Consider the following 57,671-nt stretch of genomic DNA (forward strand, 5'->3'; position numbering starts at 1 on the left):
TATATTGGTTTGCTGATGCAGTATTCTTATCAACATCCTTTGCAATGCTATACAGTTGATACAATGCTCGAGGAGCTTTACTAGAGTTTGGATATTGATTCGCAACAATATTATAGTTTTTCTTCGCTTCATTGTAGTTCACAGGGTCTGTGGCTAAATGAAATTCAGCTAACCAAAAGTAAGCATTACCTGTATAAATACTATTAGGGTGGTTTTTAATAAAGTTTTGCATTGGAGCAATAGCTTTTTTTGCTCCGCCTTGTTTGTAAGCATCTAAAGCTACTGTATAAGCGGCTTTTTCTAATTCAAGTGGATTTGACTGGTTTTGAGCAGCGGTGGTTGGTTGAGCGTTTGTTACTGGTACGCTAGGTTGTTGTCCAGAGGTGGTTGGAGTAGGCGGAGTTGCAACTACTTTGTTGCCATCTGTAGGCTGAGACGGAGGTGCTGATGTATTTGTAGTGGCGCTACTATCGGCAGTCGTATTTGAGCTATCATCTTGGGTCGCACTGTCTGGGTCAACTTTTTGATGTAGTAGCTCTAAACGTTGATCTAGGTCTGTATAGCGGTTGGCTAGATCTTTCTTTAGTTGCTCAATATCATTTGCTTGTTCTTCTAATTGACCTCTTAATGTGCGGATATCATTCTCTAATTGTTGATTTTTTTGCATCAACTCCCAGTTTAAATTGGTGGGAACTGAAATATTGCTTGAAGAAGTATTAGATGCACTACCATCATTTTGACTTAAACCACGAGACTCGATAGGAATATTTGCGTATAGAGAAGTGGTACTCATTAAGGCAATAAATAATAAAGAATGCTTCTTCATTTGCATGTGTATAAATCCATAATTTTATATAAAAGCCACCTTGAACACCGGAATATAAAAATCAATTCACTAAATATCTAAGGTTTTTCATTGATCAATGCAATTAAAACAGTTAACAGTTTAAATGCAAGGATAGTTTACAATCTTCAAGCATATTTTATGCAAAATGAAAAAGGAACTTAAGCTCATAAAATTACATTTTCAAATTTTAAACGATTATTGTTGATGAATTAATCAATCGAAACAAAAACTTGCCGAAAATGGGATAGAAGGGTTGCATCTCTTTTAAAAATCTCTATACTTTGTTTTGCAATGGTAGCCCCGCTGGTGGCTTCGCAATTGTACTCTGTGAACCCCGCCAGGACCGGAAGGTAGCAACGGTAGCAGATCTATGATGTGCCGAAGTTTTGCTAGTGGGGCTGCCACCTTTCTTTTAATCCAATTTTCTTTGGATTGCTTTTAAAATTACATCTAAATCAAACCCTCTATACTGTAAGAATCTAATTTGTTTTGCTTTAAGCTTTGGATCCTTTTCAACAACTTCTCCAAATTTCTTAACTTTAAGCTGATAAGCTTGCTCTATCCAATCAATTTCGTGAATTTCATCAGCGATTAAATCGTTCTCAATCTGTTTGGTTTTTAAAGCTTGTTGAATGCGTTTTGGACCTTTACCTTTACGAATCTGACTTGCAAGCATTTGCTCTGCAACACGTTGGTCACTTTGATAGTTTTGCTCAGATAACTCTTCAACGAGTTGTTTCACTTCTTCTATATTTTGTGCATAACGGGCTAATTTCTCAATCAGTTCTGCTTTAGAGTAGTCTCGGCGAGTAAGTAAAGCAAAAGCATATGATCGTAAACGCTGGCCAGTAAGTGGGGGACGCTGTTGAGATTGCTCGTCGTTTCTTTTGAACATATAGGTTTCCTTGTAAAAAACGCCCCGAAGGGCGTTTTGTGACTCATCTATAATTAAGATTCTAATAATAGATCTGGCTCTTCTTCGTCATCTTCAACTTGTACTGCGCCATTTGTACCTGTGGTCAGCAATTGCTCTCGAATATTGCGTTCAATCTCTTCAGCGATTTGCTTATTTTCTTCAAAATAACGAATCACGTTATTCTTACCTTGGCCAATTTTATTACCTTGATATGAATACCATGCACCAGCTTTTTGAACGATATCTTGTTGAACTGCCAAATCTACAAGTTCACCAAGTTGGTTAGTGCCTTTGCCGTATAGGATTTGGAAAATAGCTTCTCTAAATGGAGGAGCCATTTTGTTTTTAACGACTTTAACTTTAGTTTCTGAACCAACGATTTCGTCGCCTTCTTTTACTTGACCGATACGACGAATATCCAAACGAACTGACGCATAGAACTTAAGAGCGTTACCACCCGTTGTAGTTTCTGGGCTACCAAACATAACACCAATTTTCATACGAATTTGGTTAATGAAGATAACCATACAGTTTGAACGTTTAGCGTTACCCGTAATTTTACGAAGCGCTTGGCTCATAAGACGAGCTTGTAGACCCATGTGAGAATCACCCATCTCACCTTCGATCTCTGCTTTAGGTGTAAGGGCAGCTACCGAGTCCACAACGATTAAATCAATTGCGCCTGAACGGACAAGCATATCGGCGATTTCAAGTGCTTGTTCACCATTATCAGGTTGTGAAACAAGTAGGTTGTCAATATCTACACCAAGTTTACGTGCATATTGAGGATCTAGGGCATGTTCGGCATCGATGAATGCACATGTACCACCAGACTTTTGACATTGGGCGATTGCTTGCAATGTCATTGTGGTTTTACCAGAAGATTCAGGACCATAAATTTCGATAATACGGCCTTTTGGTAAACCACCAATCCCCAATGCGATGTCTAAAGTTAAAGAACCTGTAGATACGGCTTCAACTGCTTGAACAGTGTTATCACCGAGACGCATAACCGTATTTTTGCCAAATTGCTTTTCAATTTGACTCAAAGCGGCTTGTAATGCTTTGCTTTTATTCTCATCCATCTCAAAAACCTCAATACTCTATGTTCATCACGTTTAACCCAAGTGGATGCATTGAATCTCAACTTGTTTCACAGGGCTAATAGTGACAGATTTTTTCTTTAGCTTCTATATCTTATATATGTGAGTGCGACATAACTCGACGTTTCTATTCATCATCATAAGACCAATGGTCTTCATAATGTTGATCGTTATCCTGTTTAAACCGATTGATTTGTCGCCGATCTTTCTTACTTGGTCTATGGTCAGGTCGAGCTAGATTATGCAATTTTCGTTGGGACGCAATCAACTCCCGTCTCGCAATACTTACTTCAGTTTCTTCATAAAGTTGCTGCGCAACTGGAGCTGGTCCTCGGGTGTTGGAAAGTGCTTTGACAACAACTGTCTTTTTTTCAAAACCTTGTTGAACAACAAGTTCCATTCCAACACGAATTTCTTTAGAAACTTTTACACGCTCATTATTGTGATGTACTTTACCACCTTCAATTGCAGCTTTAGCAATAGAACGAGTCTTAAAAAAACGTGCTGCCCATAACCATTTGTCGACACGCATTGTGTCTACAGCATCGTTTTCATGCAATTTTGACATCATTATCCTTTCTATCAGTTTGATTCAAAACAGACAGTAGCTCTGTAAGCTGATCTAGAGCTTTATACTCTAAATCTTGTGGCTGTCTTTTACTCTTAAGAGTTGAGGGCTGTAATATAGTAAACAAGTGTCTTATACCAAATTTTTCTGCAGTTTTTAAAACTTGAAGAGTATCGTCTAAAAAAATAGTGGTTTTTGGTTCAAAATAATGCAAGCGTTGTAACTCTTGCCAAAACTGAAGATCTTCCTTCGCATAACCCATTTGTTCACTAGATACAATCACATCAAAAAAATCTTGAATAGGGATGTTATCAAGTTTTAATTGTAAACTTGCGCAGTCTGCATTGGTCACTAACCAACATTGATAACCTTGTTCTTTTAGAGCATTAAGTAGCTCCATACATCCTGATCGTGTTTTAATTTTGTGTTGAAATTCTTTCTGAAGATTTAAAACATCTACTCCAGTAGTTTTCGTCCAATAATTTGAGGAGTACCATGAAAGAGTGTGCTTATTACTAAGATAAAACTGAGTCAATATTTCTTGGCTTTTTGTTAAAGAGAGTTGATGCGTCTGAGAATGCCGTACAGGTAGACATTCGTTCCAGATAAAGTCGTCAAAAGCCAAATCTAACAAAGTTCCGTCCATATCGAAAAGCACTATTTTAGCCATGTTTTAAGGACTCCAATTTGAATAGACAAGGAAGAAAGTTAGGCTAAAATTATAAGCATTAAAGCCTATAAAAACGGATTGATTTGTTATTATTTCATCATTTAGAGGTCTATCGAGGCTGATTAATAATGATTGTTAAAAGTGATAAATTCAAATGCTGCCAAGGACTTGATTGTTATTTTTTAGATGGAGAGTCTAATGAAAATTGAGTGATCGCAATTCTGATCAATTTATTCAAAATAATAAATGGAACTTTAAATGATGGGAATCTATCAATAGTACTCTTATGTCTATAAAAGTAGTAATCGCACTATTTTGATTTACATAGTGTACGTATTGACGAACATTTTATAAATTGAACTGTCCATGTTTAAAGTTATATTAAAAATTATCCGAATAATAATTTAGAGTAGGCAATGAAAATTGGATTTATTGGAGGAGCCAATGATGGCATAGTTATCAATGCCGCAAATGGCATTGATACTTATAAACTTGAATGGCATTACAAGGCTGAAAAGCACTGTCAAGAACCATCACTAGGACTAAATGGTCCTGAATATGACTATTACAATTTATTAATTTTGAGAAAAAACAAAGAGGCAAAACTTTTCTATGTTTTAACTACAATGGACAAAGAAGCTATTGCAGATAAAATTAATGAGTATTGGGAGCATTCAACTTCGGTAGGTTATGACTTTGATGAATAGCTCTGGTTTAAATTTATTAGTAATCTTTGATCATATCACTATTTAATATACTCATAACTCAAATTAAGGATTGTATATTTCATAAAGAACGTGTTCTTGAAGTGCGTGCCCATCTGGAAGCTTGGGATGATTGAAGTGTTTAACTTTACGCATTCCTAGTCTTTCCATTACAGCTTGAGAAGGCTTATTCACTGTTGCTGTAAAAGAAACCACTTTATCTTTATTAAGCACATTGAAGGCATAGTCTAATGCTGCTTTTGCTCCTTCTGTGGCATAACCTTTTTTCCAGTATTTTGTAGCAATCCTCCAGCCAATTTCAATGCAAGGGGAAAAATCAAATTGTTCTGGTTGGTCGTGTAGGCCAATAAAACCAATAAAGTCATGGCTTTCTTTTAATTCTACAGCCCAAAATCCCCAATCTTTTTCATCAATAAGGGCCGATGCTCTTTGAATTAAATTTATACTTTCAGTAGCAGATAAAAGCTTTGGAAAAAAACGCATAACATCTTTATCCAATCCCATTTCGATAAAGGGGGCAGCATCAGTTTCTTTCCATTGTCTTAAGATTAAACGTTCGGTTTCGATCATAGTAAAAGCTCTTTAAATATAATTTTAATTTAACCATATAGTCTACAGTGGCTTTTGTATAATTTTCTGTAAGATAATCTTAGAATTAATGCTTACCACTCCTTTAATTTTATTGAGTGTATTAATAACAAAGTGAGAAAAAGAATCTAGATCTTTAGTGGCGACATGCAGGACATAATTAGATTCGCCTGTAATGATATAAGCATTAATCACTTCATCAAAATTCTTGATCTGGCTTAAAAAAAACTGATGATCATTTTCAGTGAGTTGAGCAAGTTTAATTTCAACTATGGCCTCAATTTTTATACCTAATTTTTCGTAGTTAACTTTCGCTTGATATTTTTCAATGATCCCGTTTGTTTCTAAAATCTTGACGCGTCGGTGACAAGCAGATGCTGAGAGATTGACTAGATCAGCAAGTTCTTGGTTACTTAAGCGGCCATTATCTTGTAAATACTTCAAAATTTTTAGATCGATTGCATCGACATTCATTTTCGAATTCCATCCATGTTTTTTAATTTTAATTAGAATTTTATACGAAATTAGTCATTTTTTATCAAATATTATCGAATAAATCGCAAGAATTGGCGTGATAAAATTCAAATACAAAGGAAATGTTGAAATAGGTGCAATACCAAATGATTACTCGTGAACAGTGTCTATATTGGGATCAGGAAGATGAACTCAAAAAATTTAAAGATGAATTTGCATTGCCAGAAGGTGTCATTTATTTAGATGGTAACTCTTTAGGTGCTAGACCAAAGAAATCTTTGGCTGTCGCCCAGCACATTATTTCCCAAGAATGGGGAGAAGATTTGATCAATAGCTGGAATAAGGCTGATTGGTGGGGGCTACCTACTAGACTGGGAGATAAGGTAGCCACATTGATTGGTGCTGAGCAAGGCGAAGTTGTTATTTCAGATTCAACTACACTGAACTTATTTAAAGTTTTATCAGCAGCGGTAAAAATTCAGGCTGAAAAATATCCTGAACGTAAAATCATCGTTGCGGAAAAAGATGCTTTTCCAACAGATATTTATATTATTGAAGGTTTCATTGATTTAATTCAAAAGGGCTATCAAGTTGAATTGATTGATGGCGTAGAAGACTTAGCTCGAGCATTAGAGAAAGATGTTGCAGTAGTGGTACTTTCTCACGTGAATTACCGTACTGGGTATTTCTACGATATGTCATCTATTAATGAGCAGATTCACTCTAAAGAAGCTTTGGTGATTTGGGATTTATGTCACTCCGTTGGTGCTGTTCCAATGGACCTAAACCAAAGCGGCAGTGATTTTGCGATTGGTTGTACCTACAAATATTTAAATGGTGGTCCTGGTTCTCCAGCAATGTTGTGGGTCAATGAAAAGCACCGTGATCAGTTTTGGCAACCTTTATCTGGCTGGTGGAGTCACAAGAAACCATTTGATATGGCACAGCATTATGAGCCTGCTAATAGCATTCGTCGCTATTTATGTGGAACACAGCCCATTATCTCTATGAGTCTTATTGAATGCGGCGTAGATATTTTCCTACATGCCGATATGCAAAAAATCCGTGAGAAATCTCTGAAATTAACTGATTTATTCATTCAACTGGTACAGCAAGAATGCTCTGAATTTGGTTTTGAGTTAATTACGCCTTTAGATCATAAATATCGTGGTAGTCACGTTAGTTATCGCCATGAATTCGGTTATGAAATTATTCAGGCGCTTATTGCACGTGGTGTGATTGGTGATTATCGGGAACCTGCGGTGTTGCGATTTGGTGTTACACCTTTGTACTTAGGATTTGAAGATATTTGGAATGCAGTACAGCATTTAAAAGAAACCATGCTGAATAGTGAATGGAAAAACAAGCGCTATTTAGTTCGCGGTGAAGTGACCTGATTTTAAGGAATCAAAATAAAATAAATGGCTAGGAGGGCCTATGAGTAGTTTTGATGAAATACAAAATAGAGAAGCTGGGCTGCATAAAAAGTTATCTGCAAAACAGATGGGTATGATTGCGATTGGTGGAGCAATTGGAACCGGATTGTTTATGGGAAGCAAATTTGCAATTAGCTTTGCAGGTCCCGCAGTCATTGTCAGCTATGCGATTGGTGGTTTAATTGCATTTGCACTTATGGCTTGCTTGGCTGAAATGACGGTTCAGCATCCTACTTCGGGCTCATTTGGGGCGTATGCAGAACATTATATGAGTCCACTTGCTGGCTTTTTAGTTCGCTACTGTTATTGGGCTTGTATTGTGCTGGCTGTAGGTACCGAGATTACCGCTGTAGCTGACTATATGAAGCTTTGGTTCCCCAATGTAGGCTCTTGGGTCTGGATTGGTTTTTTTTCACTGACCTTACTTGTTATAAATGCCTATAGTGTTAAAGCCTTCGGACTAGTTGAGTACTGGTTTTCCACAATCAAAGTTTTTGCCATTATCGTGTTTATTCTTTTGGCTATTGGTATCTTGACTCAAAGCAATCAGGGAATGAAGCAAGTTGTGACTAATTTGTCAGGGCATGGAGGCTTTTTCCCCAATGGCTTTAGTGGGGTATGGATTGGTGTCATTATTTCAATATTTAGTTATTTAAGTATAGAAATGATCGCCGTCGCAGCTGGTGAAGCAAAAGACCCTGAAAAAGCAGTAAAAAAGGCATTTAAAAGCACAGCACTCCGACTCATTTTGTTCTATTTATTATCGTTACTTCTCATCGTTACTTTGGTGCCATGGACGGTTTTGATTGGAGCAGATGCAACAAGTCCTTTTGTTATGGTCATGAGGATTGTTGGTATTCCATATGCCGATAGCATTTTAAATTTTATTGTAATTGTAGCTGCCTTATCTGCAATGAATAGCATGCTTTATATTTCAACTCGTATGTTGTTTAGCTTGTCCCGTGCAGGTGATGCACCAAAAGTTTTTGGCCGAATCAGTAGCAACGGTGTACCGGTAAATGCACTGTTGTTATCAGCGGTGGGGATTGGTATTGCTAGTATTGTTTATACGATTAATCCGGCTTCTGCGTTTCCAATCATGATTGCGCTATCGATGTTTGGTGCATTGTTCACGTGGGGCAGCATCTTTGTAACACATATGTTTTTTAGAAAACATATGGCTCAGCAAAGCATCGAGCTGAAATTTAAAATTCCTGCTAGTCGATTCATCTCACTATTTGGTTTTATTGCGATTTTGAGTATTACAGTAACCACTTGGTTTACGAATGAGTTTAAGTCTACTTTACAGTTTGGCGTACCTTTGGTGCTTGTTCTGATATTTTGCTTCTACTTAAAACGTTCAACCTTAAAAGTAAGTCTTAAGTCTACTGAAGAGACATTGAAGTAATCGCGATATGAGACAATATGACAATGCTACAACGGTAGCAAATGAAGGTGAAATATTAGCAAGCTTTCAATATAGAAGCTTGCTAAGTTATCAGGCCTATCATCACGTAAAAGATATTAAGTATGGTTCACAGAACCGATCAACGATGGATTTTTTCCCTTTAGAACATGCCAATAAAACAGTGATTTTTATACATGGGGGATATTGGCAGTGGTGTGATAAATCGGACTTTGCCTTTATAGCACCGTATATTTTGGCAAAAGGAGCGCAGTGTGTACTTGTAGAATATGACTTGGCTCCTCAACGCCATATTTCGCAAATTGTGGCTCAGACTCAAAAAGCCCTAGATTTTATTGCACAGCAGAATTGGAAAACGGATGAGGTTTTATTAGTGGGCCATTCAGCAGGGGCGCATCTCGGAGCATTATGTTTAAGCCACCCTTTGTTATCTGAGGTGGCTTTATTAAGTGGAATATATGATTTAGCACCTATACAAGCGACTCATTTAAACCATGCACTAAAGTTATCACAAGACGATATTTTAAAATGTAGCCCTATTCATCGGGAAGAGAATGTTGATATTCCTTGTATGCTTTTGTGTGGAGAGTTGGAGTTAAGTGAGTTGAAATGGCAAAGCCAAAACTATTTTGATCATAAGTGCAAACAAAATCAGAATCTTATGTCATTAGATATTATTTCCGAAGTTAATCATTATTCTATTTTAGATTATTACTTTAAGTATATATTTAAATAAAATCGAAAATGCGAAATATAAAACTTTGGGGAATTAAATTGGATAAATTATAGATTTTAAAAATCAAAAACTTATCCTTGCTCTATAAAAGAGAATGCCTCCATCTCAATTGTTAACTTAAGTGTATAGACGATTTTAAGTGATTGTTAGACCTTATGTGGTAAATCATTTACTTGAACCTAAAATTAGATTATATATATTTATTTAAATTTAAATAATATATATTCATTGTTTGTTATATGTGGATTGAACTGTAAACTTTGTCACATTTAATTAACTTTTTTATTGATATATATGCTTAAGAGTTGACCTAAACTAATATCTCGATTAGATTAAAAAGATAGTGTTTTCTCTCTACGTGACAAATTGTTTAGCTGTTGCTTAGATGAGTTTTATAGTCCGTAGCTTCCCAAGATACGGACTTTTTTATTTTCAAACTTTCTGTTGAAAAGTATTTTAGTACATAAAATCATCAAATTTGTTCATATTTATAGTCATAAGTCACTAAATTTATCAAAGAGGTATTGAAAATACATCTTTAAGCGATTATAGTAGTTGAAGCATATACTGCGTCTGTAAAGTTATTTTTTTTTAATACCCTCATATTTTTTAATATGGGGGTATTTTTTATTAAGAACTAAATCAATAATTAATATATTTATACATTTCTGATACGAAAAATTTGTAGTTGAATAAATTGTAAAATTCTTATGGTTGATAATTTGATTGAATTTTTAAATAATTTTTAAAAGTTTGGTTGTTTCTAAGATTTTATGGATATTTTGAAGTTTCTAAAAAGTTTTAATACAGTTGGTACTTATTTGACTGTTATGCTAGTTGTTTTAATAAGTATGCTTTTATATTTTTATATAATTGCTCCTCAAACGTAAAAAGAAAGGTCCTGAAGGACCTTTTTTAAATTTTTGCATGAGTACCATATTTATCTATCATAATTGAGCTCGCTTCATTTAGACCGCGAACAGTTACTTTAATATTGTTCTTTTGAAATTTATTTACTACAGAATCTAGCATAGCAACTGAAGTCACATCCCAAATATGAGAATGGGTAAGGTCAATAATGGCTTCTTTAATATCTTCTTTAAAGTTAAAGCCTTGCATAAAATTTTCAGATGAACTAAAAAATATTTGACCACTTAACTTATACAGACGAGCTTCACCTTCTAAGGAGGTTTCTATACGAATATCATTTTCAAGTTTATTTGCTAAGAAAAGTGCTGAAAGTAATACGCCCGTCAATACGCCTAACGCTAAGTTATGAGTGGCAACTACCACGATAACAGTACCAATCATAACAACATTACTGCTTTTAGGATTGTTTTGAAATTGTGTTAGTGAACTCCACAGCAGAAAGTAGATAAACGTGTGCGGCCACCCGATTTTACATTAATCATTGATTGACCAATCATGGCACAACCGGCCATACCACCCAAAAAACCTGAAGCAATATTAGCAATCCCTTCACACCTAACTACACGACATCACTAAACAGTGATGAGTTATTTACAAGAAATAAGAGGATGTAAACTTAAGGTGGCGTAAGCATCATGGATATAGAGTTTGAAGCATTTAAAAGTGTTTGAAGAATAGCATAAGATCTAAAAATTAATAAAAGAGATAACGATAAATTTAAGTTGTTTAACTTTAAAGAAGTTTATAAAGATGTTGAGCTCTTTTTAATAGCTACTTTTATGCAACAGAGCCTTTCATAAATTTGGATTTTAATAAATGTGCTATTCATCATAATACAAATCATATAGAGAGCATGTACCAAACTTTTGCTAAAAGTTTAAAAATTCTCGTAAATTTTGAAAATTTATAAGGTGGACATATGAATAAACATTTATTAACTAAAATTGCTTTAGTGGGTGCTGCCCAGATATTTGCATTCAATACAGCGTTTGCTGATATTCCTCTTACCCCTGCACAATTTGCTAAAGCAAAAACAGAAAATTTTGATAAAAAAGTTATTTTGTCTAACTTAAATAAACCGCATGCTTTGTTATGGGGGCCAGATAATCAGATTTGGTTAACTGAACGAGCAACGGGAAAGATTATAAGAGTCAATCCTGAGTCTGGTAGTGCAAAAACAGTTTTTCAGGTTCCTGAAATTGTGAATGATGCAGATGGACAAAATGGTTTATTAGGCTTTGCCTTTCATCCTGATTTTAAACATAACCCTTATATCTATATTTCGGGTACTTTTAAAAATCCAAAATCTACAGATAAAGAACTACCAAACCAAACGATTATCCGTAGGTATACCTATAATAAAATAACAGATACATTTGAAAAACCTATCGATTTGATTGCAGGTTTACCATCATCGAAAGATCACCAGTCTGGTCGTCTTGTTATTGGCCCCGACCAAAAAATCTATTATACAATTGGTGACCAAGGTCGTAACCAGTTGGCTTATTTGTTTTTACCAAATCAGGCGCAGCATACCCCAACTCAGCAAGAGCTGAATAGCAAAGACTACCATACCTATATGGGCAAGGTATTACGTTTAAATCTTGATGGAAGTATTCCTAAAGATAACCCAAGCTTTAATGGGGTAGTTAGTCATATCTATACTTTAGGGCATCGTAATCCACAAGGTTTGGCATTTGCTCCAAACGGAAAGCTTTTACAGTCTGAGCAAGGCCCAAATTCTGATGATGAAATTAATCTCATTTTAAAAGGTGGGAACTATGGTTGGCCAAATGTAGCTGGTTATAAAGACGATAGTGGCTATGCCTATGCCAACTATTCGGCTGCGACTAATAAATCACAAATTAAAGATTTGGGTCAAAATGGAGTAAAAGTAGCCGAAGGCGTTCCAGTGACTAAAGAGTCTGAATGGACTGGGAAAAACTTTGTAGCACCTTTAAAAACGTTATATACCGTACAAGATACCTATAACTACAATGATCCAACTTGTGGTGATATGACTTATGTCTGCTGGCCAACGGTTGCACCGTCATCGGCATATGTATATACGGGAGGCAAAAAAGCGATTCCGGGATGGGAAAATACATTATTGGTACCATCTTTAAAACGTGGGGTAATTTTCCGTATTAAGCTAGATCCGACATATAGTGCGACTTTGGATGATGCTATCCCGATGTTTAAAAGCAATAACCGCTATCGTGACGTGATTGCAAGTCCAGAGGGCAATGTTTTATATGTACTGACCGATACAGCAGGGAATGTGCAAAAAGACGATGGTTCTGTAACGCATACTTTAGAGAATCCTGGTTCTCTTATTAAATTTACGTATAACGGAAAGTAATTTATGTAAAAAACCCAGCTCTATAGCTGGGTTTTTTATACAAGTTTAGATTTATTTATTCAGTTACGACCAATACTGGTACATGGATTTCTCCTAACAGTGCTTGAGTCACACTTCCTAAGAAGAACTTTTTAAAACCTTTTCGCCCATGAGAACCAATCACTAATAAATCAGCTTTTAGCTCAGTTGCTGCTTTGATAATTTCTGTGTGAATTGTTTGACCTTCAACAATCTTTGTTTCAACAGAAATTCCGTGTTGACTAAATTGCTCTTTAGCTTGATCTAAAATGCCCTGAATCGAAGCTCTCGCTTTATTAAAGTAATCTTGCGCGATTTCTGTACTATCGATGATTTCAACTGAAATAAAAGGATCAATAGTGAGCGCATATACTAAAGTAACTTTACTGTTAAATGCTTTTGCAAGACTTGCAGCATGATTAACCGCAATAAGTGAAGTAGGAGAACCGTCGACTGGAACTAAAATATGGTGATAACTCATATATTGCTCCTTATTGCCTTGTGACAATATTTATTGTTGAAGAACTAAAAATTAGTTATCGTTATGATTATATTATCGCCAATTTTATGGTTTTTATTGTGTGTTTTTAGTGTGTAAAGCGAGCGACTTCTTTTGAATATTCAGACTAATTCATAGAATAGTGGCTTTCTATATAAGCCTGACCTTGTTTAAGAATAGATATAACCTGATTCGCATCAATAGCTTGTTCAAATAAGAAACCTTGTCCAATGTTATATCCGAACTGGAGCAGTAACTCTTGTTGTTCAGGTGTTTCAATACCTTCTGCTATTAGCCTAAGGGAAAGATTGGGTGCAAGTAAGCCAATTGCTTGGACGATTGCATAAATTGATGGGTCATTTTGCATCTTTTGTATAAAGCTACAATCGACTTTTAGGCAATCAATTGGATAGTCTCGTATATGTGTTAGAGAAGAAGATCCTGTTCCGAAATCATCTAAAGCAATGCGTACCCCATGTTGTTTTAGTTTATTGAGTGCACGAATAACATATTCAGAACCACGATCACCAAGCATATGCTCAGTAACTTCTATTTCAATTAAATGTGTAGGAACGTCAAACTGATAAATCTTTTTTAATAGGCGTTCAGCGTAATTGTCTCTTAAAAATTCAACTGGCGCTGCATTTAGAGATACAGGAAGTGGCTGAAAACCTAATTTTATCCATTTAGCCATATCATGCAAAACTTGATGCTGCATAATTTCACCGATCTTACTGGCTAAATCATAGTCTTTAAAAGCTTCAGCAATTTGTGAAGGCAAACCTGTTTGAGCTGATGTTGTGTGCCAACGTAATAATGCTTCAAATCCTAGGACGGCATGAGTCTTTAAATCAACTTTGGGTTGATAGTAAGGTTGGATGGTATGGTGACGAATAAGCTGCCTAGCAATGTTAAGCTGAGATGCGATTGCTTCGGTTAATTGCATCATACTGGGGTTATACATACGTATACCACCACGACCTCGAGCTTTTAAGTCATGTAATGCCATGTCTGCACAGCTTAATAAACTCGACTGATCAACAGCATCTTGCGGGTAAATGGCACAGCCGATACTCATTCCGCCGTTGAGCACATTGCCAGCATATGTAATAGGGTGATTGAGTTGTTGGAGTAATACTTCAGCGATACCTTGAATATCATCTTCATCTTTTAAATGACTAATAATGACCGCAAATTCATCTCCACCTAATCTAGCAACAATACATCGTTCATGTTCTACGCACTGATTAAAACGTTTCGATAGAATTTTTAGCAAGTGATCACCAGCACTATGACCTATGGTGTCATTAATGTGCTTGAAATGATCTAAATCAATTAAAAGTAACCCTACGCTGGTTTGAGTTTCTCTTGAGTAAGTTAATGTGCGCTTTAATTGTAGTTTAAATGAACGTCGGTTAAATAATCCGGTAAGTTCATCACGCTCACTAATATCTCTTAATCGGTTTTCAGTAAGATGTTGCTGAGTAACGTTCCGAGAAACACACAATATTTGAATAATTTCGCCGTTTGTATGTTGAATTGGAGTAAGTATATTGTCCCAATGTTCAGGATCCTGATTGGGTAAAGAACTCATGCCAGCGAATCGAGCTACTTTACCTTGTAAGGCTTTTTTTAAAGCAACTCTTCCACGTTTACGTATATGAGGTGGTAAAAGGTCTAACCATGGCATTCCAAATTTTTTTTCATTTTCAGGCACGCCTAGAGCAACGCATCCTGATTTATTCATATGAGAGACTGTGCCATCTGTATTTAAAACTTTAATACAATCGACACTGATATCAAGCATTTGATTTTGTATATCAATATCTTTACGTAAGTTTTGTTGTTCTTGAATGTCTTGATCAATATCTAAAAAACTAATAAACCATTCATTTTCAGGCAAAGATTCATGATATTTTGACAATTGAATTGAAAGCTTACACCATCGATAGTCATGGCTTTTATGTAAAAGACGACATTTAAATTCGATTCTTGATTGGAGTCTTATAGCATCTAACCATTTGTTTTTAACTTCTTCTAAATCGGCAGGGTACACGAAATCTAGCCATTGTTGAGATAATGGGGGAGAAGTATCGTGCCAGTATTTTGTACACTCCGTATTGCAATATAAAATTAAGCCTTTTTCATCACTAACCCATGTCGGTAGAGGAATCTGCTCAACAATAAAATGCTTTTGGGTAGTGTTCGACATTGAAGTCATAACATGCCTAAAAATTGCTGAAGAATTAAACTATTTATAAACTGTATTGTAATAGTTGTGTCGTCAGCACAAAAGCTATAAAAACTCGACATTTGGTGTTTTTTTGAGCTTAAATAAATATTTTTCTAAAATATAATTGTAATTGTTCATGTATGCGTATGTTATTTATTAATTTTTAATTCTATTTAGGTTGCTAAAAATAGAGTTTTAACTTTAAAAAATTATGCTTATTTTTGTAAAAAAATTGTTATAAACAGTTGTTTATATATTAGAAAAAAGAAGAGATTATGGAGGTATATAAATGAGATAAAATATTTTTTAAGGCGCAAGTTAGGTTAGATTCAATATTTTACTTAGAAAAATTTATATAAATAATTAATTTAAATCATTAAGTACAAATACAATAACTACTATTAAGTTTACAAAAGTAACATAAAATAAGGCCTTATATTATCGTAGAATTCTCTTTGTCGAAAAGGATATATACATCCTTTTTGTGCATTTTATAGCCTACATTTTCCCCAAGATGTAGGTTTTTTTTATGCCATAATTTTATCATCTTACTGTTTATTAAATTTTAAATTATATAAAAAAAAGCCATGATGGCTTTTTATACGGTTTCTGGTTTTTTCAATTGTTGTTGAATATAAAGGTTCATATAATACTGCTCTATATAGTCATCAGCATAATTGTTAGCTAAAGTTTTTGTAGCTACCTGTTCATGCTTATTATAACAATTAGTTTCTAAATCCTTCTCAAGTACCCACCATTGACGGTTAATACGACGTACCTGAAACTTATCACTTTTATATTTTCTTTTAGCCATTTTTCCAAAAATTACGATGTAGATAATAGAAGAGAGTTTCTACTGGAGTTGAAAGAACAAGTCAACACGCATAGTGTTTAATTGACTAATTTATGAAATTTAAGTTTCGAGTCATGGTCAATAAATGTAAAAAAGCCCTCATAAGAGGGCTTTAAAATTCAGTAAGTTATAGAAAGTAATTAACGAGCTAGATTCTTTAAAAGCATTTTTAAGCTTTCCATCATTTTTTCTAACTGTAAAGGGGTTATACCTTCAAAAGATTGCTCAAGTACGACGCTGGTCAGGTCATTAATTTTATTTATCATTTCAGTGCCACGTTCAGTAAGATATACACGTGTAATACGTCCATCAGTTTGGCAAGAATATGTTTCAACTAAACCTTCGTCTTTTAAGCGATAAACAATTTTAGTTGTTGTCGACATCTTTGAGATGATCATGTCAGATAGCTCAGAAACGCTAGCATGTGGTTTGCTACTGAGAGCAAGCATAATCCGTCGACGTGAGTTATCTAAGCCATATTTTTTAAGGGCATTGTCAATATTCTGAACATATTGAGCATGGACCTGAGTAATCCAATAATATGGAAAATCTTCAAGAGTGAAAGATTCTGTTGTAGGTAAAAAACGCGCATACTTCTTTGTCATTGACTTTTCCCCATACCTTGGTGGATCGCATTTTATGAAACTAATCTTAATAGTTGAAAAATATAGTTTCACTAAGCAAGTTATATCAGGACTTTAGGTCGTGAGCAAAATTTATATTGTTTGATTTAACAAGGACAAACTATAAATTTTACTAATCTGATAAAACTTATTTCTTACCGTTGATTTGAACTTGGCTGCTCGCTTGTTCGTAAAATGAACGATATCTTTTTGCCAGAGAATCCTAGAAAAAAAAAATTGTTTTGAACGTGACATTTCTCTAAATATTTTTTGTCTACAAAGTCATAACCATAAAAAATAAATGCATTTAATAAGGAAATATTTAATATAATCAATTAATTAAATTACATGTAAAGCTAAAAAATTTACCAGACATTTAACATGATTGGTGAATAATCTATAAATTTTATTGGATATTTGTTTTATGTTATTGATTTTTAAATATTAAAATATTTTTTTAAATAGGGCGATTCTTTCAAATTATAACTTAAATATGTAAATAGGGTTCTAAAAGCTCAGAAATTAAAAGAAGAATCTAATAAAAGCTAACTCTTGCAGTGGTATTAGCCCAAGATCTTCCAGAAGAAATTATGGCGCGAGCAGTTCAAATTCAACATTAAAAATTAGCTAGAAATAAAAAGGGAGAATTAATATTCTCCCTTTTTTATTAACTTATGAGTTTGTTAATAGTTTTTCTTCTTGGTTCCTTTTTAGGACGGCATAACTAACACCTGTTACGATGCTGCCAGCTGCAATTGCTGCTAGATATAACCAAGCATGATTAATTGCATTTGGAATTAGAAGTACAAATACACCGCCGTGTGGAGTAACGAGTTCACAGTGAAATAAAGCAACCAGTGCTCCAGTTACTGCGCCACCTAAAATACAAGTTGGAATAACACGCATTGGGTCTTTTGCTGCAAATGGGATTGCACCTTCTGAAATAAAGCATAAGCCAAGCACGAAAGCAGCTTTGCCAGCATCTTTCTCGCCTGTACTAAATTTATTTCTAGCGAGGAAGGTTGCAATTGCCATACCTATTGCAGGAACCATACCACCTGCCATAGTGGCTGCCATTGGCATATAGGTATTGGTTGTAAGTAAACCAACCGTAAAAGCATAAGCTGCTTTGTTAATTGGGCCACCTAAATCAATACACATCATACTTGCGAGAATAATTCCCATTAATATGGCATTTGTGGTGCCCATGTTATTGAGAAAATCTTTCATTAACTCAAAAATATGTGCTACAGGTTGACCAACCACATAGAACATAATGAGACCAACAAATAATGTTCCTAATAGTGGAATAATTAAAATAGGTTTAAGAGACTCTAAGCTAGTTGGTAGTTTAAGTTTTTTGGCAATAAATAATGCGATATAACCAGCAAGGAAGCCAGAAACAATACCACCTAAAAAGCCCGCTTGTAGCTGTGCAGCTAATAATCCACCAATTAAACCAGGGGCAAGACCAGGGCGGTCTGCTATGGAATATGCAATATAACCTGATAGCATCGGTACCATCAGCATAAATGCTGCTGCACCAATCTGTTTTAATATAGCTGGTAGGCTACCAACTTGTTCTGCGGCATTCAGGCCAAAACATAAAGAAAGTGCAATTAATAGACCACCTGCAACAACCATGGGTAGCATATAAGAAACACCAGTTAATAAGTGTTTATATACTCCAACTTTTTCAGTTTTCTCTTTATTTTCCGTTGTAGCTTGTTGTTTACCTTGTTCTAAAACTTGTGCATTCGCAATTGCCTCTGCAAATGCCTTGTCGGTTTGTTTTAGGGCAAAGCCAGTACTGCATCGATAAACACGTTTACCTACAAAACGGTCTGTGTTGACTTCAATGTCAGTTGCAAGAATAACAATATCGGCATCTGCAATCGCTTGTGCTGACAAAATATTCTTCGCGCCTACAGAACCTTGAGTTTCTACGTCGATTTGATATCCAAGTCTCTCTGCACCTTGCTGTAACGCTTCGGCCGCCATAAATGTATGGGCAACTCCAGTTGGGCAAGCAGTAATTGCAACAAAGTGAGTTGCTGTATTTGAAGCCTGCTTAGGTTTTTGAGCCCATTCGTTTGCAGGTTTCGAGTGTTCAAGTGCTGTTAAAAATGCTTTATCTGCATCTTCTTTAATATCTTCAATAGAAACTAGAGATAAAGTACTTTGACCAAAAATATTTAGGTTTTTAGGTTGTTGTCCAATAATAATCACATGATTAAAGTAATCACTTGATTCAAATTCGTCGAGTGAAATAACACTGTGTTTATAGCCATGTTGTGTTGCAACTAAAGCAAGTTTACGAGCTAAAATCAAAGCATTGACTTGCTGTTGCGGACTATTCGTGACAAATAATAAATGTTTAGCAGTTTGCATCAGATTCACTCAATGAATTGATAGTAGTTTGTGCTTTTAATTGGTCTAGAACTTCTGGATTAGGAATTCGAAAACCAATTTGTGTTACAGCATGGCTTGCAATTGCTGTCGCAGTTTTTAAAGTTTCTTCAGGAGAAAGTTGACTTACAAGTCCGTGAATCATACCTGCTAAGAGGGAGTCACCAGCACCGACTGTACTTTTTACAATAACTTTTGGTGCTTGAGCATGTAGGGGGTGTGAGGCATGCAGCCAATTTACGCCACCTTCACCCATTGAAATAACCACATGCTCAATATCGGTTAAGCTGTCAAAAAGTTTTCTTTGTTCAGCATAGCTTGTTGCAGGACGTTGATAACTTTCTACGAGCTCATCAGTATTAGGCTTGATCATCCAAGGTTGACATGCAATTGCGGCAACCAAAGCTTTACCACTAGTATCTAATGCAACTTTTTTATTTTGTTTTTTGATTAATTGAATAAGTTGTTGTAACTCATCAATACTAAAACCTTGGGGCAGGCTACCAGCTATTGCAACCACTTCAATTTGTGGTAACAGAGCTTCAATCTTATTAAATAGGCTTTGTTTGTCTGTTTCAGAAACAAAGAAACCTTTGCCGTTTAAATCGGTCATCCGCCCAGAATGCTCAGCAATTTTTATATTTTGGCGTGTTTCGCCATCAATATAAATAAATTCTGATTGAAATTGAGCTTGGGCAAAATGTGTATCGAAAATTTGTCGATTATGTTCGCCTAAAAAACCAGTTACGATGACATCGTGACCTAAGTCTTTTAATACTTGAGCAACATTAAGGCCTTTACCAGCCGCATGAATTTCTACCGACTCTTGTCGGTTCACTTCACCTACCTGTAACTCATTTAGTTGGATGGTTACATCAATTGCAGGGTTTAAAGTAACTGTTAAAATTTTAGCCATTACTATTCCCAATTTTATAAGTCTTGTTCAGAGAGCTGGCGTACAGCAGGAGCGCTATCACACAGTAAAGCTTGTTGCGCAAGTTTTTGAGCATGACTATAGCTCAGCGTACGAATTTGGGCTTTTACTAGTGGAATGCTATTTGGCGACATACTCAGTTCATCTACGCCTAATCCCATGAGAATAGGTACAGCTTTCGGGTCTGCTGCGAGCTCACCACAGATTCCCACCCATTTGCCGTGTTTGTGGGCAGCTTTAACAGTTTGATCAATCAAGTTCAGAATACTTGGGTGTAAACCATCTGCTTCAGCTGAGAGTATTGGGTGGCCTCTGTCAATCGCTAAAGTATATTGAGTCAGGTCATTTGTACCGATACTGAAAAAGTCGACTTCTTGTGCAAGAATTGGTGCAAGCAAAGCAGCAGAAGGAACTTCAATCATAATGCCAACTTGTAAATTGTCACATGGATGTTGAGCTCTTACTTCATCAAGAATCGCTTTCGCAGCACGCCATTCTTCAACGCGCCCAATCATAGGGAACATAATTCGTAATGGACGATTATCCGATGCTTTTAATAAAGCAGTTAATTGCTGTCTTAAAAGCTCGGGGCGTCTTAAAGTTAAACGAATTCCTCTTAATCCTAAGAATGGGTTCTCTTCCTCAGCAATTGGTAGGTAAGGTAAAGGTTTGTCACCACCTACGTCTAATGTTCGTACAACAAGTGGGCGGCCAGCAAGTGCATCTAATACCACTCGGTAGTCAGCTTCTTGAACAGTTTCACTCGGTGCACTGCTATGAGACATGAAAACCAGCTCTGTACGAAGTAATCCAATCGCTTCTGCACCACATTCTACCGCTTGTGCTGTTGCTTGAACTTTACCTAAATTTGCCGCAATTTCGATTTGGTGTTGATCTAAAGTAATAGCAGGTTCTTGGCTATGACGTTCGGCTTCTTCACGAATTTGACGCTGTTGCTCACGCTCTTGCTTGGCTTGTTCGATTTGAACTGTATCTGGATTTAAAACAAAAGTTCCCGTGTCACCATTAATGAGTAGGGTACTTTTCTGATCAATTTCCAAGACTTGTTCACCAGCACCAACAATAGCCGGAATACCTAAAGCACGTGCCACAATTGCACTATGAGCACTTGCACCGCCTATAGCAGTCAAAATGCCTGCAACGCGGTCTTTGTTAAGACGAGCGACATCGCTTGGCCCAACATCATGCATAATTAAAATATACGGCTCTTTAGGCTCTTCAATAACCACTTCACCACATAGTTGTGTTAAAACACGGTCACCAATATCACGTAAGTCTGTTGCACGTTCAGCGAGTAAACGATCTGGTAATGCTTCCTGCGCTTTAGCCGCAGCCTCAATGTGCTCATGCCAGGCAGCTGGTGCTGATAGATTGTGGTTAATTTTTTGATAGACACCATTAATCAAATCAGGGTCATCAAGCATTTCTAAGTGAGCTTGAAAGATTTGCTTAATTTCAGAAACATCTGATTTGGCAATAACTTGATGGATATTGTTTTTTACGGCATGTAATGCAATATCTAAATTTTCTTTTTCAGCTTTTACGCTTAAACCCATGCGTTCATATTGATAAACCTTTGGTTTAATCACATGTACTGGTCCAAAAGCCAAACCGCTCGATGCCGCGATTCCTGTGTTGTTGTTTCCTAGTGTTTTTACGCTTGATGGAGAAGGTTGTAAAGAAATCTGATCGGATACTTGACTGGTTATTGCTATTGCTTCGACTTCTTCGCCTAAGCCTTGCTCTACTGCAAAAATCACTTTATCTAAGGCATTTACTGCATCGGTTTCTGGTTCTGCAATAAAACGTAGAGTTTGACCACGTTTACAACCTAAGGCTAAAAGACGAGTTAAACTTTTAGCGGAAACAAAGTTGCCATCATCTACAGCAACTTGAATGTCGCCTTGAAAAGTTTTGGTCAAATTGACTAAGTGTGTAGCTGGTCGAGCATGTAAGCCATGTGCATTTGCTAATACCACTGAGCGTTGAGGCCAGTCTGGAATAACATCAGCCCCAATAATTTTGGCAATTTCGTTTGGAGTTTGGGTTTTATCTAACTCTGCAACTTGTTCTGGGTTGAATAAAATATCAATTAAACGATTAAATCTTGCATTATCGAGCTGATCATTCGCTGCTATACAAACTAATGTATTTAGCTTTTTCCCATTTAATTCTAAAATGTTTGATGGTTTAGTAATACTAATAGCAGGTTGTTGAACAAATTGATTGCTAGAAATAGACCAAATTTGATCTTGTAATTGGATGGCTTGTTCTGGATTGAGTGAACTTAAGAAACCACATTTTACAAAATTATGTTTTTTTAGTGTCTGAGAAGCTGTCCAAAATAAGTCTTCGATATCTTGCGCATCAATTTCAGTTTGAATGAGATTTTCATGAAGTGCTAAAGATAGAGGCTGAGCTTGTAGTAATTCAATAATTTGTTCAGGTTTAGAAGCATTTTTTACTTGTTCACTCACATCATGCATTAATGCGCGAGTAAGAATTTGCAAAACTTGCAAATGTTCATCAGATTTTGCTGCAATAACGACAGCTAAATAGATTTTATTTTCTCCATCCCAAATTACACCTTCCGGAAAATGGGCTAAGCGAATACCTGTTTTTAAAATATATTCACGTGATTGGGGAGTACCGTGGGGAATAGCAATACCTTGGCCTAAGTAAGTCGCGCTTTGTTGTTCACGATTGATGAGTCCTGTTATATATTCAGGTGTAACTAACCCATCATTTTCTAATATATCTACTAGACACTTTAATGCATGTGTTTTATCAACAGCATGTTGATTCATATGAATATGTTGAGGCTCTAGTGCTAGCATAATTATCCTTGAACAATTTCTTTGGCTTTAGCTAAAACAGAAAAAAAGAAGCTGTATGCATTAAACAAGTATATTTACTTATTTTTGACAACAGCTTCAGATGAATTACCTTAGCAGAACTTTAAATGTATATCGACGCATTTAAGTAAAAAGTAGTTCGTTTTTAATACAAAAAAACCTCTAAGTAGGATTACTGACTTAGAGGCGAAAATAAAACCAGTGATTAATGATTAATTTCTTGTTCTAAAATAGACCAAAGTTTTTGATGTGATTTTTTGAATAACAACATATGGCCAATTGATTTATATCCTAAATCTTTTGGATTAAGTTCAATCATTTTTTTATTTGCATTTGGATATAGACTTAATAATTCTTTTACATTGCATTTGGTTGCAATCTCATCATCATCAGCCCAAATCGCAGTAATTGAACACTGAATTTCTGAATGAAAATCATGAAAAATAGTCTTACCGATGGCATTTTTGACATATCCGGAATGGCTACAAAATTCTCGCCATTGTTGAGCAACTTTTTTAGGTAGGTTTTCTCCCATACCAATGAATTGAGTTGCGCCATAGCCTTTAACGAGACTAGAAATAGGGAAGATAAGATTAAACATAACTGGTGCTAAAACCTTGGTTTTTCCTTTAAGGCCTTTAATATGTCCAGTTGAACCAGCAACCGTTATTACTTTTGCGACTTTATTATAATTAGGTACGACTCCTAGTAGTTGTCCACCAGCACTATGTCCAATAAGAATAACTTGATCTGCTTTTGTTTTTATTAATAAAGCATCAATTGCAGCAGGAATATCAAGTGTTCCCCAGTCGGTAATACTTGCGGTGCTTTGTTTTAAAGCGCCATGTAGGGACTCGCCAATACCACGAAAGTCAAAACTCAATACATCATAGCCTTGTTGGCTTAACCATGCGGCGAAAGAGTGATAAAAGTTTTTAGTTATACCTGTTGCTGGACAAATGAGAATAGGATATTCAGTTTTCTTTTCTTGAGCAGGATAAAATTGAGCTGCAAGCTGATAACCATCTTTACAGGTAATCCAAAAAGATTCAAAAGTCTTATCCATAGATTTAAAGTTAATTGGCTAATCATTTATCTTAATGTACATGAGTTCTGAAAAGGTACTTGATTAAATTGTGACTACAAAGTCAAGATTTATGTTATATAACTCATCAAATTTTAATAAAACGAATAAAGGAAATGATGGATTTATCGAAAGCCGTACAGTTGGCTATTGTTTTTAGTGGGGTCTTTTTATGGATAGGAATGTTAACCGGGGTATGGAAATATTGGCAAATTCGCCGTTCTGAATTAAGCCGTGCACATTATTATGTAGATATTGCACATAGAAGCAGTTTGCTTTATGCAGCAGCTACGCTCATTCTAGCTGTATTGAGCTATTTCACGGTTTTAAATGAGGATATTGCTGTATGGTGTGTATTGGCAAATATACTGTTTTTTAGTTTCTCAATTTTAGTTTATATCATTCATGGGTTTTTGCAGGATACAACCAATCAGTTTAAACATCCGCATAGGTTAGGGCAGGTTAATTTGCCGACATGGCTGATGACATTTATGATGATTGCTTTAATTATTACTGAGCTGCTGGCAACTGCTATTTTGGTAATGGGAACGATTTTTGTATTTTTAAATAAATAAAAAATGGATGATTGCTCATCCATTTTTGAATTCTTATTTCTGTTGACTAAGTCGTCTTTTAGCTAATTTTCGCATTTTGTGGTCGACAAAGGCCCATACACAAAATACAAAAGAAACAACCATGGCATACATAAAGTATTCGGGTTTCAGATTCCCTTTAATCATACCTTGAAACAGTAGAGTCAGCATAAGAGCAAGTGTTGTTACTCCATAAACAACTGAATCTTTACTGTTCAGAGTGTTAATGAAGACTTGTTTGTTGAAATGTAATGATAACATCTCCATCCCTCCTTGTGGTTGCGCTAAAACCGAATGTTTTAGTCAAGAATAAGTTTAATGTTGTACTTGTATTTTTAGCTTAATTCAATAGTCAATTGAAAAATTTTTGAACAGTTTTATGAAAACCTCTATATTTATAAATAGTTAAGGTATAAGAAAGGTAAATATTAAATATTTTTGTATAAAATACTTAATATTTTAGAAAAGAGAAATTTTTAGGTGAAAAGTGTAATAATTTCTCTTTTCTCTCAATTTACTTTAGTTGCTTTGTTTCTTTAAGAAGACATCAATTGCGTGTTGTGCAATTTCAGCATCTTCAAAAGATTGGACACCAGAAACACCAATTGCACCTAAAATCTGGCCTTCATAAATAATCGCTTTTCCGCCTTCTAGCATACCTTTAGCACTTGGTAGACTTAAGAAACCAAGACGGCCATTTTGAAGAAGCTCTTCGTAAAATTTTGAAGGACGGCCACTCATTGATGAGCATTTAGCCTTTTCTAGGCATATATGTGTACTGAGAGGAGAGGCGCCATCTAGGCGTTTCATAAGTAATAAAGAGCTTGTTTCATCAACAATAGCTATACTGACTTTGAAGTTGTGTTCGATTGCATATTTTTGAGCTTCTTCCATTAAAAACTCTGCATCTGCTAATGTTAGATAATATTTACTTTTCATTTATGCTCTTCTTTCCTGAGTAAGCTAAAAATTATTTTAATGTAATATTACAGTAAAAATTAATTATATCTATAGTTGAATTGTCATTAAATAATTGGTGTTGGAAATAAAATGCTGGTTGGGTAAACTCAGCATTTTATTCAATATATAAAATCATGTTTGGGTAAAACTCGATTTCAAAAAAACACCAGGTTAAATGCTTTTATGTTTAACTTTGTCGATAAGGGTAGTTACCGCAAGAACAACTAGAGATGGGATCAACCATGCTAAATTTTGTTCATTTAATGGTAAATGTTGAAGGAACGTAGGAAGATTATCTCCAAAACCCGCAACCTTAAGCCCATCGATAATTCCGAAAATTAAAGCAATACTTGTTACTGAACCAACAATAAAAGATGGTTTATGCCAAAATTTCCAGAAGAAACTGAGCATAATAACCACAATAGCTGGTGGATAAATTGCACTTAAAACCGGTACTGATACAGCAATGAGTTTGGTCAATCCAAGATTAGAAATAATGAAAGAGAAACCAACTAAGATAAATACTAAAAGCTTATAAGGTAACTTGGTGAGTTGAGCAAAATATTCACCACACGCACAAGTTAAACCAATTGCAGTTACCATACACGCTAAGAAAATAAGTCCAGTTAGGAATAATGAACCCATATTTCCAAAAGCATGTTGAACATAGGCATGCAGAATTACAGCACCATTTGCGGCATTTGGAGCAACTTCGTGACTACCTAAACCTAATTTAAATAAGCTTAAGTACACTAAAGTAAGACCAACACCTGAAATAAGGCTAGCAATAATTGCATATTTGGTGACTAGCTTTTTATCTGTAACACCACGCGAATAAATTGCTTGAATAATAACGATACCAAATACTAAGGCACCTAAAGTGTCCATAGTAAGATAACCATTTACGAAACCTTCCGAAACAGGAGAGTTAACGTAATGATTAATTGGAGCAGGAACGTAGCCCGCAGGAATCATAACCGCTGCAATACCTAAAATTGCTAAAGCGATAATTTTTAGAGGTGCTAGAACATGTCCAACTGTATCTAAAAGCTTGTTTGGGTATAACGAAACTAAAGTAACAAATGTAAAATAGATTGCGCTATAAATTAAAAGACTACTGCTTGATGTTCCGAAATAAGAGGAAAAACCAATTTCATAAGAAACTGTTGCAGTTCGTGGTGTAGCAAATAAAGGACCAACTGATAAATAACAGACTACTGTTAAAATCAGACTTGCGATACGGCCTAAAGGTGAACTAATGATTTCAATGGAACCCTGCATGCGAGAGAGTGCCATAATCGTAATTACGGGTAAGCCAACAGCAGTAATCAAAAATCCTATGGCTGCCAACCATACATGATCACCTGCTTGTTGAGCGACAATGGGAGGAAAGATAATATTGCCAGCTCCAATAAAGAGCGCAAAGGTCATAAAACCTAAAGCAATAATATCTCCAGTACGAAGTTGTTGCATAAATCAAATTTAACAAAAAAGAAAGAATTTTAGAGCAAACGAGAACATGATCAAGCGCTATTTTATGTGAAAAAGCTTTTTTTCCGACCTTATAAATCATTCAGAGATATGAAAAATATCAAGTGGTTAAGTTATGTAGTTGAAAAACCTTTGAAAGAAATAAAGAAAAGATTTTTTATATCTGACTTTTTAAGAGAATTATGTAAAAATAAAAATATCAATTTCTATTATGAATGTTGAATATTTGGGCATTTGCAGCTTCCTGCCTACTCTACATCCGTTCTAAAATATTCGAAATTAACTTACATTTTTGTAGACATGGTAAAAGCAATGTCTACGAGGATAAAATTGAATGAGAGCTTCTACTGTTACAATTAAAACCGAACAAGACCTGGAAAAATTACGGATTTCTGGCCGTTTGGCTGCACAAGTTTTAGAAATGATAGGTGAGTATATTAAACCCGGTGTAACAACCGAATATTTAGATAATATTTGTAATGATTACATCGTAAATATCTTAAAAGTGATTCCTGCCAATGTGGGTTACCACGGTTTCACAAAAACAATATGTACCTCAGTTAACGAGGTGGTTTGTCATGGTATTCCCTCACCAAATAAAATTTTAAAAGATGGTGACATTATTAATATTGATGTAGCGATTATTAAAGATGGCTACTTTGGTGATACAAGCCGTATGTACTATGTGGGTAATGTAAATCCACATGCTAAAAAACTAGTTGAAACAACTTATGAAGCAATGGTTGCTGGTATTCACACAGTTAAACCTGGGGCAACTTTAGGTGATATTGGTTACGCTATTCAATCAGTTGCTCATCGCGAAGGGTATAGCATTGTTCGTGAATATTGTGGGCATGGCATTGGTAAAGTCTATCATGAGCAGCCTAATATTCTGCATTATGGGCAACGTGGACAAGGATTAGTTTTGAAGAAAGGTATGGTCTTTACGATTGAACCTATGGTGAATGCAGGGAAACCTCAAGTTAAAGAATTAAACGATGGTTGGACGGTTATTACTCAAGATCTTTCTTTATCTGCCCAATGGGAGCATATGGTCGCTGTTACAGATACAGGTTTTGAATTGTTGACACCGTGGCCAGAAGGTGTGGGAAGCTATCCGAAAATTTAATCGCTAAAAGTATAAAAAGTTCGATGTCTCATCGAACTTTTTTATTTTTTAAATATTATGAATGCTCAGAAAGATGCTCTACCAAATAGTCAATGAATACGCGTACCGCTGGAAGCAATCCTCTACGAGACGGATAAACTGCATGAAATATACCATGAGCCGCTTTCCAGTCTGGCAAAATTTGTACAAGCTGGCCGGATTTCACAAAATCTTCAGCAGCTGTTTCTGGTAATAAGGCAATACCGCAATTTTGACTTGCGAGTTGGGCAAGCATATAAAGATTGGTCCCCATCACAGTTGGACTGACTTTGACTTTTTTCAATTGGTTGTCTGGTCCATGTAAGGTGAATTGTTGATCTAAATGCTCTTCAGATAAGCTTAAAATACGATGCTCACTCAGTTGTTCTGGCGTCTTGATATTGCCAAATTCATTTAAATAAGCCTGACTTGCAAATAGACTTTGCTCTATAAGTGAAAATTGTCTTAACACTAAGCTTGGATCATCATCTAATTTAGATCTGACACGTAAAGCAACATCAATACCCTCATTAATAACATCAACACGGCGGTTACTTACGATAAGTTGTAAGCGTATTTCAGGATATTTTTTTAAAAAGGCTGGCAAAATTTTAGGGAGTTGGTTTTGGGCAATATCTACAGGAACACTTACTTTGACCACACCTCTAGGTTGAATACTTAAGTGGTCGACTAGATCATGAGCAGCTTGAGCAGCATTCATCATGACTTGAGCATGTCTATAGATATCCATACCAATGTCAGTAACAGCGAAATGGCGTGAGCTACGTTGTATTAAACGAACTCCTAAATTTTCTTCTAAATTATATACACGACGACTTAATTTTGATTTTGGGATGTCAGTAACACGTTCAGCGGCGCTAAATCCACCATGCTCAACAACAAGGGCAAAACAATAAAAATCATCAAGATCGGTGAGCATTAAAATATCCTATTTATGCAACACTAAAGATTTTACATTATTATTTTTGCAACGATAAAGTTTGATTTTAATTTTTTGTAAAAAGCATATAAAAAGGACTCGAAAAGCAAATTTAGATGGTTTGAAATGCAAATGTAATGACATTGAAATTGTTTTGTGTGTCGTTTTTCGAATTAAAAATCAAATATGGTGTTCATACGTTATTTTTCATAAAATATATTTTTATCAAATTTTTTTTTAGTATGTCTTACCAGTTAGTTGAATTAAAAGATGCAACTGCAAATATTCTTTGCCCAATTTGTAAGCTTGCAGTTATTGATTGGTCACAAGAGCAATACGTTCAACCTTGTGAACATACATTGTTTATTGCAATGGATTTAGGCTTTGAATTTGTGGCTGACCGTTTTGAAGAATCTATGAATCAAAACGTAGATGAGTTACATGAAGATCCAAATATGAATGTTTTTGAAGCGATAACGAGCACATCATATAAAAATTTGACTATTTTAAAATCAGATCTTGGTGTTGATGGTTTGTTTCGTTATGTCGGCATAAGTGATTGTTAATTTGATGGGTATAAAAAAGCCAATCTTTCGATTGGCTTTTTTATTATTAAGCTTCTGGAGCTGCGCTATATTGTTCAACTAATGGTTTTAATTCGCCATTTTGGAACATTTCAAGCATGATATCGCTACCACCGATAAGTTCGCCATTTACCCATAACTGTGGGAAAGTAGGCCAGTTTGCAATTTTTGGTAAAGTTGCACGAATATCAGGGTTTTCTAAGATGTTCACATATGCGAATGGACGACCAATTTGACTGAGCGCCTCTACTGCACGTGCAGAGAAACCACATTGTGGAAACTGTGGAGTGCCTTTCATGTAAAGTAAAACGGGATGCTTCGCAATTTGATCGCGAATTAACGCTTCAGTATCACGTGCTTGTTCAGTCATATGTAGATCCTCAACTAATCTTGCAGCATTATAGGGGGTGTTCACATTGGTTTGCAAACCACCTTGCTGTCTAAAGTTGCATAGAATATTCAATATTTTATTGTATAAACCGAAGTGATAGTAAAAAGCAGACGAAATTTTAGATAAATGAGTGATGAGACTTTTCATCAGCGCAAGTTTTTGTTTATATAAACCCTTCTTAAAACCTCATACAGACAGAGTTCGTGATGACTGATATTACCCTAGCTCCAGTACAACCTGATCAACCAACACACTTAATGGCTACTTATGGTCGCCAAGCGATCAGTTTTGTTCGAGGCCGAGGGGCATATCTATACACACAAGATGGTACAGAATATTTAGATGCATTAACGGGTATTGCTGTCTGTGGTTTAGGACATGCTCATCCTGCTATTGCTGAAGCTATTGCTGAACAAGCAGCAACGCTCGTACATACCAGTAATTTATTTGAAATTCCTTGGCAAACTGCTGCTGCTCAGAAGCTTGCTGAAGTTTCTGGTATGGAAGAAATCTTCTTTTCAAATAGTGGTGCCGAGTCAAATGAAGGTGCAATCAAAATTGCTCGTAAATTTGGTACTCAACAAGGTATAAGTCTGCCAAAGATTATTGTAGCTGAACAATCATTTCACGGTCGTACTTTGGCGACACTTTCTGCAACTGGTAACAAGAAAGTACAAGATGGTTTTGCTCCTTTAGTAGAAGGCTTTATTCGAGTGCCATTTGGTGATATCGAAGCGATTCAAGAAGCTGCTCTACAACATCCAGATATTGTTGCTATTTTGATTGAGCCGATCCAAGGTGAAGGTGGTATTAATACTGCGCCACAGGGATTTAGCTATTTAGAAGAAGTTCGCCACCTTTGTAATCAGCACAACTGGTTGATGATGTTAGATGAAATTCAAACTGGTAATGGTCGTACTGGTAAATACTTTGCATATCAACATACCAATATTATTCCAGATGTTTTAACCACTGCTAAGGGATTAGGGAATGGTTTTCCTGTGGGTGCTGTAATGACCCAAGGTAAAGCTGTAGGGTTATTAGGGCCTGGCAGCCATGGGTCGACTTATGGTGGTACGGTATTGGGTTCTCGTGTGGTTTATACGGTAATTGATACGATCCAGAAGGAAAATGCAGTAGAGAATGCAGCAGTAGTGGGTAACTATATTGTTGATCAATTACGTACTCAACTAGCAGATAAAGGCGTACAAGTGCGTGGTTTTGGTATGATGATTGGTATTCAATTACCTAAAGATTGTACTGAGCTCGTTGCGATTGCTCGTGATGAATACAAGCTTATTATTAATGTAACAGCAGGTTCTGTAGTTCGTTTATTACCTCCAATTAATATGACTCAATCTCAAGCTGATATTTTGCTAGAACGTTTAGTTGCTTTAATTACCAATTATCTTTAAGTTTTAAAGACAATAAAAATGGGCGTTAATCGCCCATTTTTATTTTGTACGTTTAGCCAGAAATATATTGCTTTAATTGTTCAATTAAAACTTTTTGGTCTTCCATTGCTGCTTTAACTAAGTCACCGATTGAAATAAAACCAACTAGTTTTCCATTTTCTAATACAGGTAAATGACGTAAATGACGATCGGTCATGAGCTGTAAACATTCTTCAACTGTATTGTTTAGGCCTACAGTGATTACTTTTGCTGTCATAATTTCAGCAACTGTTGTGCTATAAGACGAGCGTTCCATTAGAGTTACTTTTCGAGTGTAATCACGCTCAGATAGTATTCCAACTACTGTTTCACCCTCTGCTACGACTAAAGCTCCAATTCCTTTTTCAGCCATAATCGTGATTGCTTCAAGGACAGTTGCTTCGGGTGAGATTGTGAAAATAGCTTTTTGTGATTTGTTCTTAATTACTTGTGCAACGATAGTCATTTCTTCTGTCCTGTTGTTTTATCATTTTGATTTAAATTAGCCTGATTTTAGAAAATTGCAAAGACTCCATAGTCACTCAAATACAAGTTTTATGCTCAAGCGTTCAAAAAGCACTCTATATTTGGTGGCTTAAAAATTAAGCTACCTGCCATTTAGGATGATTAAAAAAGAAATGATGCATTTGCTGAGTAGATAGCTTTAACTTGCGGTGAGATGAATTAAACAAAGCAGGGGTAACTTTTAACCGTGTTAAGGTTGGTAGTAGAGATTCATGGAAGTCTTTTGGAGTGATTTTTCTAGGTTTGTAATTAGGCCAGTGAGTTTTAGCATATCGATGCGCCTGAACTCCATTTAGCCAAAACGGGAAAATGAAATCTTCCTGATCCGATTTAATGGCCCATCCTTCATCAAATAGTCCCCAAAGAACCCCGCAGTACATCATGGTTCTTAAAATATAAATCTTGATCATCAAGTCTTTAGAAACCGGTTGTAGATTACTTAAATTATTCATTTTTCAATTTAAAGGTTTTTAACTTATCTAGCTTATTATAAGAGAATCACATGACATTTCAGTTTAAACAGGTGTCAAAACGTAAACAAATATTGATGACTAGAATTATCAATGATAAATACCAAATGAAAATATTGTTTTCGTAGTTATTGAAGAAGCTTATTAGATTTATGATTCATTAAGTTTTTACGGATATAAAACGCCACCTGAGCAAGACAAAGCGACTAAAGCTTTGGCGAAGCGCAAGAAAAACAACAGCTAAATTTGTCTATATCGAATTTTTTACAGGTATAAAAAACGCCACCTAAGTGACGTTTCTTTATGCTTGCATCGTGGCCAGTTTCTGCCAATATTGTGCTTTCAGGGAGTCACGTTCAACACGGAAACCTTGATAGTATAATTCTGCTAAGAATAGTGCAGCTTTACCATGACCAGCACGAGCAACTTCTTCTAACTGTGCAACCGCATCTTGGAAATTCATTTGAGAGTGAATTGTGTTAACCGCAGTTGCGTATACATGTTCTAAATCATGATGAGAGATACGTTGAATCATATAAAACTCCTTATTGTAATTATGATTACTTTTTCTAAAGGTCGCTGCCTTTAATCTAATTTAACTTAGAATTGTTAAACTAATATTACAGATTAATTGATTTGTCAACTATTGATCAGCTTTCTTTATTTCACTATTAGGATACATGATTAAACATTATTCGCAAATAATTTTGAGTAAAATCAATATGAGAATAAAAGACAAGGAGAATAACTATGACAAATACAATCGATGGCTTTGTTTTTGATACTCCTCCTAAAGAGGACCAAATAATAGAGCTTGCTCATTATCATCGTAAATTATTAGACGAAGCAATTTTTCATCAAGAAATACATTTAGGTGATTATTGTTTGGCACAAAGGAAACGCGTTTTTGATTACGCTAGCCAATTAGATCCTAGTCAAAAAGCTCAGTTCTATAATATATATGATGGTGAGCTTAGAAAAATTGCAGATGAAGATGAATTGCACCCAGCAGATGCAGAAGAAGGTTTGAGCATTTTTGCTATGTTCCTTGTTTTAGTGATTATTGCTGCAATTTTATACTTCTCTGTAATTCGATCTCTCATCAGCTAAAGTTTGCGATCCAGTAGGGATAAAGAATATTAGCCTTACTGGATTTTGATCTTGTGCTGAAGTGCATTGAACCCTACACTACATAAATTAGAGGTAGGTCATGCTCACATTCAAACAAAATTTTCTTAAATTAAAGTCTGAGTTAAAGGCAGAGCAATGTTTTAATCTAGTTGTGATTATTATTATTGCCTGTATTTTTGTACTTTCTTATTTAGCATTACTTCGTCCTGTCAATTCAGAGCAATACCAAAGAATTGTACAACTTTCTCGACAGGCGACTTATCCTAGAACTCAGGATATGGCTGAGTTGATTATGACTCAATCTGAGATTCATCGAGCAGAGTATCTGAAATTAATGCATGCTTATCAATTTGAACACAATCATATCAAAGAATATCCAGCATTAGCGCAAGAAGATACTCAATAAGTATTGTCTTTATTTCAACAAGGTTTTGCTCGCTATTGGAGCAGGCAAAAACTTGAATTTATGCTAAACTTTCCGTTTTTTAACACGCTGCTTTTCAAGGAATCGGCATGCAACAACAATCGAATATGCAAAATAAATTCTTGATAGATGCTGAGATCGGGGATGACGATGTCACATTGCCTAATTTACCTGCTATCGATGTTCCTATCGTTGAATCACCTGTTAAGCAAGAAGTAAAAGTTGAAGAAGCTGTTGAAACTGCACCTTCTTTAGAGTCAGAAAAGCCAAAATCTGGTTTCTTTGGACGAATGAAAGATGGTTTGACTAAAACCCGTCGTAATTTCACTGATGGTATGGTCAACATCTTAATTGGTGGTAAAGAAATTGATGATGAGTTGCTTGAAGAAGTAGAAGAGCAGTTATTAGTTGCTGATATTGGTGTTGAAGCAACCAAAACAATTATTACCAACTTGACTGAACGTACCGCTCGTGGCGATTTGATTTATTCACATTCACTTTATAAAGCTTTACAAGAAGAGTTGGTTGCTTTGCTTGCGCCTCGTGTTAAGCCTTTACATATTGACCCAAATAAATCGCCATATGTGATTTTAATGGTTGGTGTGAATGGTGTAGGTAAAACAACGACAATTGGTAAACTTGCTAAGCGTTTACAAGGCGAAGGTAAAAAAGTAATGCTAGCTGCAGGTGATACATTCCGAGCAGCTGCTACTGAACAATTGCAAATTTGGGGTGAGCGTAACGATATTTCTGTTGTTGCTCAAGGCCACGGTGCGGACAGTGCTTCGGTTATTTTTGATGCTTTTGAAAGTGCGCGAGCAAAAGGTATTGATGTACTAATTGCTGATACGGCTGGTCGTTTACATAACAAAAGCAACTTGATGGAAGAGCTTAAGAAAGTTAAGCGTGTTATGCAAAAAATTGATGCGACCGCACCGCATGAAATTATGTTAGTAGTGGATGCTGGTACAGGGCAAAATGCAATTAACCAAGTACAAGAATTTGACCAAGCAGTGGGTTTAACTGGTATTACTATTACTAAGTTAGATGGTACTGCCAAAGGTGGTGTACTGTTCAATATTGCAAGCCGTACTCATGTGCCAATTCGTTTCATTGGTGTTGGTGAAAAAATTGATGATTTAAGACCGTTCTCGGCGAAATCATTTGTAGCAGCATTATTTGAAACAGAAAAATAATGTCTAGTTAAGTTGATAAGACCTCACGAAATAGTGAGGTTTTTTTATATTAATATCTTTTTTTATTGTTGCGAAAATAAAACGAACTGTCATATTTTTAATGCTGATTATAAGAAATGAGTTTCATAGACTATATTCATTCCCAAACAACGGCCAATGGTCAATCAAATAGGTAGGAAATAACAAAATGTCTACTTTCTTAGATAAAATTAAAAACCGTCGTACTATTTATGCAATTGGTAAAAATGTTGCATTAGATCGCACTAAAATTGAAGAAACAATTCGTGAAGCGGTTAAACATAGCCCATCATCATTCAACTCACAATCTTCACGTGTAGTGACACTTTATGGTGAATCACATGCTAAATTTTGGAATTTAGTTCGTGAAGCATTACGTAAAATTGTTCCTGCAGATTCTTTTGCTGGTACAAATGCGAAAATTGATAGTTTTGTTGCTGGTGTTGGTACAGTATTATTTTATGAAGATCAAGCTGTTATTAAAAGCTTACAAGAGCAATTTGAATTGTATGCAGACAATTTCCCAGTTTGGTCTGAACATTCAACTGCAATTGCTCAGTTCGCAACTTGGACAGCACTTTCAGAGCTAGGCTTAGGCGCTTCTTTGCAGCACTATAACCCAATTGTTGACGCAGATGCTGCTGCTGCATTTGATGTACCTGCAAATTGGAAATTACGTGCTCAGTTAGTATTTGGTTCTGTTGAAGCTCCTGCTGGTGAGAAAGCATTTATTAGCGATGAAGATCGTTTTAAAACATTCAACTAAGTTTAGTTGATGAAAAGAGCACCTTGTAGGTGCTCTTTTTTTTATGCTTGAAAAATGGTTTGTAACTTTGTTTTAAAATAGATAATGACTAAAATTCAATAATATATTTTAAAAAAATTAAGGCTAAGTTTGTATAAATAAAGCTTGTCATAAAATGGTCATAATCATGTTGCATATTGCTCATGTTTTTACAAACTATTAAATATTATAGAGACGTGAACAGATGACTTTAAGATTAAGTGTTGCTGCGATTGGTTTATTACTCAGCGGTTCAGTATTTTCAGCAGTTACAATTACAGCACCAGAGGAAATTGTAATCCTTGCGGTGAATGGTCAAGAAGTCAACTCTGGATTATTTCGTTCTTCTAAAAATAGTTACAAAGTCGATGCTGGCGAAACAAACTTAAGCGTACGTTATCAAGAATATTTTGAACATTTAAATGGTGAGCACGATATCGTTAAATCGGGCGTGGTTACAATTCAAACACCAACATTAAAAGACGGCCAAACTTATAAGCTGGCGATGGTTGATGTGCCAAAAAAATATGAACAAGCAAAGAAATATGCTGAGCAACCAACAGTGGCTTTATATAATTCAAATAATGAACTAGTTGTTCAGCAAACTGGTGCAAACAACGAAGCAAAACCTTGGTTTGCAACTGGCTTGTTGGGTAAGGTCGCTGACTTTACAACAAAACCTTCTAAACCTCAGCCTCAAGCTGTTTATGCTGCTGCCAAGCCATCTACTTCTCAAGTTACTACATCTGTTGCTGCAACGGTTCCTTCGACAGGTGCTGCGCAAAGCAATGATCAACGGTTGGTTGAAGTGTGGCAGAAATCTTCTAAAGCTGAGCGTCAAAAATTTATGGCTTGGTTGGCAGAACAATCAAATTAAATTATTGCTATTCAAAATAAAGCCGATTTAATATCGGCTTTATTTTTATAATATTTTAAATAGCCTAAGTATATTTATGATGAATTTAAATTTCCGTCTAGCAGAATTGAGTGACATAACATCATTGGTCGATTTAATTAATCAATCGTATAGAGAACAACAAGGTAGAAGCTGGACAACTGAAATTGAATTTGTAAAAGGGCAACGTATTAGCCAAGAGCAACTAGAACAGCAATTAGAGTTGTCTAATTTATTACTAATAGTTGCAGAAATAGGTTCTTCTAAAATTGTTGCGTGTATCGGGTTAAATTTTCAGAATAATAATGTTGAGATTGGAACATTCTGTACCGATCCTAATTTACAGAACATGCAAGTTGGCCGCTGTGTTTTGGAATATGCTGAACAGTTTGCTTTGCAAAAAGTCCCTGAATTAGATAGTGCGATCATGTATGTATTAGATGTTCGTTCAGAACTGATTGCTTATTACGAAAGACGCGGATATACAAAAACAGGTCATGTAGAACCATATCCATGTGAAGCAGATGTTGGAGTTCCTCTTGTGCCTATACAACTGATTGAAATGAAAAAGGACCTCAAATGAGGTCCTTTTTTTAGGTTAAAAACCAGATGTAATAGCCTAACAGCATAAGAGGCCAAGCTATCCAAGGGCTAAATAACCATTTCCATAACCAGAAGTGGGGTACGAAACCAACACCGTAGATAAAGCCTCCGGAAATTCCCACCATAACCAGCATAAGCTGACTATGGTTGTAGTGTCCGTTTGCATCTAGCATTAGTGAAGGATGAACCAATAAAATTGCAGCAAGCGGCAATGCCAACAGAAATGAAATGGCCATTGCAAATGCTTGAGCTTTTCGTTGATTTGATGTTGTCATTGCATTTGCCATGATCTATTCCTCATCTAAATCTTGATGATGTTCGATATAAAGCGCACTGAGTACACCCGCAAAACATGCCATCAAAATTCCAAGAATCCATGCGAAATACCACATATGCTTCTCCTTATTAGTACAAGCTGTGCGAGTTTGACTCGATATGTTTGTTGGTAATCACGCCCCACATTTTGTAATACGACCAAGTGGTATATATCAAAATGATTGGAACAAATATACAAGCAGCAACTGTCATAACGCCTAAAGTGCGATGGCTTGATACAGCATCCCACATTGTTAAGCTAGAGTTCGGATTAACACTCGATGGTAACAAAAATGGGAAGAGAGCAAACCCAGCAGTTAAGATCGCACCTACAATCATTAAGCTTGTTCCAGCAAAACTTAAACCTGCTTTTGCTTTTGATGCCGTAAAGAGTGCGATAAGTGCCCCTAAAATTGCGAGAATTGGAGCAACTTTAGTGATTGGATAGTTACTGTAATTGTTCATCCAACCGGGGTTATTATTTGTGATGACTTGTTTCGCCAAAGGATTAAGGGCAGCATTTGGATCAATTGCGGCTGCATAGCTATAACCTGGTACTTGACCGAAGTACAACCATGCACCAATGACAAGGAAACAAATTAAGAATACTGCTGCCATAATTTGTGTGGCTTTAGCAGAACGTTGTTTTAAAGCGCCGTCTGTACGTAGCATTAGCCAAGCACCACCATGCGCACACAACATTGATAAACTAACAATACCGCAAACTAAGGCAAATGGGTTAAGAAGAGCAAAGAAGCTACCTGAATATTCAGAGCGCAATGTGCTATCTAAACTAAAAGGGATACCTAAGAATAAATTACCGAACGCTACACCGAAAACTAGAGCAGGCACTGCACCACCTATACATAATCCCCAATCCCAAGAGTTACGCCATTTTGTATTTTCAAGTTTAGAACGATAGTCAAAACCTACTGGGCGTAAGAATAAGGCAAATAGCACAAGTAATAAGGCCCAATACATTCCCGAGAATGCAACTGCATAAACCATTGGCCATGCAGCAAATAAGGCACCACCTGCAGTAATAAACCAAACCTGATTTCCATCCCAGTGCGGTGCAATAGTATTAATAGCCGCACGGCGTTCATTATCAGTTTTACCAACAAAAGGCATAAGTGCCATTGAGCCCATATCGAAGCCATCGGTCAAAGCAAACCCGATGAGTAAGACTCCAACTAACACCCACCATATGATTTTTAGGAGTTCGTATTCAATCATGATAAAGCCTCCCCATTAACAGCTGCTTTTGTCTCTTGCTTTTCAAAATGATATTTACCAGTGTGAAGTGAGCTTGGTCCTAAGCGAGCAAATTTAATCATTAAGTACATTTCAATAATAAGCAGGACTGTGTAGAACGCTGCTAACGCGAGGATAGAGCCCCATACATCACCTGTACTTAAACTCGAAGTTGATAAGTGAGTTGGTAGAATTTCACCAATAGACCAAGGTTGACGGCCACCTTCAGCAACGAACCAGCCTGTTTGAGCTGCAATCCATGGAAGTGGTAACGCAAACAATGCATATTTGAGTAACCACGGTTTATTTTCAGCATTTCTTTTTGCTACAGCCCAAGTGGCTAAAATGAAAAGAAGCAACATTAAGAAACCAGAGGCTACCATTGCACGGAATGAGAAGAATAGAGCAGTCACATTTGGAATGGTGTCTTTAACAGCAGCTTGAATGTTTTGTTCACTTGCATCCACGACATTTGGTGCGTATTTCTTAAGAAGTAAGCCATAGCCTAAATCTTTTTGATTTTTTTCAAATGATGCTAATAATTCTGGTGAGCGGTCTCCAGCACGTAGTTTTTCAAGTTCAGCATAAGCAAGCATACCGTTACGAATACGGACTTCGTGCTGTTGCATTAAGTCTTTTAGACCAGTGACTTCTTTGGTTGTTGAGCGAGTTGCAATTAGACCTAATGCATAAGGAATTTTAACTGCATAGTCTGTTCGCATTTCTTCATGGTTTGGCACACCAAATAAAGTAAATGGAGCTGGAGCAGGGTGAGTATCCCATTCCGCTTCAATTGCAGCGAGTTTAGTTTTTTGTACATCGCCTAGTTCATAACCAGACTCATCACCAAGCAAAATCACTGAAAGTGTAGAGGCAAGACCAAAAATGGCAGCAATCGCGAATGAACGACGGGCAAAAGGCAGATCACGTTTTTTAAGTAAGTAGTAACTTGAAATTGCGAGTACGAAAATTGCACCTGTTACGTACCCAGCAGAAACAGTATGTACAAACTTAACCTGTGCTACAGGGTTAAAAATAAGTGCACCGAAATCTACAAGCTCCATACGCATTGTTTCAAAGTTAAATGCTGCACCTACAGGGTTTTGCATCCAGCCATTGGCAACTAAAATCCAGAGAGCTGACATATTAGAGCCAAGGGCAACTAACCAAGTAACCCCTAAATGCTGTACTTTACTCAGACGGTCCCATCCGAAGAAGAATAAACCGATAAATGTTGACTCAAGGAAAAATGCCATCAAGCCTTCAATTGCTAATGGGGCACCGAAAATATCACCAACATAGTGTGAGTAATATGCCCAGTTTGTTCCGAATTGGAACTCCATGGTGAGGCCAGTAGTTACACCTAAGGCAAAGTTAATACCGAATAGTTTTCCCCAAAATTTAGTCATATCCTTGTAAATTTCTTTACCCGATATAACGTAAGTGGTTTCCATAATAGCCAGAATGAATGCAAGGCCTAGGGTCAAGGGTACGAAAAGAAAGTGATACATTGCGGTCATCGCAAACTGGAACCGCGAAAGATCAACCACGCTTTCAGAAATCATCAACGTGTCTCCTTAATATGGGAAGTATTATCGCCAGCAATATGCTCAGCGACTTGATTGTCGAAATTTTTGGGGATGGTGGGAGCATCAAACCAAATATGTTTGATTGTTAAGAGAAGCACGACTTTAATTATTAGAATAATCGTGATTTCTCTAACTAATTTGGCATTAATATCTAGATTTTTAAGGCTCATAAAATAAACCTCGATACATATTAATTTTATTATTAATCAAAATATATTAAAAATAAACAATAAATATATTTTAAATAAAAACTTAATTATATTTATTATTTAAAACAATAACTTAGATGTTTAAATAATTTAAAATAAAATATCTTACTAAAATGGTTTGAATTGATTGTTAAATCCAACTAAAACACTTGTAAATAATAAAAATTAAATCCAACTAAAATGCTTGGTTATTTTTTATTCTGAGTATTTTGGTTGGTTTAAAATAAAAATTGAACAAATAGAAGGGAGTGGATATGACTCAGTTAAGAAAGAGCATCCATAAAAAAATATTGTTTTGATAAATCTTAAGAAGGGTATAAAAGTATAAAAATTAGTCTGGTGCAAATAAGTCGTTGGACATCGAAATCTTTTTTGCAAGATAGTGGCTTTTTTGAACTCTCACTAAAATCACTTGTGAATATAATTCTAATTCACCATATTCTGGTTCAACTTGGACATAATGTAGTTGACCAAATTCATCTCTTACGCGTGCTTGAGCTGAAAAACCTGGTCTAGCACTGCCACTTGAGATAGTTGCTAGTCGTCCTAACAGATTGTAATTGGTGTGAGTGAGCTTTGGTTTAATCACTTGGTCAAGACAGTGGATCATGAATACAGTAAAAAAGATTGCGATGACCAGTGCAGGAATAATTAAATAAAAAGGAGTAATAAAGTAATGCTGTATTGCAAAGAAAGAGAGTTGTAAGAAATAACCTGCAAAACTGAAATTAATAAGTAAAAAAACGAAAATTAGAGCTTTAGAAAATTTAACATTCAGTAATGGGGAGTTAGTAAGCCAGTCGGGTGCAATTTTTTTAAGTAGTTGGCTTGGACGTAATCCAATATACATACCAATGGTTTCTACCACGCTGAGCAATATCAAAGCCACAACACTTAAATGAAATGGCATAAGATAATAATTAAAAAAGAAATCAGCCATGGTAGAAACTCTAATGTTGATGATCTCAGTCTACGATATAAATACCGCCATCTGAATGGACTTTAATCTCAACTTTATTTAAAAAATCACCTAAACAAGGACCTGATATACATTCACCCGTTTCCACGTTAAATAAAGCACCGTGAGTTGAGCATTGAATATATTCTTGGTCTTGGTCTAGAAATTGATTTTCTAAGTATTCAAGTTCGGTTTGCAAATGTGGGCATAAATTCTGATAAGCATAGAATGAGCCATCACGCTGTGTAATGAAAATAGTCGTTCCTTGTAAAGTGTCAAAAGCTCTAGCTTCACGCTCAGGAACTTCTTCCGTCATACAGATCCTTTCCATTTCAAGCACATTCCTTCTGAAAATTTTCAAGAAGTTTAGCATAGTCATTAATGGCTAAACGAGGACCAAATTGCGACACAACTTCACTAGAAATTAGGATGGCTAACTGTGCAGCAGCATTTAAATCTTCGTGATGGTTTAATGCATAGAGGAATGCGCCTGCAAAAGCATCACCAGCGCCATTTGTATCTACAGCTTCTACGTGACGACCTGCCACATGAAAATGTTGCGTAGGGTTTGCAACTAAAGCACCTTTTGCACTTTGTGTAATCACAATGGTGTGGTTTTTAAAGCGTAATTGAGCAAGTGCATCTTCTACGGTAGTCGTATTGGTATACATTAAAGCTTCTTGTTCATTACAGAACAATAAATCTACACCATCATCCATCAGCTCTTCTAGACCTTCACGGGCATATTGAACCATTGCAGGATCTGATAAAGATAAAGCGATTTTAACGCCGTGAGCTTTTGCAATTTCTCGTGCTTGTTTTACTGCTTTACGAGCTGTTTCACTTGTAGAGAGATAACCTTCAATATAGAGCCATTTTGCTGTTTTTAACGGCTCAAAATCGATTTGATCTTGAGAAAGTTCAGCCGTAATACCTAAATAGGTATGCATGGTACGCTCAGAGTCTGGGCTAATAAGTACCATACAGGTACCTGTTACACCTTCACTGATTGACTTAGGAGTGGTTTGGATGCCAGCTTCGTTTAGACCTTGTAGATAAATTTCGCCCAATTGATCATGACCAACACGGCAACCATAAAAAGCGCTACCACCTAATGCACTAAAGGCTACAGTTGTGTTTGCAGCAGAGCCGCCACTTGCTTGACCTTTGTAATCTTGAGTTTGCTTTAAATTTTCATATAAAGCAGATTGTGTATCACCGTCAGACAACTGCATTGTGCCTTTTTGTAAGCCTTGCTGACTAAGAAAATCATCAGACACTTTAAATTCTTGGTCGATTAATGCATTACCAATTGCAAAAAGATCTACAGTTGCCATATGTGTTGTCACAGAATAAAAAATCAGATCGATAAGTTTACACCATTGCTCACATTTGCTGTAGTTTGTTGAATAAAATTCAGGTAATTCAGCGGTTAGCAGAGTTTTATTGTTTGCCAAAGCAATTGAAATATTCTTTTTAATAAATATTATCAATTAATAATGATTATTGATAATATTTACAAACCTATAGTGTTTCATTGAAACTTCGCCTGAAATTATTCATAGCGAACTTACATGAAACGTTCTATTTTATTTATTTCATCAGTTGGGGTTATAACAGGCCATGTATATGCCGCAGAGGCAGACTCACAGGCTGTAACCAATCTTCCAACAATTGCAGTAAAAGCTGAGAAGGAAAAAAATTTAAAACAAGAAGTAGGGCAAGCATCCAGTGCCACTAAGGGACTTATGCAACTAAAAGATGTTCCTCAAATTGTAAATGTTGTACCGAAACAAATTCTAAGAGAGCAGACTGTGACCTCTATGCAAGGTGCCTTGCAAAACGTTGCTGGTTTGAGCTTTAGTGTCGGGGATGGACAACGTGATCAGGTCATGATTCGCGGTTTCTCTGCAATCACAGATAATTATGTAGATGGTATTCGCGATGATGCATTGTATTTCCGTGATATGTCGAATGTTGAACGAGTTGAGGTATTAAAAGGACCTGCTTCTGTACTTTATGGACGCGGTTCGGCGGGGGGGGTGGTCAATAAAATTAATAAAAAGCCAATGGATGAATCTTTGCGTGAAGTGAGCCTGATTGGTAGTACAACAGGGCAACGCCGCGCAGAAGTTGATGTGAATGAAAAAGTAGCAGAGAATGTTAAGGTTCGTTTAACTGGTGCAGTTGAAGACTCAGATGGTTATCGTGATCAGGCTTTTTTAAAACGTCAGGCAGTGGCTCCATCGGTGGAGTGGGATATTAGTGATAAAACTAAACTTTTACTTCAGGCAGACTATTTACATGATGACCGTTTAGCTGATCAAGGCTTCCCGACAGATCCAATTACAGGTAAACCTGTTAAAACAAATCCTAAAACTTTTTATGGTGCATTAAACGGTAAAGAAGTCGGGGATGTTGACACTGAAATCTCAAGTCAAACTATCAGCTTAGACCATGAGTTTAATGATCAACTCAAATATCATGGTGCAGTTCGCCACTATAACTACTCATTAGACCGTCAATATAGTGTTGATACACATCCTGCTGATAAGTCAAAAATTACTTTGACTCAAAATAAACGCTTGCGTAATGAAGATGGTGTGTATGTTCAACAAGAGTTGAGCGCTTTATTTAATACAGGTTTCTTAAAGCATAATACCTTAATAGGTGCTGAATATAGCAAGCAGCATAAAGATGAGATACTTTGGCAAGGTGCTAAAACAACCACAGATTTATATAATCCTAAATTAGATTACTGGGCACCTATTAATACCGGAACAACAGTTGCGCGTAATAACAATAGCAATACCTTTGAAAACTACGGCGTGTATCTGCAAGACTTAATGACAGTGACAGACCAGCTTAAAGTTTTAGTTGGTTTACGTTATGACAATCTATCTCAAGATCGCAATGATAAAGTGAAGTCTCAAATATTAAATAGAACTGATAACACCTATTCTCCACGAATCGGATTGGTTTATCAGCCAGTAAACAATCTTTCACTTTATACTTCTTATAACCGTTCTTTCCAGCCTTTGGCTGATTCATTTGTTTTATATACAAATAGTGCTGATTTAAGTCCCACAAAAACTGAAAATTATGAGGTGGGTGCGAAGTGGGATGTAAATGATCAATTGAATGTGACATTGGCTTTATTTGAGATGAGTCAAACCAATATTCAAAATCAAGATCCGAATGATCCTAAAGGTTTAACTGCAATTTTAGCAGGTGAACAAAAAACCAAAGGTATTGAACTTTCATTAACAGGTCAGTTGACTGATCAGTTGTCAGTGCTAGCTGGCTACTCTTATATGGATGGTAAGATTGAAAAGTCGACTGTTGGATTTACGGGTAATCACTCAGCGCTTACACCAAACAACACTGCTAACCTGTGGTTAAAATATCAAATTAATGATCATTGGTATGCGGCTGTAGGTGGTCGTGGTGAATCATCGCGCTTTAGTGCACCAGATAACAAAAACGTTTTACCAGGTTATGCAGTTGTGAATGCGGCCTTAGGTTATCAAAGTGAACGTTATGATGTGAACTTAAACCTAAATAACTTGTTTGATCGCGATTATTTTGTTTCAGGCCATAGTGGAGCAAATGATTCAAACATGATGGGCGATCCTTTAAATGCTCAAGTTGCACTTCGCTATCGTTTTTAATTGAAAAAGTCTAAAAAGCTCATCATTTTGGTGAGCTTTTTTATTTGTCGTGTAGCATATAGATAGTATTAAAAGGTTTTGTTCTGGTAGGATACAACTAAGCTGGCTATGTGCTTGATATCAAAGCTATGCCCATGAAAACTAATACTCAACAAAAACATAGTATTTTACTTGGCTTTTGTTCGCCAATCTCAAGCCGACTCAGGCTATAATGAGACTTATTCACTTGTCCGATATGTTAGGAGATCACATGACTGTAGATGTCACTGAAACCATTTCTCAAACTGTTCACCCTGCGTTTCAGTTGCTACGTCAGCACCATGTTGAAGCATTAGATATTTTAGTGTCTGAATATAAGCATAAAGTCACAGGTGCGGTGCATTATCACTTGGCAACTGATTATGATGAAAATGTATTTCTTGTTGCGTTCAGAACACAACCTATGGACTCTAAAGGAACTGCACATATTTTAGAGCATACCGCTTTATGTGGTTCTGAAAAGTTTCCTGTTCGTGACCCATTCTTTTTAATGATTCGCCGTTCATTAAATACATTTATGAACGCGTTTACAGCAGCAGATTGGACAGCCTATCCATTTGCAACTCAAAATAAGAAAGATTTCCAAAACTTACTCTCTGTTTATCTTGATGCAGCTTTCTCGGCAAATTTAAATCCTCTTGATTTTGCTCAAGAAGGTATTCGTATTGAACTTGAAAATGATCAGCCTGTATATAAAGGCGTAGTGTTCAATGAAATGAAAGGTGCAATGAGTGCACCGTCTGATCAGCTTTATCACCAGTTGGCTCATCATCTATTCCCTGAAACTACATATCACTACAACTCAGGTGGTGATCCTAAAGATATTCCTGATTTAACGTATGAACAGTTAGTCGAATTTTATAAAACTCATTACCATCCAAGTAATGCGGTATTTATGACCTTCGGTAACCAAACGGCATATGAGTTACAAGAGCAATTTGAAAAACTAGCTCTACATAAGTTTGCTGCGGGTACAACTTTATATTCAAAACCAGAAAAACGTTTAACAGCACCTGTAGAAGTTACAGAAAACTATGCTGTTGATGGAGATGAGTTAAAAGATAAAACTTACCATGTATTGTCTTGGTTGTTACCGCAAGCGAGTGATATCAAACTACGTCTAGGTATGCGTTTGGTTGAAGGTGTTTTACTTGAAAACTCCGCGTCGCCACTACGTCATTATTTAGAAACTTGTGGTTATGCTCAGTCAACTGGTCCATTAATGGGCGTAGATGACAGTAACTTTGAAATGACATTCTATTGTGGCGTTCAAGGTTCAAACCCAGAGTTTGCAGAAAGCTTTAAAGATGGTGTTTTAAATATTTTACGTGAAGTAGCTGCAAAACCAATTGATTCAGCTTTAGTTGATGCGATTTTGCATCAAATCGAATTGCATCAACGTGAAATTAATGGTGACGGTACACCATATGGCTTAAGCCTGATCCTAAATGGTTTAAGTGGCGCTATTCACCATAATGACCCAATTCAGATTTGGGATGTTGACAGTGCCATTGCTCAGGTCAAAGAAGAACTTCAAGACCCAATGTGGTTATCTAATTTAATTCAAACACATTTGTTAGATAACCCACATCGTGTCCAAATGACTTTAGTACCTGATGCAACTAAGTCAGTAAAAGAGCAAGAAGCTGAAAAGGCACGTTTAGCTGCGATTGGTGAAAAGCTTACTGAAGAAGACAAAGCAGAGATCGTTGCTAAAACCAAAGCATTACAAGAACGTCAAGATACACCAGACAATCTTGAGCTATTACCTAAAGTTGGTCTAGAAGACGTTCCTGCTGACTTGCATATTGTACAAGGTCAATTGCGTGAAATTATCTGTAATCGAATGGATACGCCGTTGAATTTGTATCATGCCGGAACGAATGGTATTTACTATCAACAAGTCCTCATTCAGATTCCTGATGATGTTGTTAGCTCACCATATTTCAATTTGCTCTCTATCTTAATGGGTGAAGTTGGTGCAGGTGAGTATGACTATCTTGAACTACAAAACTTACAAACAGCTGTAAGTGGTGGTTTGGGAATGGGTGCTTCGTTACGCAGTAAAGTTGATGATAAAGACAAAATTAGTGCTTGGTTAACTTTAACCACTAAGTCTTTAACTCAGAAGTTCGATGCGATTCATTTATTAAAACTAGCATTTGAACAACTTCGCTTCGATGAGAAAGAGCGAATTATTGAGTTGCTACAGCAACGTAAGACACGTTGGCAGTCTCGTTTATCAGGAGCTGGTCATAGTTATGCTATGCAGATTGCATCTCGTAATATGAGTGCATTAGCTCAACGCGACTATCAAAACACTGGCTTAGGGGCGTTGAACTGGTTGGGTGAGCTTGTTACTAAAATTACTCAAGACGATGCCACTTACGATGCACTTATTGCTGAATTGAAGCATATCCATACCAAATTATTGCAAGCACCTAAACAGTTCTTATTGGTATGTGAAGAGCATCAGTCTGAGCGTTTGGTTGAAGAAATCCAAAATGTTTGGGATAAACTAAACGTTGATAAACCAGCAACTGAGTTAACTCAAGTTGAGCAAGAAAATACGAACGAACATGAAGCATGGTTAATTCAAACCAATGTTCAGTTCTGTGCTTCTGCATATCAAGCAGTTGAAGTGTCTCATCCAGATGCAGCACCTTTAATGGTGTTGGCAGCCTACTTGCGTAATGGTTTCTTACACAGCGCTATTCGTGAAAAAGGTGGTGCTTATGGTGGTGGTGCTAGTTATGATGGAAACGCATGTTCATTCCGTTTCTTTAGTTACCGTGACCCACGTTTAGCTGAGACGTTTAAAGACTTTGAAGCGAGCGTGCAATGGTTATTAAATACAGAGCAACAACCTCATCATCTTGAAGAAGCAATTCTTGGTCTGGTGGCGAGTATGGACAAACCTGGTTCACCAGCAGGTGAAGCAATTACAGCATGTTATGCACTGTTACATGCAAGAACTCCAGCTTTCCGCCGTACCTTACGTGAAAGACTATTGCATGTGACTCTAGAAGACTTACAGCGTGTTGCGCGTCAATATTTAGTTGAACAAGCACCTGTAAAAGCTGTGGTTGCACCTTTTGCAAAACGTGATGAATTGCAGCAACTGGGCTTTACAATTAAACAAGTTAATTAAAATAAAAATTGGAGATGAACATGGCGTTCAGACAATTTGAACGCACATCATTACAGCTAAGTATGGGAACCCTGCTTAGCTGTTTGTGTGCGTCGGTGGCATATGCTGACACCTTAGCCCCTGTAAAACCTGCGACCGTAGATGCATGTGTTGCCCTCGCTTCAAATGCTGATCGCCTAGCTTGTTATGACTCTGTATTTAAACCCTCGGCTTTGCCCGCTCTGCAAGCTGCAGCAGTTCCAGAGCCTGTTAAAAAAGTTGATCAGCCTGCTGTTCAACCTGAAACATTTAAAGAGAAGGTTGTAGATACGGTTAGTAACATTAAAGTAATAGGGAAGGCTCCAAAAATTGAGCCTACCACTTCTTTACTAGACCAACGGTGGGAGTTATCTGAAAAGAGTAAGCTCGGTGTTTGGAATATTCGTGCTTATCAGCCTGTCTATTTACTACCTGTATTTTGGACTAGCGATAAAAATGAATTTCCAAGTAGTCCAAATCCCAATAACACTGTTAAAGAAGCTCAAGATTTGAAATCTACGGAAACTAAATTTCAAATTTCTTTGAAAACGAAAGCTTGGGAAAATATTTTTGGCAACAATGGTGATTTGTGGGTGGGATATACGCAATCTTCACGTTGGCAGACATTTAATGCTAAAGAATCTCGTCCTTTCCGTGAAACGAACTATGAGCCTGAAGCAAGTTTAATGTTTAGAACAAACTATGAGTTGCTCGGTTTAGATGGTCGTTTATTAGGTGTAACTTTAAATCACCAGTCAAATGGTCGTTCAGATCCTTTATCTCGTAGCTGGAACCGTGTCATTTTTAATGTGGGCTTAGAGCGTGGTAATTTTGCTGTCATGCTTCGTCCTTGGGTACGCATTAATGAAGCTGCCAAAGATGATAATAACCCTGATATTGAAGATTATGTTGGGCGTGGGGATTTAACTGCTTTTTATAAGTGGAAAGATAACGATTTCTCTTTAATGCTACGTCACTCTTTAAAAGGTGGTGATGACTCTCATGGTGCAGTTCAGTTTGACTGGGCGTTCCCGATTAGTGGTAAGTTACGTGGTCACTTTCAGCTATTTAATGGATATGGTGAAAGCTTAATTGACTATAACCACCGTGCAACTTATGCAGGTTTGGGTGTTTCACTCATGAACTGGTACTAAGTTCAAGCTAATAAAAATGCCGCTGTAAAAGCGGCTTTTTTATTAACCAATTTGAATGTTGGCCTGAGGATGTTTGAGGCGACTCTTTTTAGGTGTGGCGATCAAATATGCCAGAGTTAAAGGTCCAAGTCTTCCTGCAAACATAAGTAGGCTTAAGATAAATAAGCTACCATTGTGTAAATCTGGTGTAATACCACGAGAGAGTCCAACTGTGCAGGCTGCCGATACCACTTCAAATAATAAGTTCATAAAGTCAGCTTTCGGTTCTAAAAGCAAAAGTATGAAGAACCCAATAAATATAAGAATGCTGGTAATTGCAGTAACTGCTAAGGCCTTATAAGTAGTTTCATGAGAAACAGAATGATTGAAGACTCTAATTTCATCTGTACGTCTTAGAAATGAAAGTACACTTAAAACCAATATCGCAAAGGTTCCTACCTTAATACCACCAGCGGTACTGAGTGAGCCGCCACCAATAAACATGAGCAGCATCATAACCAAGGAACTACTATTGGTCATTGCACCTGTATCAATAGTATTAAACCCTGAAGATCGTGGAACAGTCGCTTGGAACCAAGCATGTAAAGCTTGATCGCCTACACTCAGCATTCCTAATGTATGTGGGTTCTGCGCTTCTAGAGCCCAGATTAATATGAAGGCGAATAAATTAATAATCGCTATTGTTGTAAGTATTAGTTTGCTATTGGGGCTTAGTTTTTTCCACTTTTTGTTCTGCTTGATATCCATCAAAACTAAAAAGCCAAGTCCACCTACAATATAAAGTAAACTCACTGTAAGGCAGATTACATAGTTGTTTTGGAACCCCATTAAACTATTATTAAATAAAGAAAAACCTGCATTGTTAAATGAAGAAATACTATAAAAAATTGCATAATACAAACCGCGAGCAAAACCAAACGCAGGTGTAAATGCAGTCGTAAGAATTATGGTTCCGATCAATTCAAAAAGAAAAGTATAGGCGACAACACCTTTTGCAACAAAGGTCACTTTAGAGAGGCTGGTTTGACCGAGACTGTCTTGAGCCATCATTTGCTGCTTAAGGCCTACTTTAGGCGATAGACTTAGTGCAGCCAAAATTGCAAAAGTCATAAAACCTAAACCACCTGACTGAATCAGTAATAAAATAATGACTTGCCCAAAAAGTGTAAAAGATTGATGAATATTTAAAACAGATAAACCTGTAATCGTAACCGCTGAGGTTGCTGTAAATAATGCATCCATCCAGCTGACATGTCCGTTATTGGCAATAGGAAGCTTAAGCAACAATGTGCCGAATATAATAAATGCTAGAAACCCTAACGCTAATAAAGATGGAGGACTTAAATTCAGTGTTTTGTGTGGCTTAGGTTTAAGAGACATATTTTCTAGTTCGTTTTCTTATGAGAAACAATGTGAGAGTTTTTTAAGCTGCTGTAAATGACCTTCCAAAATAATAATATCATGCATTTTTAAGGTAAAAGTCTCATCAGTTTCAAATAGAATTTGCTGCTGTCTTTTTACAAGTAGTGTTTTAACCTGTGGTGCTTGCTGCATAATTCCATACAAGTTAATACCATTTAATTTCTCGGGAATATCAATTTTCACAATATAGTGATCATCATCTAAAGACATGTAGCGGCTCACCATAGGGTAATTGAGTGCTTGCGCAACACGTACACCCATGTCTTCTTCAGGATGAATGATTTTATTGATATTGAGGTGAGACAAAATTGTATGGTGGGCTTTAGTTTTTGCTTTTACCCAAATTTTATCAATACCGAGATTTTTTAAATTCAGCACACATAAAATACTGGCTTCAATATCTTCACCAATTGCAACCACAACTGCATCACAATTTTGAATGTTTAATTCATCTAGTACATGTTCATCTGTAGCATCAGCAATGACAGCATGAGTTAAAACATCGGCAAGGTTTTCTACATTCTTTTTGACTGTATCAATGCCAATAACATCATGATTTAATTTTGTGAGTTCTTGAGCAACTGTTGCTCCAAAACTTCCCAAGCCGATGACCGCGAACTGTGCCATAAATAACCTTTTATACTTAATTAGGGCTTTATTTTTAATGAAATTTTCTTTGAGATAAAGACAAGCAATGTAAATATAAAAAATATTGAGCTTAAATCATAAAAAAGCCGACAAATTTGCCGGCTTTTTTATCAAAATAAAAGATTATTTCAAGAAACGCTTATAACCCACATTGTCAGTAATTTCTGCATATGGATAGCTAATTTGCTCTAGAGTTTCGATTAGGCCATCTGGATTCTGTTTCGCATCTGTTGCTTGTAAGCCAACCAATACGCGGCCTTCAGCAGCACCGTGGTTTCGGTAGTGGAATAGCGTAATGTTGTGGGTTGGGCCTAAACGAGTTAAGAAGGTGAGTAATGCACCTGGACGTTCAGGGAACTCAACACGGAACAATCTTTCATCATCAAGATTGGCATGACCACCAATCAAGTAACGAATATGCAATTTAGCAACTTCATCATCAGATAAATCATCGACAACATAATTTTGCTGTTTAAGTTGCTCTAAAATTTCATGGCGTTCAGCATCGCCACCTTTTAAGCTAATACCCACAAACACTTGTGCTTCATCTGTGTTATTTGCACGGTAGTTAAACTCGGTAATATTGCGGCCTTGTAGGGCACGGCAGAAACCTAAGAATGCGCCTTTTTCTTCAGAAAGCGTAACTGCGTAAATTGCTTCACGTTGTTCACCGAGTTCAGTACGCTCTGCAATATAACGTAAACGGTCAAAGTTCATGTTGGCACCACAAACAATCGACACCATGTTTTTACCGCTAATTTTATGCTCAGCTACATATTTTTTAATACCAGCTAACGCCATTGCGCCTGATGGTTCAACAATGCTGCGGTTTTCATCAAAGGTATCTTTAATTGCAGCACAAATCTCATCTGTATTTACAGTAACAATGTCTGGCTCAACAATTGGGCCAGAATTATCTGATTTGCGAAGACGAATAATATCAAACGGCAAAGCACCAATTTGGGCAACTGCTGTACCATCTGCAAATAAGCCTACATGTGGTAGCACTACACGTTCATTGGTTTCCAAAGCTGCTTTTAAGCAAGCAGACTCTTCATATTCAACACCAATAATTTTTACATGTGGTGCAACTTCACCTAGGTAGGCAGCTACACCAGCAATTAAACCGCCACCACCAACGGCAACGAATACATATTCCACATCGCGCCATTGGCGTAAGATTTCATTCGCAATAGTACCTTGACCAGCAATAACCAGTTCATCGTCATAAGGAGGAATAAAAACTAATCCTTCTGCTTCGGCACGTTGTTGAGCATATTTGTTTGCAATGTCAAAGCTATCGCCATGTAATACAACTTGGCCACCTAATCGCTTAACTGCCTGAACTTTAATATCAGGAGTAGTGCTTGGCATAACAATAATTGCAGGAATGCCTAAACGTTGACCAGACAATGCAACGCCTTGTGCATGGTTGCCGGCAGATGCGCAAATCACACCACGCTCAAGTTGATCTTTCGGTATTTGACTAATACGGTTATAAGCACCGCGTAATTTAAAAGAAAAAACTGGTTGTAAATCTTCACGCTTAAAACGAATTGTATTATTTAATTTTTGACTAATTCGTGGAGCTGCTTCGAGAGGTGTTTCAATTGCAACATCATAAACCGTTGCTTGTAAAATTTGTCGTACCACACGAGACAGCATGTTCATCTTCCCTATAACAGTTTAAAATAGGAAATTATTGTAGCAAACCCTTGTGCATTTGCGCCGATTATTGGCGCATAAATGTCAAAAAATAGTTGAGTGATGTAATGAGCCTATATGCAACCCAAGATGAAAAGAAACAAGCTGCTGCGAAAGCTGCTTTAAAACACTTACCCAAAGGTGGCATTTTAGGGGTAGGAACTGGAAGTACTGTAAATTTTCTAATTGATTTATTGCCTGAATTACAGTTAGAAGCAGCGGTAGCAAGTTCGCAAGCAACAGCAGACCGTCTTAAAAAATTAGGTATCGAAGTGGTTGATATGAACCATGTAGGTGGTTTAGACGCCTATGTTGATGGTGCAGATGAAATTGACCGTCATATGCATATGATCAAAGGCGGCGGCGCAGCATTAACTCGTGAAAAAATTGTAGCTTCAATTGCTAAAAAATTTGTATGTATTGTTGATGATTCGAAATGGGTTGATCAACTTGGTCGTGATTTCCCATTACCAGTAGAAGTAATTCCAATGGCGCGCTCTGCGGTAGCTCGTAAATTGGTCAGCTTAGGTGGTGATCCAGTTTACCGCGAAGGTGTGGTGACAGATAACGGAAACGTTATTTTAGATGTATTTAATTTGAATATCTTAAATGCAATTGATTTGGAAAAGACCATCAATAATATCCCAGGTGTTGTAACTAACGGTATTTTTGCGTTAAACCCTGCAACTATTGCAATTGTTGCGACAAATGATGGTATTGAAGAGCGTACTGCACAGTAATGTCTGTGGAAATGCCAGAAATTAAAATTGTTCGTCACGTAAGGGCAAGAAAATTGCGCTTACGTGTTGAGCCTGCCTCTATACGACTGACTGTCCCGCTATTTTGTAGCAAGAAACAGATTCAGCAGTTTTTGGCGCAGTCTGAACAATGGTTGATCGAGACGTGGAGTAAACAGCAACACGTTCAATCAGCATCCTTTGAGATTCCTTCAGAGATTTCTTTTTTCAATAGAGAACAGCCTTTTCAAGTTGTTGTACAAAAGCAACATCGTATTTTTCAATTTGATTGGGAAAATAATTATTTATTCATTAAAGACCAACAACCTTATCAAGCTTTACAAAATGCCGTGATTGCTTATGCCAAACAAGAGTTGCCACTTCTTTTGTCAGAGCTTAGCCAAAAAACACGTTTAACGTATTCTGAATGTACAATTCGACGTCCTAAAACTCGTTGGGGGAGTTGTAGTAGTCAACATAATATTATGCTGCATGCAGGCTTGGTTCTTATGCCAGCCCCAATTACCCGTTATGTTTGCATTCATGAGTTAGCACACACCAAACACTTCGACCATAGCCCTGCATTTTGGGCCGAAGTTGCAAAGTTCGACCCTCACTATATGCAGAACCGCAGACAATTAAAAGCCAATCCATTGCCTGCTTGGTGGTATATAACAGCTTAGCTAAAGCTACATTCCAATTGTTTTGTTTGTAATACATCTGGGGCTTTGCGGCTATCAAGGCCAGCTTGGGCGCTGACGATTTTATTAGTTTTAATGTGTAATTGTATAAAATTATATTGCTGCGTTGAATTGTTTGGTTCAGATGAGCTTGAGTTAAGTAAGTAACTATAACTTGCAGCATCTGTTTGCAGTAAGTTGTCTGTACTATCCGCACTCAATGCAGAACGATAAATCTGAGAACCTTGAATTAACTCAATTTGTCCATTTGCACGGAAATTAAGTTGGCAGCCTGATGCGCTGTTTTCATAGTGACCGACTAAATAGTCTGTGGCAGGTAGTTTAGGGTCAGCTATATTGATGCTGGTTAAACCTTGTTTACATGGATAAGCTGAACCATTACAAGTGGCTGTAATGCCGCTAAAGCCCACTGCACGTCGATAATCACCCGCACCATCTATACGGAAAAAATCAGTCGTATTTCCAGAAGGCACAACCCCAGAATAGAGTTTTTTCTGCAAAAGAGCATATCCTGTTTGGTCTAAACTGGACTGACTTTGTGAATCTGCCAGTTGCAATGTGGCAGCTTTTAAATTAGTAGCAAAATAATCACGAGTTGCTTTTTGATTAGCTGCAATGTCCAAAAGCGTATTTTTTACAGGATCAATATTATCTGGTGAAGGGCTAAAAATAGGTGTCATGGTTGTATTATCACCAATAAGTTTTTTGCCATCTAAATATCCATCTTTTAAATCGGTTGCAAGGCTATTTGTAAGTTCTTGATAAGCGTTCGAATTGCTGTGGATCGTATTCCAATATTGTAAATATCCAAAGCTAAGATAGCTGTCCACATAAGTACTGGGTTGCTTTGTTGAATACTGTAATAAATTTAGAACAGTCAGAGGGCTAGCTGGACTCAAGCTTGGTATGGCTGCATCTTTAAACGCACTAATAAGAGCTGTGTAAACATCTTGAGAAGCCAAGTCAGCATGAGATACTTCAATTAAGTTCGGATTTATAGTTTCTTGCGGCAGTTGACCTGATCGGATTACAGCACGTTGATAAATTGCTTCTGAAGTTGGACTAATCAGTTGAGTTTTATTACTGATTGAGCTTGGTGTAATAAAAGCGTGATAAACACCAGAAATACTTTGATATTTAGATTTAATCGGGTCAAATACTTGAGATGAAGCCTGAGTTATGACTTCAACTCGATAAAGACGGTTCAATTTAGTACTTGGAAGTTTAATATTATAATTTGTTAAACTCGCAACTTGGGTATCAATCAAAATACTATTATCGGTATTGTCATAGACCTTAAGTTGAACATTACGCATTTCGACAGGGGTTTTAAGTGTGAAATCTGTCGTAACTTCAGGAGTTGGCACAGTGGGTGTCGTTGTATTAGATGAACCGCTACTACTGCCACCACCACATCCCACAAGGACTGCGCTTAAAATTAAAGTACTAAGGCCGAGATAAGTGCGCAACTTTGTTTCTTTTGATTGATCAAGCATCCTAGCTCTCCAAAAATGAATCTGGTATTTATTTACTGATATTTGTTTGGTTCTGACAGACCAGCAAGTGCTATGTAATTAAGGCTAAAAATAAAAAAATTAAAATTACCAAGCATGAAATGGTTTTGTAAGCCTGGACATCCTGTCATACTAACGCAAGTATAGATTCAAAATTTGAGGTAATGCACGTGATTTCTGTCGGAATTGTTGGTGGAACTGGTTATACAGGCGTTGAACTATTACGTATTTTATTACGACATCCAAAAGCGCAGGTTCGAGTTCTGACTTCACGTACAGAAGCAGGTAAACCAGTTGCTGATATGTTCCCAAACTTACGTGGGCATACAGATCTTCAATTTTCAGATTTAAACATTGATGCATTAAAAGAATGTGATGTTGTATTTTTTGCAACTCCTCATGGTGTCGCAATGCAGCATGCAAAAGATTTGATCGCAGCAGGGACTAAAGTTATTGATTTAGCAGCGGACTTCCGTTTACAAAATCTTGAACAGTTTGAAAAATGGTATGGCATGGAACATGCGTGTCCAGATGTACTGAAAGATTCTGTTTATGGTTTAACTGAATTAAATCGTGAAAAAATTAAGCAAGCTCAAGTCATTGGTAACCCAGGTTGTTATCCAACAACTGTTCAATTAGGTTTGGCTCCACTTTTAAAATCTGCACAAGCATTGATTGAAACTAAAAACATT

The 57,671-nt window shown here is 36.6% G+C and carries 57 protein-coding genes, 1 other RNA gene and 1 pseudogene (2 of these 59 cut by a window edge); 23 read left to right on the plus strand and 36 right to left on the minus strand.

The window, feature by feature from the left end:
- On the minus strand, positions 1-832 hold the 5' portion of the coding sequence (locus ACLCEG_RS00285; protein ID WP_410564934.1) for a YbgF trimerization domain-containing protein. 59 nt of this gene lie to the left of the window's left edge; 832 of the gene's 891 nt are visible here — the first part of the coding sequence; the start codon lies at positions 830-832; its stop codon lies off the left edge, out of view.
- Between the two features lie 316 nt (positions 833-1,148).
- Between ACLCEG_RS00285 and ffs the strand changes: the two genes are divergently transcribed.
- Positions 1,149-1,245: signal recognition particle sRNA small type (gene ffs / locus ACLCEG_RS00290), an RNA gene on the plus strand.
- Between the two features lie 14 nt (positions 1,246-1,259).
- Here ffs and ACLCEG_RS00295 read toward each other — a convergent pair.
- From ACLCEG_RS00295 to ACLCEG_RS00310, 4 genes are all read right to left on the minus strand, one after another.
- Positions 1,260-1,742: a regulatory protein RecX gene (locus ACLCEG_RS00295; RefSeq protein ID WP_068933699.1), complete on the minus strand. Its 483-nt coding sequence runs from the start codon at positions 1,740-1,742 to the stop codon at positions 1,260-1,262.
- A gap of 53 nt (positions 1,743-1,795) precedes the next feature.
- On the minus strand, positions 1,796-2,848 hold the full coding sequence (recA, locus tag ACLCEG_RS00300; protein WP_004701217.1) for a recombinase RecA: 1,053 nt from the start codon (positions 2,846-2,848) through the stop codon (positions 1,796-1,798).
- Between the two features lie 145 nt (positions 2,849-2,993).
- A complete protein-coding gene (locus ACLCEG_RS00305) occupies positions 2,994-3,434 on the minus strand; it encodes an RNA-binding S4 domain-containing protein (RefSeq protein WP_004701218.1) in 441 nt (146 codons plus the stop codon).
- Positions 3,418-4,104: an HAD-IA family hydrolase gene (locus ACLCEG_RS00310; protein WP_004701221.1), complete on the minus strand. Its 687-nt coding sequence runs from the start codon at positions 4,102-4,104 to the stop codon at positions 3,418-3,420. The genes ACLCEG_RS00305 and ACLCEG_RS00310 overlap by 17 nt, the downstream gene beginning before the upstream one ends.
- 416 nt (positions 4,105-4,520) lie before the next feature.
- Between ACLCEG_RS00310 and ACLCEG_RS00315 the strand changes: the two genes are divergently transcribed.
- Positions 4,521-4,811, plus strand: a complete 291-nt coding sequence (locus tag ACLCEG_RS00315) for a hypothetical protein (RefSeq protein WP_004701224.1) — start codon at positions 4,521-4,523, stop codon at positions 4,809-4,811.
- Positions 4,812-4,874: 63 nt separating this feature from the next.
- Here ACLCEG_RS00315 and ACLCEG_RS00320 read toward each other — a convergent pair whose 3' ends face one another.
- Both ACLCEG_RS00320 and gigD read right to left on the minus strand, forming a co-directional pair.
- Positions 4,875-5,399, minus strand: coding sequence for a GNAT family N-acetyltransferase (locus ACLCEG_RS00320; RefSeq protein ID WP_019458744.1), 525 nt, complete (start codon positions 5,397-5,399; stop codon positions 4,875-4,877).
- A 42-nt stretch (positions 5,400-5,441) separates the two neighbouring features.
- Positions 5,442-5,891, minus strand: a complete 450-nt coding sequence (gene gigD / locus ACLCEG_RS00325; RefSeq protein ID WP_077169222.1) for an Lrp/AsnC family transcriptional regulator GigD — start codon at positions 5,889-5,891, stop codon at positions 5,442-5,444.
- Positions 5,892-6,037: 146 nt separating this feature from the next.
- Between gigD and kynU the strand changes: the two genes are divergently transcribed.
- From kynU to ACLCEG_RS00345, 4 genes are all read left to right on the plus strand, one after another.
- Positions 6,038-7,288: a kynureninase gene (gene kynU, locus ACLCEG_RS00330; RefSeq protein ID WP_410564937.1), complete on the plus strand. Its 1,251-nt coding sequence runs from the start codon at positions 6,038-6,040 to the stop codon at positions 7,286-7,288.
- Between the two features lie 40 nt (positions 7,289-7,328).
- A complete protein-coding gene (locus ACLCEG_RS00335; RefSeq protein WP_410564940.1) occupies positions 7,329-8,735 on the plus strand; it encodes an amino acid permease in 1,407 nt (468 codons plus the stop codon).
- 7 nt (positions 8,736-8,742) lie between these two features.
- Positions 8,743-9,489 carry an alpha/beta hydrolase gene (locus ACLCEG_RS00340; protein WP_410564943.1) on the plus strand — a complete coding sequence of 249 codons (747 nt, stop codon included), beginning with the start codon at positions 8,743-8,745 and terminating at the stop codon, positions 9,487-9,489.
- Between the two features lie 773 nt (positions 9,490-10,262).
- Positions 10,263-10,379 carry a hypothetical protein gene (locus ACLCEG_RS00345; protein WP_077163328.1) on the plus strand — a complete coding sequence of 39 codons (117 nt, stop codon included), beginning with the start codon at positions 10,263-10,265 and terminating at the stop codon, positions 10,377-10,379.
- Between the two features lie 25 nt (positions 10,380-10,404).
- On the opposite strand, the pseudogene ACLCEG_RS00350 reads toward ACLCEG_RS00345, so the two are convergent.
- Positions 10,405-10,970, minus strand: a pseudogene (locus tag ACLCEG_RS00350) (STAS domain-containing protein); the annotation flags it as partial.
- 368 nt (positions 10,971-11,338) lie between these two features.
- Between ACLCEG_RS00350 and ACLCEG_RS00355 the strand changes: the two are divergent.
- Positions 11,339-12,781 (plus strand): glucose/sorbosone family PQQ-dependent dehydrogenase, encoded by a 1,443-nt coding sequence (locus ACLCEG_RS00355; protein WP_410564946.1) that lies wholly within the window; start codon positions 11,339-11,341, stop codon positions 12,779-12,781.
- A 55-nt stretch (positions 12,782-12,836) separates the two neighbouring features.
- Here the strand turns inward: ACLCEG_RS00355 and ACLCEG_RS00360 are convergent, their stop codons facing one another.
- The 8 genes from ACLCEG_RS00360 to ACLCEG_RS00395 all read right to left on the minus strand — a co-directional run bounded on the left by ACLCEG_RS00360 (position 12,837) and on the right by ACLCEG_RS00395 (position 24,292).
- Complete coding sequence (locus tag ACLCEG_RS00360) at positions 12,837-13,280, minus strand: universal stress protein (RefSeq protein WP_002050707.1); 444 nt, start codon at positions 13,278-13,280, stop codon at positions 12,837-12,839.
- A gap of 145 nt (positions 13,281-13,425) precedes the next feature.
- Entirely contained in the window at positions 13,426-15,519 is a 2,094-nt protein-coding gene (locus ACLCEG_RS00365; protein ID WP_410564948.1) for an EAL domain-containing protein, read from the minus strand.
- Positions 15,520-16,129: 610 nt separating this feature from the next.
- Positions 16,130-16,345 (minus strand): hypothetical protein, encoded by a 216-nt coding sequence (locus ACLCEG_RS00370; protein WP_004701241.1) that lies wholly within the window; start codon positions 16,343-16,345, stop codon positions 16,130-16,132.
- Between the two features lie 179 nt (positions 16,346-16,524).
- Entirely contained in the window at positions 16,525-16,989 is a 465-nt protein-coding gene (locus ACLCEG_RS00375; protein ID WP_151683357.1) for a MarR family winged helix-turn-helix transcriptional regulator, read from the minus strand.
- A 690-nt stretch (positions 16,990-17,679) separates the two neighbouring features.
- Complete coding sequence (locus tag ACLCEG_RS00380; protein ID WP_410564950.1) at positions 17,680-19,398, minus strand: fructose-specific PTS transporter subunit EIIC; 1,719 nt, start codon at positions 19,396-19,398, stop codon at positions 17,680-17,682.
- Positions 19,385-20,332, minus strand: a complete 948-nt coding sequence (pfkB, locus tag ACLCEG_RS00385; RefSeq protein WP_410564952.1) for a 1-phosphofructokinase — start codon at positions 20,330-20,332, stop codon at positions 19,385-19,387. Before pfkB ends, ACLCEG_RS00380 begins: the two co-directional genes overlap by 14 nt.
- A 14-nt stretch (positions 20,333-20,346) precedes the next feature.
- Entirely contained in the window at positions 20,347-23,208 is a 2,862-nt protein-coding gene (gene ptsP, locus ACLCEG_RS00390; protein WP_410564955.1) for a phosphoenolpyruvate--protein phosphotransferase, read from the minus strand.
- A gap of 223 nt (positions 23,209-23,431) precedes the next feature.
- On the minus strand, positions 23,432-24,292 hold the full coding sequence (locus tag ACLCEG_RS00395; RefSeq protein ID WP_410564958.1) for an alpha/beta fold hydrolase: 861 nt from the start codon (positions 24,290-24,292) through the stop codon (positions 23,432-23,434).
- A 137-nt stretch (positions 24,293-24,429) separates the two neighbouring features.
- On the opposite strand from ACLCEG_RS00395, the gene ACLCEG_RS00400 reads away from it, so the two are divergent.
- Positions 24,430-24,885, plus strand: a complete 456-nt coding sequence (locus ACLCEG_RS00400; protein WP_022575622.1) for a hypothetical protein — start codon at positions 24,430-24,432, stop codon at positions 24,883-24,885.
- 33 nt (positions 24,886-24,918) lie between these two features.
- Here the strand turns inward: ACLCEG_RS00400 and ACLCEG_RS00405 are convergent, their stop codons facing one another.
- From ACLCEG_RS00405 to brnQ, 3 genes are all read right to left on the minus strand, one after another.
- On the minus strand, positions 24,919-25,164 hold the full coding sequence (locus tag ACLCEG_RS00405; protein ID WP_000949688.1) for a hypothetical protein: 246 nt from the start codon (positions 25,162-25,164) through the stop codon (positions 24,919-24,921).
- Positions 25,165-25,422: 258 nt separating this feature from the next.
- Positions 25,423-25,842, minus strand: a complete 420-nt coding sequence (locus ACLCEG_RS00410; RefSeq protein ID WP_002050687.1) for a GlcG/HbpS family heme-binding protein — start codon at positions 25,840-25,842, stop codon at positions 25,423-25,425.
- Between the two features lie 192 nt (positions 25,843-26,034).
- Complete coding sequence (gene brnQ, locus ACLCEG_RS00415; RefSeq protein WP_004708465.1) at positions 26,035-27,336, minus strand: branched-chain amino acid transport system II carrier protein; 1,302 nt, start codon at positions 27,334-27,336, stop codon at positions 26,035-26,037.
- Positions 27,337-27,688: 352 nt separating this feature from the next.
- On the opposite strand from brnQ, the gene map reads away from it, so the two are divergent.
- On the plus strand, positions 27,689-28,483 hold the full coding sequence (map, locus tag ACLCEG_RS00420) for a type I methionyl aminopeptidase (protein ID WP_410564960.1): 795 nt from the start codon (positions 27,689-27,691) through the stop codon (positions 28,481-28,483).
- A gap of 55 nt (positions 28,484-28,538) precedes the next feature.
- On the opposite strand, the gene ACLCEG_RS00425 is transcribed toward map, so the two are convergent.
- Positions 28,539-29,441 carry a LysR family transcriptional regulator gene (locus ACLCEG_RS00425; RefSeq protein WP_039250583.1) on the minus strand — a complete coding sequence of 301 codons (903 nt, stop codon included), beginning with the start codon at positions 29,439-29,441 and terminating at the stop codon, positions 28,539-28,541.
- Positions 29,442-29,683: 242 nt separating this feature from the next.
- Between ACLCEG_RS00425 and ACLCEG_RS00430 the strand changes: the two genes are divergently transcribed.
- Complete coding sequence (locus ACLCEG_RS00430; protein WP_049065685.1) at positions 29,684-30,007, plus strand: hypothetical protein; 324 nt, start codon at positions 29,684-29,686, stop codon at positions 30,005-30,007.
- Between the two features lie 46 nt (positions 30,008-30,053).
- Here ACLCEG_RS00430 and grxD read toward each other — a convergent pair whose 3' ends face one another.
- Complete coding sequence (grxD, locus tag ACLCEG_RS00435) at positions 30,054-30,395, minus strand: Grx4 family monothiol glutaredoxin (protein WP_002120913.1); 342 nt, start codon at positions 30,393-30,395, stop codon at positions 30,054-30,056.
- Positions 30,396-30,622: 227 nt separating this feature from the next.
- On the opposite strand from grxD, the gene ACLCEG_RS00440 reads away from it, so the two are divergent.
- On the plus strand, positions 30,623-31,831 hold the full coding sequence (locus ACLCEG_RS00440; RefSeq protein ID WP_410564963.1) for an aspartate aminotransferase family protein: 1,209 nt from the start codon (positions 30,623-30,625) through the stop codon (positions 31,829-31,831).
- A gap of 52 nt (positions 31,832-31,883) precedes the next feature.
- Here the strand turns inward: ACLCEG_RS00440 and ACLCEG_RS00445 are convergent, their stop codons facing one another.
- The 3 genes from ACLCEG_RS00445 to ACLCEG_RS00455 all read right to left on the minus strand — a co-directional run bounded on the left by ACLCEG_RS00445 (position 31,884) and on the right by ACLCEG_RS00455 (position 33,379).
- A complete protein-coding gene (locus ACLCEG_RS00445) occupies positions 31,884-32,315 on the minus strand; it encodes a CBS domain-containing protein (RefSeq protein WP_410564966.1) in 432 nt (143 codons plus the stop codon).
- Between the two features lie 136 nt (positions 32,316-32,451).
- Positions 32,452-32,826 (minus strand): DUF2750 domain-containing protein, encoded by a 375-nt coding sequence (locus ACLCEG_RS00450; protein WP_004701273.1) that lies wholly within the window; start codon positions 32,824-32,826, stop codon positions 32,452-32,454.
- Positions 32,827-33,145: 319 nt separating this feature from the next.
- On the minus strand, positions 33,146-33,379 hold the full coding sequence (locus ACLCEG_RS00455) for a hypothetical protein (RefSeq protein WP_002121063.1): 234 nt from the start codon (positions 33,377-33,379) through the stop codon (positions 33,146-33,148).
- Between the two features lie 215 nt (positions 33,380-33,594).
- Here ACLCEG_RS00455 and ACLCEG_RS00460 point away from each other — a divergent pair, with 215 nt between their 5' ends.
- From ACLCEG_RS00460 to ACLCEG_RS00485, 6 genes are all read left to right on the plus strand, one after another.
- On the plus strand, positions 33,595-33,954 hold the full coding sequence (locus ACLCEG_RS00460) for a hypothetical protein (RefSeq protein ID WP_004701275.1): 360 nt from the start codon (positions 33,595-33,597) through the stop codon (positions 33,952-33,954).
- A 100-nt stretch (positions 33,955-34,054) separates the two neighbouring features.
- Complete coding sequence (locus ACLCEG_RS00465; RefSeq protein WP_004701277.1) at positions 34,055-34,381, plus strand: hypothetical protein; 327 nt, start codon at positions 34,055-34,057, stop codon at positions 34,379-34,381.
- 107 nt (positions 34,382-34,488) lie between these two features.
- Positions 34,489-35,595, plus strand: a complete 1,107-nt coding sequence (ftsY, locus tag ACLCEG_RS00470) for a signal recognition particle-docking protein FtsY (protein ID WP_019458763.1) — start codon at positions 34,489-34,491, stop codon at positions 35,593-35,595.
- A 187-nt stretch (positions 35,596-35,782) separates the two neighbouring features.
- Positions 35,783-36,379 (plus strand): nitroreductase family protein, encoded by a 597-nt coding sequence (locus ACLCEG_RS00475; RefSeq protein ID WP_004701282.1) that lies wholly within the window; start codon positions 35,783-35,785, stop codon positions 36,377-36,379.
- 223 nt (positions 36,380-36,602) lie between these two features.
- Entirely contained in the window at positions 36,603-37,274 is a 672-nt protein-coding gene (locus tag ACLCEG_RS00480) for a DUF2057 family protein (RefSeq protein WP_039250578.1), read from the plus strand.
- 76 nt (positions 37,275-37,350) lie between these two features.
- Entirely contained in the window at positions 37,351-37,875 is a 525-nt protein-coding gene (locus ACLCEG_RS00485) for a GNAT family N-acetyltransferase (protein WP_410564969.1), read from the plus strand.
- A 10-nt stretch (positions 37,876-37,885) separates the two neighbouring features.
- Here the strand turns inward: ACLCEG_RS00485 and ACLCEG_RS00490 are convergent, their stop codons facing one another.
- The 8 genes from ACLCEG_RS00490 to ACLCEG_RS00525 all read right to left on the minus strand — a co-directional run bounded on the left by ACLCEG_RS00490 (position 37,886) and on the right by ACLCEG_RS00525 (position 43,557).
- A complete protein-coding gene (locus ACLCEG_RS00490) occupies positions 37,886-38,185 on the minus strand; it encodes a cyd operon YbgE family protein (RefSeq protein ID WP_081400415.1) in 300 nt (99 codons plus the stop codon).
- Entirely contained in the window at positions 38,186-38,287 is a 102-nt protein-coding gene (cydX, locus tag ACLCEG_RS00495) for a cytochrome bd-I oxidase subunit CydX (RefSeq protein WP_002120988.1), read from the minus strand.
- Between the two features lie 13 nt (positions 38,288-38,300).
- Positions 38,301-39,446, minus strand: a complete 1,146-nt coding sequence (gene cydB, locus ACLCEG_RS00500) for a cytochrome d ubiquinol oxidase subunit II (RefSeq protein WP_410564971.1) — start codon at positions 39,444-39,446, stop codon at positions 38,301-38,303.
- A complete protein-coding gene (locus ACLCEG_RS00505) occupies positions 39,443-41,029 on the minus strand; it encodes a cytochrome ubiquinol oxidase subunit I (protein ID WP_004701290.1) in 1,587 nt (528 codons plus the stop codon). The genes cydB and ACLCEG_RS00505 overlap by 4 nt, the downstream gene beginning before the upstream one ends.
- Positions 41,029-41,223: a cytochrome oxidase putative small subunit CydP gene (gene cydP, locus ACLCEG_RS00510; RefSeq protein ID WP_004701293.1), complete on the minus strand. Its 195-nt coding sequence runs from the start codon at positions 41,221-41,223 to the stop codon at positions 41,029-41,031. The genes ACLCEG_RS00505 and cydP overlap by 1 nt, the downstream gene beginning before the upstream one ends.
- 370 nt (positions 41,224-41,593) lie before the next feature.
- Positions 41,594-42,202, minus strand: a complete 609-nt coding sequence (locus tag ACLCEG_RS00515) for an OB-fold-containig protein (RefSeq protein ID WP_004701294.1) — start codon at positions 42,200-42,202, stop codon at positions 41,594-41,596.
- A gap of 25 nt (positions 42,203-42,227) precedes the next feature.
- Positions 42,228-42,536 (minus strand): Rieske (2Fe-2S) protein, encoded by a 309-nt coding sequence (locus ACLCEG_RS00520; protein ID WP_004701295.1) that lies wholly within the window; start codon positions 42,534-42,536, stop codon positions 42,228-42,230.
- A gap of 16 nt (positions 42,537-42,552) precedes the next feature.
- Positions 42,553-43,557, minus strand: a complete 1,005-nt coding sequence (locus tag ACLCEG_RS00525) for an adenosine kinase (RefSeq protein ID WP_410564974.1) — start codon at positions 43,555-43,557, stop codon at positions 42,553-42,555.
- Between the two features lie 237 nt (positions 43,558-43,794).
- On the opposite strand from ACLCEG_RS00525, the gene ACLCEG_RS00530 reads away from it, so the two are divergent.
- From ACLCEG_RS00530 to ACLCEG_RS00540, 3 genes are all read left to right on the plus strand, one after another.
- Positions 43,795-45,891 (plus strand): TonB-dependent receptor, encoded by a 2,097-nt coding sequence (locus tag ACLCEG_RS00530; protein WP_410564976.1) that lies wholly within the window; start codon positions 43,795-43,797, stop codon positions 45,889-45,891.
- 250 nt (positions 45,892-46,141) lie between these two features.
- Positions 46,142-49,081: an insulinase family protein gene (locus ACLCEG_RS00535; RefSeq protein ID WP_410564979.1), complete on the plus strand. Its 2,940-nt coding sequence runs from the start codon at positions 46,142-46,144 to the stop codon at positions 49,079-49,081.
- A 20-nt stretch (positions 49,082-49,101) separates the two neighbouring features.
- Positions 49,102-50,253, plus strand: a complete 1,152-nt coding sequence (locus ACLCEG_RS00540; RefSeq protein ID WP_077169206.1) for a phospholipase A — start codon at positions 49,102-49,104, stop codon at positions 50,251-50,253.
- Between the two features lie 42 nt (positions 50,254-50,295).
- Here ACLCEG_RS00540 and ACLCEG_RS00545 read toward each other — a convergent pair whose 3' ends face one another.
- From ACLCEG_RS00545 to ilvA, 3 genes are all read right to left on the minus strand, one after another.
- The gene (locus ACLCEG_RS00545) at positions 50,296-51,633 is read right to left on the minus strand and encodes a TrkH family potassium uptake protein (protein WP_410564981.1); all 1,338 of its coding nucleotides are present in this window, start codon (positions 51,631-51,633) and stop codon (positions 50,296-50,298) included.
- An 18-nt stretch (positions 51,634-51,651) separates the two neighbouring features.
- A complete protein-coding gene (locus tag ACLCEG_RS00550; RefSeq protein ID WP_004701301.1) occupies positions 51,652-52,302 on the minus strand; it encodes a potassium channel family protein in 651 nt (216 codons plus the stop codon).
- Positions 52,303-52,446: 144 nt separating this feature from the next.
- Positions 52,447-53,994 (minus strand): threonine ammonia-lyase, biosynthetic, encoded by a 1,548-nt coding sequence (gene ilvA / locus ACLCEG_RS00555; RefSeq protein ID WP_171057802.1) that lies wholly within the window; start codon positions 53,992-53,994, stop codon positions 52,447-52,449.
- A gap of 101 nt (positions 53,995-54,095) precedes the next feature.
- Here ilvA and rpiA point away from each other — a divergent pair, with 101 nt between their 5' ends.
- The gene (rpiA, locus tag ACLCEG_RS00560) at positions 54,096-54,767 is read left to right on the plus strand and encodes a ribose-5-phosphate isomerase RpiA (RefSeq protein ID WP_068933093.1); all 672 of its coding nucleotides are present in this window, start codon (positions 54,096-54,098) and stop codon (positions 54,765-54,767) included.
- Complete coding sequence (locus ACLCEG_RS00565; RefSeq protein WP_410564983.1) at positions 54,767-55,447, plus strand: SprT family zinc-dependent metalloprotease; 681 nt, start codon at positions 54,767-54,769, stop codon at positions 55,445-55,447. The genes rpiA and ACLCEG_RS00565 overlap by 1 nt, the downstream gene beginning before the upstream one ends.
- Here ACLCEG_RS00565 and ACLCEG_RS00570 read toward each other — a convergent pair.
- On the minus strand, positions 55,444-56,961 hold the full coding sequence (locus ACLCEG_RS00570; RefSeq protein ID WP_410564985.1) for a hypothetical protein: 1,518 nt from the start codon (positions 56,959-56,961) through the stop codon (positions 55,444-55,446). The two genes, ACLCEG_RS00565 and ACLCEG_RS00570, sit on opposite strands and share 4 nt — an antisense overlap.
- A 182-nt stretch (positions 56,962-57,143) precedes the next feature.
- On the opposite strand from ACLCEG_RS00570, the gene argC reads away from it, so the two are divergent.
- On the plus strand, positions 57,144-57,671 hold the 5' portion of the coding sequence (gene argC / locus ACLCEG_RS00575; RefSeq protein WP_348901515.1) for an N-acetyl-gamma-glutamyl-phosphate reductase. The gene runs 528 nt beyond the window's last position; the window shows 528 of its 1,056 coding nt (coding positions 1-528); it begins with the start codon at positions 57,144-57,146; its stop codon lies off the right edge, out of view.

Source organism: Acinetobacter sp. H1(2024), assembly GCF_046557555.1.
GTDB lineage: Bacteria > Pseudomonadota > Gammaproteobacteria > Pseudomonadales > Moraxellaceae > Acinetobacter > Acinetobacter seifertii.

Coding starts and splice junctions, on each gene's coding strand:
- ACLCEG_RS00535 (WP_410564979.1), top strand. CDS start 46,142: ATGACTGTAGATGTCACTGAAACCATTTCTCAAACTGTTCACCCTGCG.
- ACLCEG_RS00370 (WP_004701241.1), bottom strand. CDS start 16,345: ATGGCTAAAAGAAAATATAAAAGTGATAAGTTTCAGGTACGTCGTATT.
- ACLCEG_RS00295 (WP_068933699.1), bottom strand. CDS start 1,742: ATGTTCAAAAGAAACGACGAGCAATCTCAACAGCGTCCCCCACTTACT.
- ACLCEG_RS00340 (WP_410564943.1), top strand. CDS start 8,743: ATGAGACAATATGACAATGCTACAACGGTAGCAAATGAAGGTGAAATA.
- ACLCEG_RS00410 (WP_002050687.1), bottom strand. CDS start 25,842: ATGAAAAGTAAATATTATCTAACATTAGCAGATGCAGAGTTTTTAATG.
- ACLCEG_RS00465 (WP_004701277.1), top strand. CDS start 34,055: ATGCTCACATTCAAACAAAATTTTCTTAAATTAAAGTCTGAGTTAAAG.
- cydX (WP_002120988.1), bottom strand. CDS start 38,287: ATGTGGTATTTCGCATGGATTCTTGGAATTTTGATGGCATGTTTTGCG.
- ACLCEG_RS00355 (WP_410564946.1), top strand. CDS start 11,339: ATGAATAAACATTTATTAACTAAAATTGCTTTAGTGGGTGCTGCCCAG.
- cydP (WP_004701293.1), bottom strand. CDS start 41,223: ATGAGCCTTAAAAATCTAGATATTAATGCCAAATTAGTTAGAGAAATC.
- cydB (WP_410564971.1), bottom strand. CDS start 39,446: ATGATTGAATACGAACTCCTAAAAATCATATGGTGGGTGTTAGTTGGA.
- kynU (WP_410564937.1), top strand. CDS start 6,038: ATGATTACTCGTGAACAGTGTCTATATTGGGATCAGGAAGATGAACTC.
- ACLCEG_RS00320 (WP_019458744.1), bottom strand. CDS start 5,399: ATGATCGAAACCGAACGTTTAATCTTAAGACAATGGAAAGAAACTGAT.
- ftsY (WP_019458763.1), top strand. CDS start 34,489: ATGCAACAACAATCGAATATGCAAAATAAATTCTTGATAGATGCTGAG.
- ACLCEG_RS00405 (WP_000949688.1), bottom strand. CDS start 25,164: ATGTTATCATTACATTTCAACAAACAAGTCTTCATTAACACTCTGAAC.
- ACLCEG_RS00450 (WP_004701273.1), bottom strand. CDS start 32,826: ATGAATAATTTAAGTAATCTACAACCGGTTTCTAAAGACTTGATGATC.
- ACLCEG_RS00505 (WP_004701290.1), bottom strand. CDS start 41,029: ATGATTTCTGAAAGCGTGGTTGATCTTTCGCGGTTCCAGTTTGCGATG.
- ACLCEG_RS00570 (WP_410564985.1), bottom strand. CDS start 56,961: ATGCTTGATCAATCAAAAGAAACAAAGTTGCGCACTTATCTCGGCCTT.
- grxD (WP_002120913.1), bottom strand. CDS start 30,395: ATGACTGAACAAGCACGTGATACTGAAGCGTTAATTCGCGATCAAATT.
- ACLCEG_RS00515 (WP_004701294.1), bottom strand. CDS start 42,202: ATGGCTGATTTCTTTTTTAATTATTATCTTATGCCATTTCATTTAAGT.
- ACLCEG_RS00520 (WP_004701295.1), bottom strand. CDS start 42,536: ATGACGGAAGAAGTTCCTGAGCGTGAAGCTAGAGCTTTTGACACTTTA.
- ACLCEG_RS00445 (WP_410564966.1), bottom strand. CDS start 32,315: ATGACTATCGTTGCACAAGTAATTAAGAACAAATCACAAAAAGCTATT.
- ACLCEG_RS00345 (WP_077163328.1), top strand. CDS start 10,263: ATGGATATTTTGAAGTTTCTAAAAAGTTTTAATACAGTTGGTACTTAT.
- ACLCEG_RS00530 (WP_410564976.1), top strand. CDS start 43,795: ATGAAACGTTCTATTTTATTTATTTCATCAGTTGGGGTTATAACAGGC.
- ACLCEG_RS00310 (WP_004701221.1), bottom strand. CDS start 4,104: ATGGCTAAAATAGTGCTTTTCGATATGGACGGAACTTTGTTAGATTTG.
- ACLCEG_RS00305 (WP_004701218.1), bottom strand. CDS start 3,434: ATGTCAAAATTGCATGAAAACGATGCTGTAGACACAATGCGTGTCGAC.
- ACLCEG_RS00335 (WP_410564940.1), top strand. CDS start 7,329: ATGAGTAGTTTTGATGAAATACAAAATAGAGAAGCTGGGCTGCATAAA.
- ACLCEG_RS00480 (WP_039250578.1), top strand. CDS start 36,603: ATGACTTTAAGATTAAGTGTTGCTGCGATTGGTTTATTACTCAGCGGT.
- ACLCEG_RS00430 (WP_049065685.1), top strand. CDS start 29,684: ATGTCTTACCAGTTAGTTGAATTAAAAGATGCAACTGCAAATATTCTT.
- ACLCEG_RS00365 (WP_410564948.1), bottom strand. CDS start 15,519: ATGACTTCAATGTCGAACACTACCCAAAAGCATTTTATTGTTGAGCAG.
- ACLCEG_RS00400 (WP_022575622.1), top strand. CDS start 24,430: ATGGATTTATCGAAAGCCGTACAGTTGGCTATTGTTTTTAGTGGGGTC.
- map (WP_410564960.1), top strand. CDS start 27,689: ATGAGAGCTTCTACTGTTACAATTAAAACCGAACAAGACCTGGAAAAA.
- ACLCEG_RS00360 (WP_002050707.1), bottom strand. CDS start 13,280: ATGAGTTATCACCATATTTTAGTTCCAGTCGACGGTTCTCCTACTTCA.
- pfkB (WP_410564952.1), bottom strand. CDS start 20,332: ATGGCTAAAATTTTAACAGTTACTTTAAACCCTGCAATTGATGTAACC.
- ACLCEG_RS00550 (WP_004701301.1), bottom strand. CDS start 52,302: ATGGCACAGTTCGCGGTCATCGGCTTGGGAAGTTTTGGAGCAACAGTT.
- gigD (WP_077169222.1), bottom strand. CDS start 5,891: ATGAATGTCGATGCAATCGATCTAAAAATTTTGAAGTATTTACAAGAT.
- brnQ (WP_004708465.1), bottom strand. CDS start 27,336: ATGCAACAACTTCGTACTGGAGATATTATTGCTTTAGGTTTTATGACC.
- ACLCEG_RS00545 (WP_410564981.1), bottom strand. CDS start 51,633: ATGTCTCTTAAACCTAAGCCACACAAAACACTGAATTTAAGTCCTCCA.
- ACLCEG_RS00395 (WP_410564958.1), bottom strand. CDS start 24,292: ATGGATAAGACTTTTGAATCTTTTTGGATTACCTGTAAAGATGGTTAT.
- ACLCEG_RS00525 (WP_410564974.1), bottom strand. CDS start 43,557: ATGGCAACTGTAGATCTTTTTGCAATTGGTAATGCATTAATCGACCAA.
- ACLCEG_RS00475 (WP_004701282.1), top strand. CDS start 35,783: ATGTCTACTTTCTTAGATAAAATTAAAAACCGTCGTACTATTTATGCA.
- ACLCEG_RS00375 (WP_151683357.1), bottom strand. CDS start 16,989: ATGACAAAGAAGTATGCGCGTTTTTTACCTACAACAGAATCTTTCACT.
- ptsP (WP_410564955.1), bottom strand. CDS start 23,208: ATGCTAGCACTAGAGCCTCAACATATTCATATGAATCAACATGCTGTT.
- ACLCEG_RS00460 (WP_004701275.1), top strand. CDS start 33,595: ATGACAAATACAATCGATGGCTTTGTTTTTGATACTCCTCCTAAAGAG.
- ACLCEG_RS00455 (WP_002121063.1), bottom strand. CDS start 33,379: ATGATTCAACGTATCTCTCATCATGATTTAGAACATGTATACGCAACT.
- ACLCEG_RS00565 (WP_410564983.1), top strand. CDS start 54,767: ATGTCTGTGGAAATGCCAGAAATTAAAATTGTTCGTCACGTAAGGGCA.
- ACLCEG_RS00425 (WP_039250583.1), bottom strand. CDS start 29,441: ATGCTCACCGATCTTGATGATTTTTATTGTTTTGCCCTTGTTGTTGAG.
- ACLCEG_RS00380 (WP_410564950.1), bottom strand. CDS start 19,398: ATGCAAACTGCTAAACATTTATTATTTGTCACGAATAGTCCGCAACAG.
- rpiA (WP_068933093.1), top strand. CDS start 54,096: ATGAGCCTATATGCAACCCAAGATGAAAAGAAACAAGCTGCTGCGAAA.
- ACLCEG_RS00540 (WP_077169206.1), top strand. CDS start 49,102: ATGGCGTTCAGACAATTTGAACGCACATCATTACAGCTAAGTATGGGA.
- recA (WP_004701217.1), bottom strand. CDS start 2,848: ATGGATGAGAATAAAAGCAAAGCATTACAAGCCGCTTTGAGTCAAATT.
- ACLCEG_RS00315 (WP_004701224.1), top strand. CDS start 4,521: ATGAAAATTGGATTTATTGGAGGAGCCAATGATGGCATAGTTATCAAT.
- ilvA (WP_171057802.1), bottom strand. CDS start 53,994: ATGAACATGCTGTCTCGTGTGGTACGACAAATTTTACAAGCAACGGTT.
- ACLCEG_RS00485 (WP_410564969.1), top strand. CDS start 37,351: ATGATGAATTTAAATTTCCGTCTAGCAGAATTGAGTGACATAACATCA.
- ACLCEG_RS00440 (WP_410564963.1), top strand. CDS start 30,623: ATGACTGATATTACCCTAGCTCCAGTACAACCTGATCAACCAACACAC.